At 66.9% G+C, this 57,230-nt stretch carries 49 protein-coding genes, 1 tRNA gene and 1 other RNA gene (1 of these 51 running past the window's edge); 34 read left to right on the plus strand and 17 right to left on the minus strand.

Annotated elements, in window-relative coordinates; translation table 11 throughout:
- Window positions 1–531 precede the first annotated feature (531 nt).
- Window positions 532–984, plus strand: coding sequence for a DUF3592 domain-containing protein (locus AAC050_RS12090; RefSeq protein WP_339915340.1), 453 nt, complete (start codon window positions 532–534; stop codon window positions 982–984).
- A gap of 21 nt (window positions 985–1,005) precedes the next feature.
- Here AAC050_RS12090 and AAC050_RS12095 read toward each other — a convergent pair whose 3' ends face one another.
- Window positions 1,006–2,301 (minus strand): SLC13 family permease, encoded by a 1,296-nt coding sequence (locus AAC050_RS12095; protein WP_339915341.1) that lies wholly within the window; start codon window positions 2,299–2,301, stop codon window positions 1,006–1,008.
- 88 nt (window positions 2,302–2,389) lie between these two features.
- On the opposite strand from AAC050_RS12095, the gene AAC050_RS12100 reads away from it, so the two are divergent.
- From AAC050_RS12100 to AAC050_RS12110, 3 genes are all read left to right on the plus strand, one after another.
- Window positions 2,390–3,250 (plus strand): hypothetical protein, encoded by an 861-nt coding sequence (locus AAC050_RS12100; protein WP_339915342.1) that lies wholly within the window; start codon window positions 2,390–2,392, stop codon window positions 3,248–3,250.
- A 136-nt stretch (window positions 3,251–3,386) separates the two neighbouring features.
- Window positions 3,387–6,077 (plus strand): pyruvate, phosphate dikinase, encoded by a 2,691-nt coding sequence (ppdK, locus tag AAC050_RS12105; protein WP_339915343.1) that lies wholly within the window; start codon window positions 3,387–3,389, stop codon window positions 6,075–6,077.
- Between the two features lie 245 nt (window positions 6,078–6,322).
- Window positions 6,323–6,850 carry a porin family protein gene (locus AAC050_RS12110; RefSeq protein WP_339915344.1) on the plus strand — a complete coding sequence of 176 codons (528 nt, stop codon included), beginning with the start codon at window positions 6,323–6,325 and terminating at the stop codon, window positions 6,848–6,850.
- A gap of 86 nt (window positions 6,851–6,936) precedes the next feature.
- Here AAC050_RS12110 and AAC050_RS12115 read toward each other — a convergent pair whose 3' ends face one another.
- The gene (locus AAC050_RS12115; RefSeq protein WP_339915345.1) at window positions 6,937–7,200 is read right to left on the minus strand and encodes a hypothetical protein; all 264 of its coding nucleotides are present in this window, start codon (window positions 7,198–7,200) and stop codon (window positions 6,937–6,939) included.
- A 180-nt stretch (window positions 7,201–7,380) separates the two neighbouring features.
- On the opposite strand from AAC050_RS12115, the gene AAC050_RS12120 reads away from it, so the two are divergent.
- Complete coding sequence (locus AAC050_RS12120) at window positions 7,381–8,619, plus strand: M48 family metallopeptidase (protein ID WP_339915346.1); 1,239 nt, start codon at window positions 7,381–7,383, stop codon at window positions 8,617–8,619.
- Here the strand turns inward: AAC050_RS12120 and AAC050_RS12125 are convergent.
- From AAC050_RS12125 to AAC050_RS12150, 6 genes are read right to left on the minus strand one after another with little or no spacing between them, the layout of a single operon-like run.
- Window positions 8,603–9,724 carry a beta-ketoacyl-ACP synthase III gene (locus AAC050_RS12125; RefSeq protein ID WP_339915347.1) on the minus strand — a complete coding sequence of 374 codons (1,122 nt, stop codon included), beginning with the start codon at window positions 9,722–9,724 and terminating at the stop codon, window positions 8,603–8,605. The two genes, AAC050_RS12120 and AAC050_RS12125, sit on opposite strands and share 17 nt — an antisense overlap.
- A gap of 29 nt (window positions 9,725–9,753) precedes the next feature.
- Window positions 9,754–11,796: a capsular polysaccharide biosynthesis protein gene (locus AAC050_RS12130; protein ID WP_339915348.1), complete on the minus strand. Its 2,043-nt coding sequence runs from the start codon at window positions 11,794–11,796 to the stop codon at window positions 9,754–9,756.
- Entirely contained in the window at window positions 11,796–12,647 is an 852-nt protein-coding gene (locus AAC050_RS12135) for a CoA ester lyase (protein WP_339915349.1), read from the minus strand. Before AAC050_RS12135 ends, AAC050_RS12130 begins: the two co-directional genes overlap by 1 nt.
- Entirely contained in the window at window positions 12,647–13,324 is a 678-nt protein-coding gene (locus AAC050_RS12140) for an SDR family NAD(P)-dependent oxidoreductase (protein WP_339915350.1), read from the minus strand. Before AAC050_RS12140 ends, AAC050_RS12135 begins: the two co-directional genes overlap by 1 nt.
- Window positions 13,325–13,366: 42 nt before the next feature.
- The gene (locus AAC050_RS12145; RefSeq protein ID WP_339915351.1) at window positions 13,367–14,263 is read right to left on the minus strand and encodes an ROK family protein; all 897 of its coding nucleotides are present in this window, start codon (window positions 14,261–14,263) and stop codon (window positions 13,367–13,369) included.
- A gap of 23 nt (window positions 14,264–14,286) precedes the next feature.
- Window positions 14,287–14,781 carry a GAF domain-containing protein gene (locus AAC050_RS12150; protein ID WP_339915352.1) on the minus strand — a complete coding sequence of 165 codons (495 nt, stop codon included), beginning with the start codon at window positions 14,779–14,781 and terminating at the stop codon, window positions 14,287–14,289.
- 369 nt (window positions 14,782–15,150) lie between these two features.
- On the opposite strand from AAC050_RS12150, the gene AAC050_RS12155 reads away from it, so the two are divergent.
- Window positions 15,151–16,518 (plus strand): tetratricopeptide repeat protein, encoded by a 1,368-nt coding sequence (locus tag AAC050_RS12155; RefSeq protein ID WP_339915388.1) that lies wholly within the window; start codon window positions 15,151–15,153, stop codon window positions 16,516–16,518.
- Window positions 16,519–16,532: 14 nt separating this feature from the next.
- The gene (locus tag AAC050_RS12160) at window positions 16,533–18,014 is read left to right on the plus strand and encodes a hypothetical protein (RefSeq protein WP_339915353.1); all 1,482 of its coding nucleotides are present in this window, start codon (window positions 16,533–16,535) and stop codon (window positions 18,012–18,014) included.
- Between the two features lie 24 nt (window positions 18,015–18,038).
- Here AAC050_RS12160 and AAC050_RS12165 read toward each other — a convergent pair whose 3' ends face one another.
- The gene (locus tag AAC050_RS12165; RefSeq protein ID WP_339915354.1) at window positions 18,039–18,305 is read right to left on the minus strand and encodes a hypothetical protein; all 267 of its coding nucleotides are present in this window, start codon (window positions 18,303–18,305) and stop codon (window positions 18,039–18,041) included.
- Window positions 18,306–18,410: 105 nt separating this feature from the next.
- A tRNA-Ile gene (locus AAC050_RS12170) sits at window positions 18,411–18,483 on the minus strand.
- 201 nt (window positions 18,484–18,684) lie between these two features.
- On the opposite strand from AAC050_RS12170, the gene AAC050_RS12175 reads away from it, so the two are divergent.
- From AAC050_RS12175 to AAC050_RS12260, 18 genes are all read left to right on the plus strand, one after another.
- On the plus strand, window positions 18,685–19,434 hold the full coding sequence (locus AAC050_RS12175; RefSeq protein ID WP_339915355.1) for an SIMPL domain-containing protein: 750 nt from the start codon (window positions 18,685–18,687) through the stop codon (window positions 19,432–19,434).
- A gap of 183 nt (window positions 19,435–19,617) precedes the next feature.
- Complete coding sequence (sppA, locus tag AAC050_RS12180) at window positions 19,618–21,399, plus strand: signal peptide peptidase SppA (RefSeq protein WP_339915356.1); 1,782 nt, start codon at window positions 19,618–19,620, stop codon at window positions 21,397–21,399.
- Window positions 21,400–21,547: 148 nt separating this feature from the next.
- Window positions 21,548–21,868, plus strand: coding sequence for a hypothetical protein (locus AAC050_RS12185; protein WP_339915357.1), 321 nt, complete (start codon window positions 21,548–21,550; stop codon window positions 21,866–21,868).
- Window positions 21,869–21,873: 5 nt separating this feature from the next.
- On the plus strand, window positions 21,874–22,635 hold the full coding sequence (locus tag AAC050_RS12190; RefSeq protein WP_339915358.1) for an N-acetylmuramoyl-L-alanine amidase: 762 nt from the start codon (window positions 21,874–21,876) through the stop codon (window positions 22,633–22,635).
- Window positions 22,636–22,641: 6 nt separating this feature from the next.
- The gene (locus tag AAC050_RS12195; RefSeq protein WP_339915359.1) at window positions 22,642–23,130 is read left to right on the plus strand and encodes a DUF6678 family protein; all 489 of its coding nucleotides are present in this window, start codon (window positions 22,642–22,644) and stop codon (window positions 23,128–23,130) included.
- A gap of 32 nt (window positions 23,131–23,162) precedes the next feature.
- Window positions 23,163–23,541: RNase P RNA component class A (gene rnpB / locus AAC050_RS12200), an RNA gene on the plus strand.
- Window positions 23,542–23,838: 297 nt separating this feature from the next.
- A complete protein-coding gene (locus AAC050_RS12205; protein ID WP_339915360.1) occupies window positions 23,839–24,309 on the plus strand; it encodes a division/cell wall cluster transcriptional repressor MraZ in 471 nt (156 codons plus the stop codon).
- Window positions 24,306–25,259: a 16S rRNA (cytosine(1402)-N(4))-methyltransferase RsmH gene (gene rsmH / locus AAC050_RS12210; protein ID WP_339915361.1), complete on the plus strand. Its 954-nt coding sequence runs from the start codon at window positions 24,306–24,308 to the stop codon at window positions 25,257–25,259. The genes AAC050_RS12205 and rsmH overlap by 4 nt, the downstream gene beginning before the upstream one ends.
- A gap of 2 nt (window positions 25,260–25,261) precedes the next feature.
- Window positions 25,262–25,699, plus strand: a complete 438-nt coding sequence (locus AAC050_RS12215) for a cell division protein (protein ID WP_339915389.1) — start codon at window positions 25,262–25,264, stop codon at window positions 25,697–25,699.
- Complete coding sequence (locus AAC050_RS12220; protein WP_339915362.1) at window positions 25,696–27,441, plus strand: penicillin-binding protein 2; 1,746 nt, start codon at window positions 25,696–25,698, stop codon at window positions 27,439–27,441. Before AAC050_RS12215 ends, AAC050_RS12220 begins: the two co-directional genes overlap by 4 nt.
- On the plus strand, window positions 27,438–28,892 hold the full coding sequence (locus AAC050_RS12225; RefSeq protein ID WP_339915363.1) for a UDP-N-acetylmuramoyl-L-alanyl-D-glutamate--2,6-diaminopimelate ligase: 1,455 nt from the start codon (window positions 27,438–27,440) through the stop codon (window positions 28,890–28,892). The genes AAC050_RS12220 and AAC050_RS12225 overlap by 4 nt, the downstream gene beginning before the upstream one ends.
- Complete coding sequence (gene murF, locus AAC050_RS12230) at window positions 28,885–30,321, plus strand: UDP-N-acetylmuramoyl-tripeptide--D-alanyl-D-alanine ligase (protein WP_339915364.1); 1,437 nt, start codon at window positions 28,885–28,887, stop codon at window positions 30,319–30,321. Before AAC050_RS12225 ends, murF begins: the two co-directional genes overlap by 8 nt.
- Entirely contained in the window at window positions 30,321–31,430 is a 1,110-nt protein-coding gene (mraY, locus tag AAC050_RS12235; RefSeq protein WP_339915365.1) for a phospho-N-acetylmuramoyl-pentapeptide-transferase, read from the plus strand. The genes murF and mraY overlap by 1 nt, the downstream gene beginning before the upstream one ends.
- A gap of 4 nt (window positions 31,431–31,434) precedes the next feature.
- Window positions 31,435–32,820 carry a UDP-N-acetylmuramoyl-L-alanine--D-glutamate ligase gene (gene murD / locus AAC050_RS12240; protein ID WP_339915366.1) on the plus strand — a complete coding sequence of 462 codons (1,386 nt, stop codon included), beginning with the start codon at window positions 31,435–31,437 and terminating at the stop codon, window positions 32,818–32,820.
- Entirely contained in the window at window positions 32,817–33,995 is a 1,179-nt protein-coding gene (ftsW, locus tag AAC050_RS12245) for a putative lipid II flippase FtsW (RefSeq protein ID WP_339915367.1), read from the plus strand. Before murD ends, ftsW begins: the two co-directional genes overlap by 4 nt.
- Before the next feature lie 67 nt (window positions 33,996–34,062).
- Entirely contained in the window at window positions 34,063–35,172 is a 1,110-nt protein-coding gene (gene murG, locus AAC050_RS12250) for an undecaprenyldiphospho-muramoylpentapeptide beta-N-acetylglucosaminyltransferase (RefSeq protein ID WP_339915368.1), read from the plus strand.
- A 130-nt stretch (window positions 35,173–35,302) separates the two neighbouring features.
- Window positions 35,303–36,097, plus strand: coding sequence for a WecB/TagA/CpsF family glycosyltransferase (locus tag AAC050_RS12255; RefSeq protein ID WP_339915369.1), 795 nt, complete (start codon window positions 35,303–35,305; stop codon window positions 36,095–36,097).
- Window positions 36,098–36,152: 55 nt separating this feature from the next.
- Entirely contained in the window at window positions 36,153–36,671 is a 519-nt protein-coding gene (locus AAC050_RS12260) for a hypothetical protein (RefSeq protein WP_339915370.1), read from the plus strand.
- A gap of 10 nt (window positions 36,672–36,681) precedes the next feature.
- Here AAC050_RS12260 and smc read toward each other — a convergent pair whose 3' ends face one another.
- The 4 genes from smc to AAC050_RS12280 all read right to left on the minus strand — a co-directional run bounded on the left by smc (window position 36,682) and on the right by AAC050_RS12280 (window position 42,075).
- Window positions 36,682–40,119, minus strand: coding sequence for a chromosome segregation protein SMC (gene smc / locus AAC050_RS12265; RefSeq protein ID WP_339915371.1), 3,438 nt, complete (start codon window positions 40,117–40,119; stop codon window positions 36,682–36,684).
- Window positions 40,120–40,141: 22 nt separating this feature from the next.
- Window positions 40,142–40,750, minus strand: a complete 609-nt coding sequence (locus AAC050_RS12270) for a DsbA family protein (protein WP_339915372.1) — start codon at window positions 40,748–40,750, stop codon at window positions 40,142–40,144.
- A gap of 5 nt (window positions 40,751–40,755) precedes the next feature.
- Complete coding sequence (locus tag AAC050_RS12275; RefSeq protein WP_339915373.1) at window positions 40,756–41,403, minus strand: DsbA family protein; 648 nt, start codon at window positions 41,401–41,403, stop codon at window positions 40,756–40,758.
- Window positions 41,404–41,505: 102 nt separating this feature from the next.
- The gene (locus tag AAC050_RS12280; protein WP_339915374.1) at window positions 41,506–42,075 is read right to left on the minus strand and encodes a DciA family protein; all 570 of its coding nucleotides are present in this window, start codon (window positions 42,073–42,075) and stop codon (window positions 41,506–41,508) included.
- Window positions 42,076–42,126: 51 nt separating this feature from the next.
- Here AAC050_RS12280 and mutY point away from each other — a divergent pair, with 51 nt between their 5' ends.
- Window positions 42,127–43,140 carry an A/G-specific adenine glycosylase gene (gene mutY, locus AAC050_RS12285; protein WP_339915375.1) on the plus strand — a complete coding sequence of 338 codons (1,014 nt, stop codon included), beginning with the start codon at window positions 42,127–42,129 and terminating at the stop codon, window positions 43,138–43,140.
- A gap of 174 nt (window positions 43,141–43,314) precedes the next feature.
- The gene (locus AAC050_RS12290) at window positions 43,315–44,322 is read left to right on the plus strand and encodes a dienelactone hydrolase family protein (protein WP_339915376.1); all 1,008 of its coding nucleotides are present in this window, start codon (window positions 43,315–43,317) and stop codon (window positions 44,320–44,322) included.
- On the opposite strand, the gene AAC050_RS12295 is transcribed toward AAC050_RS12290, so the two are convergent.
- The 3 genes from AAC050_RS12295 to AAC050_RS12305 form a co-directional block, all read right to left on the minus strand.
- Window positions 44,319–46,466, minus strand: a complete 2,148-nt coding sequence (locus AAC050_RS12295) for an amylo-alpha-1,6-glucosidase (RefSeq protein WP_339915377.1) — start codon at window positions 46,464–46,466, stop codon at window positions 44,319–44,321. The two genes, AAC050_RS12290 and AAC050_RS12295, sit on opposite strands and share 4 nt — an antisense overlap.
- A 90-nt stretch (window positions 46,467–46,556) precedes the next feature.
- Window positions 46,557–47,738 carry a glycosyltransferase family 4 protein gene (locus AAC050_RS12300; protein WP_339915378.1) on the minus strand — a complete coding sequence of 394 codons (1,182 nt, stop codon included), beginning with the start codon at window positions 47,736–47,738 and terminating at the stop codon, window positions 46,557–46,559.
- A 124-nt stretch (window positions 47,739–47,862) separates the two neighbouring features.
- Window positions 47,863–48,942 carry a site-specific DNA-methyltransferase gene (locus tag AAC050_RS12305; RefSeq protein ID WP_339915379.1) on the minus strand — a complete coding sequence of 360 codons (1,080 nt, stop codon included), beginning with the start codon at window positions 48,940–48,942 and terminating at the stop codon, window positions 47,863–47,865.
- A 159-nt stretch (window positions 48,943–49,101) separates the two neighbouring features.
- Here AAC050_RS12305 and murC point away from each other — a divergent pair, with 159 nt between their 5' ends.
- From murC to AAC050_RS12340, 7 genes are all read left to right on the plus strand, one after another.
- Window positions 49,102–50,532: a UDP-N-acetylmuramate--L-alanine ligase gene (gene murC / locus AAC050_RS12310; protein ID WP_339915380.1), complete on the plus strand. Its 1,431-nt coding sequence runs from the start codon at window positions 49,102–49,104 to the stop codon at window positions 50,530–50,532.
- Window positions 50,529–51,002, plus strand: coding sequence for a DUF4375 domain-containing protein (locus tag AAC050_RS12315; protein WP_339915381.1), 474 nt, complete (start codon window positions 50,529–50,531; stop codon window positions 51,000–51,002). Before murC ends, AAC050_RS12315 begins: the two co-directional genes overlap by 4 nt.
- Window positions 50,999–51,898, plus strand: coding sequence for a UDP-N-acetylmuramate dehydrogenase (murB, locus tag AAC050_RS12320; RefSeq protein ID WP_339915382.1), 900 nt, complete (start codon window positions 50,999–51,001; stop codon window positions 51,896–51,898). The genes AAC050_RS12315 and murB overlap by 4 nt, the downstream gene beginning before the upstream one ends.
- A 9-nt stretch (window positions 51,899–51,907) precedes the next feature.
- A complete protein-coding gene (locus tag AAC050_RS12325; protein ID WP_339915383.1) occupies window positions 51,908–52,846 on the plus strand; it encodes a D-alanine--D-alanine ligase in 939 nt (312 codons plus the stop codon).
- A gap of 116 nt (window positions 52,847–52,962) precedes the next feature.
- Entirely contained in the window at window positions 52,963–53,727 is a 765-nt protein-coding gene (locus AAC050_RS12330; protein ID WP_339915384.1) for a cell division protein FtsQ/DivIB, read from the plus strand.
- Between the two features lie 21 nt (window positions 53,728–53,748).
- Complete coding sequence (ftsA, locus tag AAC050_RS12335; protein WP_339915385.1) at window positions 53,749–55,074, plus strand: cell division protein FtsA; 1,326 nt, start codon at window positions 53,749–53,751, stop codon at window positions 55,072–55,074.
- A gap of 238 nt (window positions 55,075–55,312) precedes the next feature.
- A protein-coding gene (locus AAC050_RS12340) for a TonB-dependent receptor (RefSeq protein ID WP_339915386.1) crosses the window boundary here: on the plus strand, window positions 55,313–57,230 show its 5' portion. Its footprint extends 1,460 nt past the window's final position; 1,918 of the gene's 3,378 nt are visible here — the first part of the coding sequence; the start codon lies at window positions 55,313–55,315; its stop codon lies off the right edge, out of view.

A 57,230-nucleotide genomic window follows, 5' to 3' on the forward strand; every position in this document is an offset into this window, starting at 1 on the left:
CTGCGAGCCACCTTCTCCCACGAGGGGAGAAGGACGCGCACCATCCGAATTCCCGTCCCCAATCCCTTGCCCCGCACTACCTTGCCCGTTTCTCCAGCCCAATCTCCCGCCCCCCTTCCAGCCGCACCGATAATACCCCGGTCCCGTCGCAAGGAAGGGCCGCCTGGCCTGCGACCTGGTGTGTGGCGGGAGTGGGGGAGCGGGGTCAGGGTCGGGCGAGGATACCCCGGCCGCTCCGGGACCGGGTCACAGGCCCGGCCCCGCCCGCGGCGATCGGTGCGGCTAGGCGGTAAGACCGTTGCCGACCGCACGCTCGTCGAAAATCCTCACGCGGAGCGTCGGTCTTCGTCGAAACGGTAAACACAAAGCACACCGGGCGAAGGCCCGGCGCTCCGCCTGCCCTTCCATCACCGCCGCCTCGCGTGCGGTCGCGCCCGCACGGCCGTTGCATCCGGGGACTGGTCAAGCGCGGTTGCTGCGCCCAATCTCCTGGTCGGTACCGGTTCACGCAGGGGAAGATCGCCGATGGGCATGGGCATGATCGCGCTGGCACTGATCATCATCGCCGGGGCGTGGGTCTATTATCGCCTGGCGCTGGGCCGGTCCGAGACCGCCGCGCGGTGGCCGACCGTGGCCGGGACCATCACCGCCTCCCGCTATCAGGAAAGCCCGGCTGATTCGGCGGACGGGGACGGCCATGTCCATTATTTCGCCAATGTCGCCTATCGCTACGTCGTCGGCGGCAAGACCTTCAACTGCGAACGTATCGCCTTTCACGGCATCGATCCGCACACCCGGCTGCTCGAGGTCCAGACCATCGTCGACCGCTACCCGACCGGCGCGGTGGTGCGGGTCCGCTACAATCCGGACGATCCCGGTGAAGCGGTGCTGGAGGTGCGGCGACCGTCGCGGATGACGCCGCTGATCCTCACCGCGGCCGGGCTGGTCCTGCTGGTCGCGGGCGTGTGGATGACGATCCGCTGACGCCCTGCCGTGCGCCCGGAGTCAGAACGGGAAGAACAGCGGGATGGCCGCGACCCCGGCGACCCAGGTGACCAGGTTCAGCGGCACCCCGACCTTGACGAAATCCATGTATTTGTACTTGCCGACCTGGAAGACGAGCACATTGGTCTGATAGCCGAACGGCGTGGCGAAGGCGGCGCTGGCGGCCATCATCACCCCGATCAGGAACGGGCGGGGGTCGACGCCCAGGCTCTCGGCCAGGGCCACGGCCACGGGGGTGATCAGCACGGCCACGGCGGCGTTGGACAGCAGTTCGGTGGCGAACAGCGTCACCCCGTACAGGATGGCCAGCGCCGCCCACGGACCCAGCGGCCGGATGAAATCGATCAGCAATTCGGTGCCCGCCGCGGCCAGACCGGTGACCTCGATCGACAGGCCGACGACCACCATGCCGGCGATCAGCAGCAACACCTCGGGCCGCAGACCGGCATAGGCCTCCTCCGGGGTGATGATCCGCATCAGGATCAGGATCACGGCCCCGGCGAAGGCCGAGGCGGCGATCGGCGCAATGCCCAGGGCGGCGGCGGCGATCACGGCGACGAACACCCCCATCGCGATCATGGCCCGGCGCGGCTGGAACGGCCGGTCGACGGCGAACAGCTCCAGATCACCCAGCATGCCGTCACCGGTCTGCTCGTGGCGGCCGTGGCCCTCGCCGTCGTCGCTGCCGTTGGCCAGCAGCCGCTCGCCGAAGATGAACAGGTACAGACCGCCCACGGCGGCGATGATCAGGGCCACCGGGGTGATCTCGAACATGCCAAACACCGGCTGACCGGCGTTGCGGGCCATGTCGTTGACCAGCAGGTTGGTCGAGGTGCCGATCAGGGTACAGGCCCCGCCCATGATGGCGATGTAGCTGAGCGGAATCAGGAACCGCTTGGGCGACAGGTTCATCGAGGTGGCGACGTCGCGCACCACCGGCGCGGCCAGCACCACGATCGGGGTGTTGTTGAGAAAGGCCGAGGCCCCGCCGCACAGGATGATGACCAGCCACAGACCCAGCTTGCCCAGCCGCGCGCACAGCACCGTCGCCTGGCGGATCAGCAATCCCATCAGGCCGGTCAGCTCGATGGCGTAGGCCATGACGAACAGGCAGGCCAGGGCGATGACGGCCGGACTGGCGAAGGCCCCCTGCACCTCGACCGGGCGAATCACGCCCAGCAGCAACAGGGCGGCGGCGGCCGACAGGGCGGCCACATCGGAGCGGACCTTGCCGTGAATCAGCACGCCGACCACGGCCACCAGGACGACGAGCGCCGCGATCTGATCGAAACTCATATCCTGTGCAGACCCCCCCGGGCGGCTTCCGTCAACCTTTTCAGTCGATGTCGTCACCGCGATAGCGTTTTTGTGTTATGGCCGATCCATGCCTCGTCTGAATGTGTTTCCGCTTCATCGTCGCAAGCTCGGCGTCGTTGTCACCTCGATCGCCGTCGGTCTGCTGCTCGCCCAGTGCGGACCGAAGGAAAAGGCTCCGGAAGAGCCCGCGGTCGAGGTGCCCGAGACGCCGGTCGTCGTGACGCCGGTCCTGCCTGCTACGACGCCACCCCTGACCCGTGGCGATCTCGTCAGCGCCGCCGCCCGCGCGGCCTCGACCTATGTCTCCGGAGAGGTCCCGTCGGGGGGCGATCCCCTGGTGGGACGCCGGATCACCGTCCGCCTGCCCTTCGGTTGCGGCGGTCCGAAACCGGGTCCGTCCGGCCCGGATGTCGCCGACGGCGTGCCGCGCGCCACCTGGGGTCGGGATCGCAAATCCGTCCAGCTCAGCCTCACGCCCGGCGACTGGGTCAATTCGGCCCTGATCGCCGGTGCCGGTGCCGACTCGGTCTGGGAGACCGTCGAGGGCTTCTGGATCCCGCGCCCCTGGCTGGCCTCCGACGCCTGTCCCGGCGTCCTGCGCGATCCGCTGGTGGGGGGCGTGACCACGCCGTCTCCCAATACCGTCGGCCTGGCCGCCGTCTTCCCGACGGGCAGCTCGCGGGTCGGCCAGCGCAACGGCCGCGCCTACCGCTTTACCGTTCGCGCCGAGGGCGACCAGCCGCTGGTGCCGCCGGAAGGCGGTTATCGGCTCGTGCTGGAAGGCCGCGTTGTCGGTTTCCCCGGTGGTCGCGCCATCCGTTGCCGGACCTCGAGCCCCGAACAGCGCCCGGTCTGTATCGCCGCGATCCAGCTGGACCGGGTCGCGTTCGAAAGCGCCACCGGCGACACCCTGGGTCAGTGGCGCTAGGCCCGACGGAACGACACGTCCGCTCACGCTTTGTTGCAACCCCGGCCTCGCCTTCGCGGGCGCAGCACGCTAGTCAGGCCGGAACGGCCGGGACGTCCAGTCCTGCCGACGACGAACCACGGTTCAGGGGTTGAAGATGACGCAGTGGGTGTACGGCTTCGGTGGCGGTTCCGCCGACGGCGACGCATCGATGAAGGACCTGCTCGGCGGCAAGGGGGCCAACCTCGCCGAGATGTCGTCGCTGGGCCTGCCGGTGCCGCCCGGCTTCACCATCACCACCGGGGCCTGCGTCCACTATTTCGAAAATGGCCAGACCTATCCCGCCGCCCTCGCCGCCGAGGTCAAGGCCGGGCTGGACAAGGTCGAACAGATCACCGGCAAGACCTTTGGCGACGCGGCCAACCCCCTGCTGGTCAGCGTCCGCTCGGGGGCCCGTGCCTCCATGCCCGGCATGATGGACACGGTGCTGAACCTCGGCCTCAACGACGAGACGGTCGAGGGACTGGCCGCCCTGTCCGGCGACCGCCGCTTCGCCTTCGACAGCTATCGCCGCTTCATCACCATGTATTCGAACGTCGTCCTCGGCCTCAGCCACGACGATTTCGAAGAGGTGCTGGACACCCACAAGGACCGTCTCGGTATCACTGTCGACACCGATCTGGGGGCTGACGACTGGGAAAAGGTCGTCACTGAATACAAGGCCGTGGTCGAGGACCGTCTGGGCCAGCCCTTCCCGCAGGATCCGCAGGATCAGCTCTGGGGCGCGGTCTCGGCCGTGTTCGACAGCTGGATGAACGAGCGCGCCAAATTCTACCGCCGCATGCACGACATCCCCGAGAGCTGGGGCACGGCCGTCAACATCCAGTCGATGGTGTTCGGCAATATGGGCCAGACCTCGGCCACCGGCGTCGCCTTCACCCGCAACCCGTCGACCGGCGAAGCCAGGCTTTACGGCGAATTCCTGATCAATGCCCAGGGCGAGGACGTCGTCGCCGGCATCCGCACACCCCGGTCGCTGACCACGGCCGGGCGTGAGGAAATGGGCGAGACGGCCCTGTCGATGGAAGAGGCGATGCCGGCGGTGTTCGCCGAATTCGTCGCGGTGATCGCCCGGCTCGAGACCCACTATCGCGACATGCAGGACATCGAGTTCACGGTCGAGCAGGGCCGGCTCTGGATGTTGCAGACCCGCAACGGCAAGCGCACGGCCAAATCGGCCCTCAAGATCGCCGTCGACCTCGCCGCCGAAGGCGTCATCTCCGAGGATGAGGCGGTGTCGCGGGTCGAGCCGTCCGCCCTGGACCAGTTGCTGCATCCGACCCTGGACCCGCATGCTGAACGCCGGGTCGTGGCCTCCGGCCTGCCGGCCTCGCCCGGCGCGGCGACCGGCAAGATCGTGTTCGACGCCGACGAGGCCGAACGCATGTCCCAGCTGGGCGACGCCGTCATCCTCGTCCGCGAGGAGACCTCGCCCGAGGACATCCACGGCATGCATGCGGCGCGCGGCATCGTCACCGCCCGCGGTGGCATGACCAGTCACGCGGCGGTGGTTGCCCGCGGCATGGGCCGCCCCTGCGTCTCGGGTGCCGGTGAAATCCACATCGACGAAAAGGCCGGTACCTTTTCGGCCCGCGGTCGCACCTTCCGGGCAGGCGAGGTCGTCACCATCGACGGTTCGACCGGCGAGGTGATGGAAGGCGCGGTCGCCATGATCGAGCCGGAACTGACCGGTGACTTCCGCACCCTGATGGGCTGGGCCGACAGGATCCGTCGCCTGAAGGTCCGGGCCAATGCCGAAACCCCGCTGGACGCCCGCACCGCGCGCGGCTTCGGCGCCGAGGGCATCGGCCTGTGCCGTACCGAACACATGTTCTTCGATGACGCCCGCATCGCCGCCGTGCGCGAGATGATCCTGGCTGACGACGAGCAGGGCCGCCGTGCCGCCCTCGCCAAGATCGCCCCGTTCCAGAAGGCCGACTTCGTCCAGCTGTTCGAGATCATGGCTGGCCTGCCCGTGACCGTCCGGCTGCTGGATCCGCCCCTGCACGAATTCATTCCCCATACGGACGCCGAGATCGACGCCCTCGCCGTGACCCAGGGACTGGACGCCGCCAAGCTGAAGCGTCGGGCGAAGGACCTGCACGAGACCAACCCCATGCTGGGCCATCGTGGCTGTCGTCTCGGCGTGGCCTATCCCGAGATCTACGAAATGCAGGTGCGCGCCATTCTCGAGGCCGCCCTTGAGGTCAAGAAAACCGCCGACGAGGCCCCGATCCCCGAGATCATGCACCCGCTGGTCGCCATGGGTCTGGAGATGAAATACCTGCGCGAGCTGACCGACCGTACGGCCGAGGCCGTGTTCGTTGAGGCCGGCGACCGGGTCGAGTATCTGGTCGGCACCATGATCGAACTGCCCCGTGCCGCCCTGCGCGCCGCCGACCTGGCCGAACACGCCGAATTTTTCAGCTTCGGCACCAATGACCTGACCCAGACCACCTTCGGTATCAGCCGGGACGATTCCGGCCGCTTCCTGCAGGTCTATCTGGACAAGGGTATCTTCGAGGCCGACCCCTTCGTCCGCCTTGACCAGGACGGCGTCGGCGACCTGATCCGTATCGCCGCCGAACGCGGTCGCGCGGTCCGGTCCGACATCAAGATGGGCATCTGCGGCGAACACGGCGGCGATCCCGCTTCCATCGCCTTCTGCGAAACCGTGGGTCTGGATTACGTCAGCTGCTCACCGTACCGTGTGCCGATCGCCCGGCTGGCCGCGGCCCAGGCGGCGCTGATCGCCCGCGGCGAAGAGGCCCGCGAAAAGGACCGGTAGCGCCGCCTGCGTCGCTGTCGTCGCGGAACGCGGGTCTTCGTCTTCTTGTTAACCTGAGTGACGCCCAAGTAATCATCGGCCAAAATAAAGTCATTGTTGGCGTATCGCCGTCTGTGTCCTTTCGCCCACGGTTAAGCTTCTGTAATAAAACAGCCATGGAACTGCCGTGGATGCTACCCATTTGAGCTTTCGCTGGATGGGGCTGGTGGCCGATCAGGTCACCGCATCTAGGAAAGACAGAAACCATGCGTAACATTCTTCTCGCGTCCGCTGCCCTCGCCCTGCTGGCGGCTCCGGCCATGGCGCAGAGCGTTTCGTCGCCGAGCTACTACGGTACGCTGGGCTACAGCCAACTGGACGGCGATAGTGCCGATGTCGGTGCGGTCACCGGTCGCTTCGGCGCGAAGCTGACCCCCTACCTGGGTGCCGAGGCAGAAGCCTCGTTCGGCGTCGGCCATGACAACGTCTCCATCGGTGGCCTCGACGGCAAGGTCAAGGAAACCTATGACGTCGCCGCTTACGGCGTCGCCACCCTGCCGGTGAATCCGAATTTCGATCTGTTCGCCCGCGTCGGCTATGGCACGACCGAACTGAAGACCTCGGTCGCCGGCTCCAGCGTGACCGACAGCGCCGACAGCTGGAACTACGGCGTCGGTGCCAACTACTACCTGGACGGCCAGAACGGCGTTCGTGGTGACTGGACCCGTCGTGACTTCACCAACGGTGGCGGTGAAGCCGATGTCTATTCGCTGAGCTACGTGCGCCGCTTCTAGTCGCGGTTACCGGATATGGGAAAGGCGCGCTCCGGTCAGGGCGCGCCTTTTTCATGGGCGGGAGGGTTGGGGCCGGACGTCCGGGATCAGGCGACGCCGGGGGCCAGGGCCCAGCGCATCGAACCTTCGCCGAACGGTCTGATGAACAGGTCGCGGTAGCGTTCGAACACCTCGATGATCTTCGCCGCCAGGTCCTGATTGATGGCCTCGCCGCGCTGACGTTTCATTGCCGTGACGCAATCGACGACCACCTTCTGGTGAGCCGATCCGCCCATGCTCTTCAGCACGGTGGCCACATCATGGGCCAGTGGATCCAGCTTCGGTCCCCAAGGATTGGTCTTATGAGTCATTCGGGCCGTACTTCCTTTATCTTGACACGGTCTCGACACTGGCGAACGCGTCGCAAAGACTCGTGGAAAGTGCAAGCGTGAGCGCGAATTCGTGATCGCGGCGAGTAGGGGACATGACCACGAATTAAGCTGACAAACGGTTTCGACCGTCATCATCTGTCTGTAAATCGGGGGGAAACCATGACGACTTTTGATCCGGCCGCTGCGACGGCCCAATGGCTGGCGACCCTGTCGCCTGAGGAAACCGCCCGGGCGGTGGCCTATACGCACGGCGGCCACTGGCTGCTCCTGTGGAGTGCGCTTGTATCCATCTTGGTCGCCTGGCTCATCATTCGCTCTGGCTGGCTGTCCAACCTGCGTGACCGGCTCGAGGCCCGGAAACCACGTCCGAAGCTGGTCTCCCTGGTCGTCGGTGTCGTCTATCTGCTGATGGGTTTCGTTCTGACCCTGCCGTGGTCGATCTATGAAAGCTGGTGGCGCGAGAAGGCTTACGGCCTGACCGAACAGCCCCTGACGGGCTGGCTGACTGAGGCGCTTATGGGGGCGGGAATCGCGACAGTGTTCGGTGGCCTGCTGATCGTCGCCCTCTATTTCCTGATCCGTCGCACGGGTCGGACCTGGTGGATATGGGGGGGCGGCCTGGCCGGGGCCGCCGTCGTCTTCATGCTGCTGATCTCACCGATCCTGATCGAGCCGCTGTTCAATACCTATACACCGGCGCCGGACGGCGCGGTGCGCGATGCCGTGGTCGAGCTGGCCCACAAGACCGGCACGCCGGACGACAAGATCTACATCTACAACGGCTCGAAACAGTCGGATCGCTATACGGCCAATGTCTCCGGCCTGGCCGGTTCGGCGCGGGTGGCCATGAGCGATGTCATGTTCACCAAGGGGGCCGACTTGGCCGAGGTGCGTGGCGTCGTGGGCCACGAGATGGGCCACTATGTCCATATGCACTCGCTGTGGCTGACCGGTGCCATGATCATTCTGTCCGCGCTGAGCTTCTTCCTGATCGACCGGCTGTATCCGTTGGCGAAACATCTGCTCGGCGTAAGCCGGGTCGGGCCCATTTCCGATCCGGCGGGCCTGCCGGTTCTGGCCGCAATCGGTGCCGTACTCGGGCTGCTGGCCACGCCGGTTAGCAACACCCTGATCCGCTCAATCGAGGTCGACGCCGATCATTTCTCACTGGTGCATGCCAATGAACCGGATGGCCTGTCCAAGGCTCTGATCAAGACAGCGGAGTATCGTGCGCCGTCGCCGACAGCGATCGAGGAATTTGTCTTCTACGATCACCCCAGCGTCGAAAATCGTGTCCGCCGGGCCATGGAATGGAAGGCGACCCATCCGGTCGAGGCTCCGGCCCCGATGTCTGCGCCCGAGCCGGATGTGGAGCCGGTGGCTACGCCCGCTTCCTGACGAAGACGGTGCCGGCCGAATAGCCGGCACCGAAGCTGCAGATCAGGCCGATGTCGCCGGTGGCCATGTCCTGCTGACGCAGATGGAAGGCGATGATCGAGCCGGCCGAGGAGGTGTTGGCGTATTCGTCGAGGACGATGACGTTCTCCTCAGGCGTCGGTTCGCGGCCCAGCACCTTGCGGCCGATGAACTGGTTCATGTTGATGTTGGCCTGGTGCAGCCACATCCGCTTCAGCGCATGGGGATCAAGGCCGAGGTCGCCGGCGTGGTCGACAATCATCTCCGAGACCATAGGCACCACATCCTTGAACACCTTGCGGCCCTGCTGGATGAACAGCTTGTCGGGTGCGCCGATGCCCTCGGGCGCGGCATTGTTCAGGAAACCGAAATTGTTGCGGATGTTGTTGGAGAAGACCGTCTTCAGCCGCGTGCCCAGCACGTCCCAGCCACCGGGTCCCGCCCGCTCCGGGGATTCGACGATGACGGCAGTGGCGACGTCGCCGAAGATGAAATGGCTGTCGCGATCCTTGAAGTTGAGATGGGCCGAGCAGATCTCGGGGTTGATCATCAGCACCGCCCCGACCGAGCCGGAGGCGATGAAGTCCGCTGCTGTCTTGATGCCGAAGGTGGCCGAGGAACAGGCGACATTCATGTCGAAGGCAAAGCCGTCGATGCCCAGGGCCTGCTGCACCTCGACGGACAGGGCCGGATAGGGACGCGGCATGTTCGAGGCGGCACAGATCACCGCCCCGATCTCGCTGACCGGTTTGCCCCAGGCGGCAATCGCCTCACGCGCCGCGGCGACCGACATCTCGGCCATCAGCGACAGCTCGTCATTGGCCCGTTCGGGCAGGTTGGGGGCCATGCGGGCCGGGTCGATGATTCCGGCCTTGTCCATCACGAACCGGCTCTTGATGCCGGACGCCTTCTCGATGAACTCGACCGAGGACGGGGTCAGGGCCTCGACATCGCCTTCGGCGATCTGGGCCGCATGCTCGGCGTTCCAGCCTTCGGCCCAGGTGTTGTAGGCCGCGACAAGTTCGGCGTTCGAGATGGATTGTTCCGGCGTAAATAGACCGGTGGCGGCGATAACGGCGTGGGTCACTGGCGGGTCCGTTGCGTTGACGAACGCCCTCAATAGGCCGGTGGCGGCGCGCGGTCGAGGCTCGCCTTCAGTCCGGTGAGCCAGCGCCCGATACGGTCGGGGCGGAGGGAAGCTCCCCCGATCCGGGCGGCAATCAGCACTTCAATCAGATCTTCCGCCTCGCATGGCCATCCGTCGGGCGTGGCGTAGAGTGGATAGTCCAGCAGGGCCGCGACGATCAGGGCGTCCAGATCCGGGCGGGCCGTGCGGCGCGGCAGGGGCAGGCGGTCCTCGGTCAGACCCCAACCGGCGTAGAAAGGGCGGCCATGGGTAATCACCCGCCGTCCGCGCAACAGGGCCTCGAACCCGGTCAGGGACGTCAGGGTCACCACAGTGTCGCAGTTCGCCAGACAGTCGGCGATGTCGAGGCCGTCGGCCACGGCGTCGACGGCCGCCAGGGCGCTGGCCTCGACCGCACCCGGCCGGTTGCCGGCCAGCACGTCAGGATGGGCCTTCCAGATCAGGAAGGTATCGGGATGGTCGGCCCGGGCCGCGGCGATCAGCCCGGCATTGGTGCGCACCTCTTCGCAGCCCAGCAGGATCGAGCGGTCGTTCTCGACCTGGCCCACGACCAGCACCCGTTCCTGATCCGTCGGCCAGTCGGGCGGGGTCGCACCCGCCAGATTGTATTTCGACAGGCCGCTGGTGACGATCCGCCGACGCAGGGCTCCGGCGCGGGCGAGGGCCTCGCCCGACGGGCGGCCAGTCTGGATCTTCGTTTCCAGCCGCGAGGGGGTGGCGGGATCATAGTAGATGCCCTGGTCGTCCAGCACGGCCGACAGGGCCCCGACGAAATCGGACCCGAGCCCGTGCGAGCGGATGAAGCCGTCCTCCATCCGAACAGTTGGTCCGTCGAAACCGGCCGCCGCGGCCCGGATCGCCGGGGTTTCCTTGCCCGCCCACCACAGCAGTTGGCCACCGTGGGCTCGGGCTGCGGCGACGGCAGCGGCAGGGGTGTCGAAATAGTCGAGCCGGGCGGTCGGAGCATTCAGCAGTCGCCGCACCGTCGCCCGCTTGGCCGGAGCGAACCCGACTCCGGCCCAATAGCCCCGCAGTCGTTCGGCCCGGTCCCGCAGGGCCATCATCCGTGTCACCGCCTGTTCCGCCTCGCAACGACGGCCGGTGACAGGATCGACATAGCGGCTGCAGACGATCAGGGCCGCGGCTGCCACCGTCTCGATGTCGCGCGCCACGCTGCGACGACCGGTTGTCACTTGATCCGTCGTCAGACCCCAACCGGAATAGAAGGGGGCTCCGAAGCAGTTGACCGGCACACCCCGCAACAGGGCCTCGAACCCGAGACCACTGGTCACCGTATAGACGGTGTCGACCTCGGCCAGCAGGTCGGCGGGGCGCACATCGGTGTCGACCAGGGTGACGCCGGTCAGGTCCGCGTCCACGAGACAGCCGGCCTTGAGGCCCGCCGCGACGGCCGGGTGCCGTTTGACGATCAGCTGGGCACCCGGATGATCGGTCCGGGCCGCGGCCATCATGACGGAAAATGCATCCGGCGCGGCCATGCCGAAGCGGATCGAGGCGTCGCCCCGGGTCTGGTCGACGACCAGCACCCGGCGTCCGGGGCGAAGGATCGACCGGTCCAACGGTCCGCCCAGATTGGTCCGCGACAGGCCGGCGGCGACGATGCGGTCGATCAGGGTCCGGGCCCGGGTTCGCATCGCGTCGTCACACCAGTCAGGACCGGTTGCGATGGTCTGTTCCAGTCGCGAGGGGCGGGTGGAGTCATAATAGACGCCCAGATCATCGACGATCAGGCTCAGGCTAGCCGCTCCGGCCTCACCCAGGCCGACGGAGCGCAGGAAGCCGTCTTCCAGCGCGACATAGGGGAGGCCGGTGACCCGACTCCACAGTCGGCCTGCCCGGGTCGTCGGGCGTCGACCCCAGCCCAGCGCGGCGCGCACATCCGGTCCGGGCAACAGCCGCGGTGCATACTCCGGCAGGAAGGCGTTCAGATGCGGGATCGCCAGCAGGCCCGGCGCGCAGGCCCAGGCCGCAACCGGCGGGGCCCGGTCCATCAGTCGGGCGAGCGCGAACAGGCGTCGTGCCGACGCAGCAGGGCTTCGGCGGCGGTCAGGTGCAGCCGCTCGACCATACTGCCCTCGACCTGGATCGCGCCGCGCCCGGCAGCGGCCGGATCGGCGAAGGCGGCGACCAAGGCCATGGCATGGGCGACCTCGTCATCGGTCGGGGAAAAGGTCGCATTGGCGGTGGCGATCTGGCCGGGATGGATCAGGCTCTTGCCGTCGAAACCGTACAGCCGCCCCTGGTTGCATTCACTGGCGAAGCCGTCAGCGTCGTCCAGTCGGTTGAACACACCGTCGATCACGCCCAGCCCATGTGCCCGTGCGGCGGCGACCGTCGCCGCCAGCCAGGGCTTCAACGGTTCACGATCGGCCACCAGACCGCAGCCGAGGGCGGCGGACAGGTCGTTGGTACCGAACATCAGGGCTGCGAGTGCCCCGTCGACCCGGCAAAGCGCATCCAGGTTGAACAGGGCGAGGGGAGTCTCGATCATGGCCCAAAGGGCGGCCCCGGCCGGCAGGCGATCCCCCAGCTCGGCAACGTCGCGGGCATCCTCAACCTTGGGTGCCACGATGATTTCGACCGGCGTTCCGGCCAAGGCGTCGAGGTCGTCGCTGCCCCAGGGGGTGTCCAGCCCATTGACCCGCACAGCCAGTCGCGGGCCGAATCCGCCGGACCGGGCGGCCTCAACCGCAGCGGCCCGGGCCGCGGTCTTCATCTCCGGCGCGACGGCATCCTCGAGATCGAGGACCGCGACATCGCAGGGCAGGGTGCGGGCCTTGTCGATCGCGCGCGGGTTCGAGGCCGGCATGAACAGAACGCTGCGGACCAGCTCGTCCGCCATCAGACGCGTCCGGTGACGGGGATCAGGGCCCCGGTGATCGCCCGGGACTCCGGTGAGGCCAGAAACAGCATCACAGCCGCAAGGTCGGCCGGGGCGACCCACTGGGCGGGATCGGCGTCGGGCATGTCCTTGCGGTTCTGGGGGGTATCCAGGATCGACGGCAGCACGGCATTGACCGTGACCGAAGTCGCCTTCAGCTCTTCAGCCAGAGACTCGGTCAGGCGATGCACGGCTGATTTGGACGCGGCATAGGCTCCCATGCCCGCCGCCGACTTCAGGGCCCCGTTGGCCCCGACATTGACGATCCGGCCTTCGGTTGACTGCTTCAGATGGGGCAGGGCGGCGCGGCAGCTGTTCAGGGCAGTGGTCAGGTTCAGGGCGAACATCCGGTCCCAGGCAGGCCGGTCATCGTCAACGGTCTGCCAGACGAAGCCGCCCGCGATGTTCAGCACCGCGTCCAGACGCCCGAAGCGTTCGACCACCGCACTGATGGCCGTTTCGGCCGCCGCCGGATCGGTCAGGTCGACCCCGCCCAGACTCAAGGTTCCCTCCGGACCCGGCGATCCCTCGGCGAAGTCGATCACGGCGACCTTCAGACCCTGGGCCTGGGCTGCGGTCACGACCGCCCGCCCCAGTTCGCCCTGTCCGCCTGTGATTGCGACTACCCGTTCATTCATGACTGTCTCCTATGGGATGATCCCTCGCGCGGGCGGGGCGGGTCAGTCAACCGGCCAGAGCCGGGCCGCGCCACGCACGCCTGAGGAGTCGCCCCATCTCGCCGGGACGATACGGGTGTCCGAGGTATCGGCGAAAACGTGACGGCCAACCCGTTCGTTCAGCATCGGATAAAGTTCGCGGACATTGGACATGCCGCCGCCCATCACCACCACGTCCGGGTCAATCAGATTGACCACCATGGCCAGCCCCCGGGCCAGCCGGTCACCATAGCGCTCCAGCGACGCGGCTGCGATCGGGTCGCCGGCCCGGGCGGCGACGACGATGGTCTCGGCACTCAGGGAGCGGTCACCCGGACCGGTATGGTCGCGCTGAAATCCGGTTCCCGAGATCCAGGTCTCGAGACAGCCGTGCTGGCCGCACCAGCAGGCCGGGCCGGGTGTCTCGTCGGCGGTCGGCCACGGCAGGGAAATATGACCCCATTCGCCGGCGACGCCGTTCGCCCCGCCGATCAGTCGTCCGTCGACGACCAGTCCGCCTCCGCACCCGGTGCCGACAATGACGCCGAAGACGACCCGGGCTCCGGCGGCTGCCCCGTCGACCGCTTCGGACAGGGCCAGGCAGTTGGCGTCATTGGCCAGGCGCACCGGCCGGGCCAGGGCGGCTTCCACATCTTCGCGGAAAGGCCGACCGTTCAGCCAGGTCGAGTTGGCGTTGCGCATCCGTCCGCTGGTCGGTGACACCGAGCCGGGTACGGCCAGTCCGACGGTTCCGGTTGTTCCGGTCTCGCGCTCGATGGCCTGAACCAGACCAGCGACAGCGGCCAGAGCTGCCTCATAGGTGCCGGGGTTGGGCGCGCGAATTCGTCCAATGAAGCCGCCGTCCGCATCCAGGGCGGCCGCCTCGATCTTGGTCCCGCCGAAGTCCACGCCGATCTGCATGGCCAAGGCTTAGCAGACCGTCGTCAGCCGGCGAACACCCGTGTCATCAGCCGTTCCAGGGCCTCGGCGTCGACCGTGTCGAAGGCGGCGATCTCGGTCGCGTCGACGTCGAACACTGCGATCAATGCGCCCGAAGCGTCGGACACCGGAACCACCACCTCGCTCCGCGAGCGGGAGTCACAGCCGATGTGACCGGGAAAGGCTTCGACGTCCTCGACGATCTGGGTCGTGCGGGAAGCGGCGGCGGCACCGCAGACGCCACGACCGAAGGGGATGCGCAGGCATCCCAGCGTGCCCTGGTAGGGGCCGACCACCAGTTCCTGCGGGCGCTCGGGGTCGACGACATAGAAGCCGGTCCAGAAAAACTGCGGGAAGGCGTCGGCCAGCATGGAAGCGACTGTGGCCATCCGGGCGGTGCGGTTGGGCTCGCCGTCCAGCACGGCGAGGATTTCGTCCTCGACCTCTGCATAGCGGGCGACCTTGTCCGCAGGACGGTCCGATCGGGCGACATAGGACATGAGGAGACTCCGGCTGGCAGCGACATATAGGTGGGGTGTCCAGCCTTGGCGACCTCAACAATTCCCCCGTGAGGGGAATCTTTAAATGCCTGATTCGTAGGGATTACCGTTCGACGAACAAAATTTCTCCAGACCGACGCAACGCACTGGCTGCTGTTAACGTTAACCTTGACAGTCGAGCAGCTGGACCCAACCATCGTTCGACGAAATGGTTAACGGGCGGTCGGGAAGTCGTCCGTTGGCAATTTATGAGGGGGGCGTATGCGCGAGCGCGACGGTATCGACGACGATCGCCCCACCTTCCGGCACCGCCGTGGCCCTTTTGCCGTCGCCGCCGTCATCGGTGTGCTGGCTGTCACCGCTCTGGCCATGGGCAGCTGTGGCGACCGTGGTCTCCAGTTCTGGCGTCGCGACGCGGCAGTCGGCGGTGCCAATGCCTGCCCGCGTCCGGCCTCCATCACCGGTGCAGAGTTCAATGCCCAGGAAACCAGTCTGCGCGCGCTGCGCCGGGCCGCCTTCCGGGGAGACTTCTTCGCCCAACTTGAACTGGGCTCCCGCTATTCGGCGGTGAAGGCGACCGACAAGAATATCGAGGACCCGATCGAGAGTTCGGTCTGGCTGGCCATGGCCCTGGCCAATGACGAGGGCTATGCCCCGATCAACCGGGTCGATCGCGGTGGACTGGGCGGCTGGCGGCCGCTGTCCCGCTATGATGATTGTCGGGCCTGGGAACGCCACAACATCTATCAGCGGCTGGATCGCCAGCTGGCGCAGATGACGCGCGAGGAACAGGAATCGGTCCGTGACCGGGTCATCTATGTTCTGTCGACCCAGGACGCGAAGGGGTTCCGCACCCTCGCTCGCCTGCATGACTCCCTCTACGGCCCCTTCGGCGAGCCCGAGGATAACCGCGAAGCCCGCGAGGCCCTTGGCGACAATCGGGATCATGTTCGTCCGGACAGCCGTGGGCGGGGTCGGCAGACGGCCGTCAACCTGTTCCAGCGCAATGACGTCGACGCCTATCTGTACAATTATCTCGCGGTGCAGACCGGTGACATCGGGGCCTATGTCCTGCTCAAGGATTTCGAGCGTTCGTCGCCGAGCCGGGGGCGATATGGGGCCTTCGTTGAGGCCAAGGCCCGTCAGTGGGTGCCGCCTTTCGAATTCTATCCGAACACGGCTCCGGCCTCGGGTGTGCCTTTCTCGGACGAGAGTCGACCTCGGGGCGATGCTTATGAATATGCCCTGTCGCGGGTCACCGAACTGCCGTTCGTCCATGTTGGACGGGCGCTGCGCTATCTCGGCGTAACCGATACTGTGGCCGGTCGGCCCGAACAGCTGTCCAAGCGCCAGATCGAGACGCTGGAGGCCATGCTCGGCCATCCGATGGACGGGCGATTGTCCTATCTGGAGCGGGTCCGCGCGGTGCAGTTGGCGGCGGTCAACGGCTCGTCCGAGGCCCAGCTGGTGCTGGCGGTTATGCATGCCGAAGGCATCGGGGTTCCGCCCGACTACGCCCGGGCCTTCCACTGGTTCGAGGAGGCCGCGAAACAGGGCAGCCCCGAGGCCAAATTCGCCATGTCGACCTATTTCGCCCTGGGGGTTTCCGGGGTCGCCGATCAGGACAAGGCTAACGCCGTGGCCTTGAGAATCGACTCCGCCCTGGCCGGCTTCGGACCGTCCGCTTCCCGCCTGCAAGCCGTCCTGGCCCAGGTGTCCCGCTCGCAGCGCCGCTAGGAGGGCGTGGAATCATGACCAACCGTCCAGTTCGTGGCCTGATCAGCGGCGTTGCTTTCGGCCTCGCCGTCGCCCTGTCCGGTGCGATCGCCGGTCAGCCGTCGGACGCCAGTGCTCAGGTCGCGGCCAGGGTCGAAAGCCAGACCCGGCCCAATTTCGGCATATTGCTGGACCCGCCGACCCATGCGACCCGCCGGCGCACGACGCACCATCGCCGCTATGATTACCGCCGCGACCACCGGCCGGACTGGCGGCCTGAGCCGTATCGTCATGGTGGCGAGGAGATCGTCCTGGTCGACTGCGGCGGCAATCCCGGCAGCGGGGCCGTCGAGGATGCGGTGCGCCGCGTGCGCCCGGGCGGGACCTTGGTCATCCGGGCCCGGGCCGGGGCCTGCGTCGGCTGGCTCGATATCGACAAGCCGATGACCGTGATCGGTGAGGGCGGCTTCGATCCGCGGGACTGGGGTCGCGGCACCACGCCGACGCTTCAGGCTCCGGACGGACTGCCGTGCATCACCGTGGCCCGCGGCGTGCGGGTCGAGATTCGTGACGTCGTCTTCGCCTCGCCCAACGGCGGTGACGCCGCCTGTATCGTCGGTTACGGAGCCGAAATCGTCCTGAATCGGGTCGGCTTCCGGCACGTGGGTGACGAGGCCGCGATCTATGCCGACGGCGGCCTGATCGACATCCGTAACGCGATGATCGACGCCCAGACGATTGCGCCGGCGATCATCGCCGACGGAGCCGCGCTTACGGCCTATGAGCTGGTCGTCACCGGGGCCCAGACGGGCATCGAGCTGATCCCCGGGGCCGGTCAGACCTCACGCATCTCCACCTCGACCTTCAAGGGCACCGGGGCCCCCAACAGTTTCGGGCCGCGCTCGATCGGCATGATCATTCGTTCGGGCCGGGCCTATGGCCGGGTCGAGATCGAGAACACGGCCATCCTCGGCTATGTCGAGGGCGTCGCCATCGAGGGCGCGTCGGTCAGCATCCACGGCAGCCGGGTCGGTCGTTCGGACAAGGGCGTGGTGCTCTACAATGGCGAACTGACCCTGGCCGACAGCCGGATCCGGGCCTCGACGGTCGGGGTGGCCGCGGCTTCGGGCCGGGCTGTGGTCACGAACAACGTCTTCGCCGGGGTGCGCCAGGTCTTCTTCACCGAGAGAAGCGCCACGCTTGAGGCCAGCGGCAACCGGGTCTGGTCGCAACATGTCTGTCGTCCGACGTTCCGGGATCGTTATCGCGGTCGCTATGAGCCGCAATGGAACGGGGGGGATGGCTGGACCTGCGTCAACGCGCCCTATCCGCGCGACTGGTGGGACGACGAGGACGGCATGCTGGGTCTGCCCTATCAGGACGACAGCTATCATCTGGACGGCTACGACGCCTATCAGAACGGTTCGGGCTGGTACGACCGTGATGGCCGCTACGTCGAGGATGACCGCTATACCGGTGACGATCGCTGGAGCCGGGGCGGGGGTTGGCGGCGCTGATACGGCCTGCCACAGGGCGGGTGCTCAGCCGACTGGAACTGAAGGGTCCGTGGCTGTCTGCTGCCAGAACGCGAAACCGGCGAGGCAGGCGGCGACGGCGGCCAGACCTGCCAGCGGTGCAACCGCGCACCAGACACAGTGCGCCGAGAGATCGCCGCAGATCGCGCCGAGGCCAACCATATGGATCAGGGCCAGCCGGGCGGCGAGCGCGGCGGTCAGTCCCAGCGATAGCCCCAGTATGACCAAGGCCGCCCCCAGCAGGCGATATTCACTGATGGCGTTCAGATTCATGACCGATCCTCCGCGGCCCGTTTAGGCGCAAAATCCGATTGGCGACTTGCGCCAGATCAATCCGGCCCGGCCGGGTCGATACAGATAGAGAAAAAGTCGCCACGGTAGGCCCGGAGGGACTCGAACCCCCAACCAGACCGTTATGAGCGGTCGGCTCTAACCATTGAGCTACGGGCCCGCCGAGGGCGGTGTCTTCGCCTAGCAGCCAGTCGCGCGCCTTGCCAAGCGTCATGGTGGGTCGACTGCCTTCGGGTATTTCCGGCAATGAACGGAACCTGCCCCCGGGTCCGGGGCGTTGTTTAGGTGCAAATGGCCAAGGTTCGGCCGCGACCCGGCGATATCGTCGGGGTCGATGATGCATCTCCGGAGAATGACTGACATGACCCGACGTTTTCGTGCCCTCTCGCTGGGGGCGGCGCTGATGACCGCCACCGCCCTGTCCGCGCCCGCCGCCCTGGCCCAGACGGCCCCGATGGCCGGCATGCATATGATGCAGGCCCCGCCGTCGCTGAACCTGTCCGCCCATGGCGAGGTACGCATGGCCCCGGATATGGCCACCATCAGCTTCGGCGTCCTGACCGAGGCCCCGACCGCCGCCGCGGCCATGCGCCAGAACGCGGCGCGCATGACCGAGGTCATGGCCGCCTTGCGTCGGGCCGGTATCGCCGAGCGTGACGTCCAGACCTCGGGCCTGAACCTGTCCGCCCAGTATGACTACGTCCAGAACCAGCCGCCGAAACTGCGCGGCTATCAGGCCAACAACCGGGTCACGGTGACCATCAACGACATGAATCGGGTCGGTACGACCGCTGACGCCGTGGTCGCCGCCGGGGTCAATCAGATCGACGGCATCAGCTTCGGCCTGAAGGACTCCGCCGCCGCCGAGGACCAGGCGCGCCGGCTGGCCGTGCGGGACCTGCAGGCCAAGGCCGCACTGTATGCCCAGGCGCTCGGCGTGCCGCTGGTCGGGATCCGTTCGCTCAGCGAGTCCGGCGGTTACAATCCGCGCCCCCCGCAGCCCATGTATGCCCGGGCGGAAATGAGTATGGCCGACAGTTCGACCCCGGTCGCCGCCGGTGAGCTGACGGTGCGCATCGATATTACCGGCGTTTACGATCTGGGACGCTAGGGTCACGACGCTATCCGGGAAGGGCCCGTCGGCGACGGCGGGCCCTTTTCCACTAGATCTCTGCGGGGTGGTTCGCTGCACGATTCCCTCTCTACGAGACGTTCATTTGACGCTGACGGTTCGCCCTCTATGGTCCGGACCGGGCCGCTTCCTGCCTGTTCCCGACCGGATTAGTCGCTTTTCATGAAACAGTTTTTCCTGACGGTGCTGGGTGTTTTTCTCGGCCTCATCCTGTTTGTCGTGATCGTGCCCTTCGTGCTGATCACCGCGGCCGTGTCCTCGGCCTCGGCCCCGCCGGTCACCGCCGCCAATACGGTGCTGGAACTGGACCTGCGCGAGGGGCTGACGGACCAGGATCCGACCAATCCCTTCGCCGCCTTCGGCGGATCGAGCCTGTCGGTCATGCAGGTGGTCGACACCCTGGCCCAGGCCGAGGACGACCGCCATGTGAAGGCCCTGCTGATCCGCCTGCCGGAAGCCGGGATCACACCGGCTGCCGCCGACGAGGTTCGTCAGGCCGTGCGGCGCTTCCGGGCCTCGGGCAAGGTCGTCATCGCCCACAGTCAGGGCTTCCAGCCGGTCGGCACCACCATTTCCAGCTATATGGTCGGGGCCTCGGCCTCTGAACTGTGGATGCAGAACACGGCCAGTTTCCAGCTGACGGGTTTTTCCGCCGACCAGGTCTTCCTCGGCCGGGCCTTCGACAAATACGGCGTCAACGCCCAGTTTGAACAGCGCTACGAGTACAAAAACGCTGTCAACGAATACACCCAGAGCGACTTCACCCCGGCCCATCGCGAGGCGATGACGGCGTGGATGACCTCCATCTACACCAGTGCCATTGCCAATGCCGCCAGTGACCGCAAGACCACTCAGGTCGCCCTGCGTACCGCGATCGAGGGCGGGCCCTGGTCATCGGCTGAAGCCCTGCAGCACAAGCTGATCGACAAGATCGGACAGGTCGAGGAGGCCGAGGCCGAAATCAAGCGGCGCGCCGGACGAAACGCGGTGATGGTTGAATTCGGCGACTACGCTTCGGCCAAGGGAGAGCGCAGCGGCTCGGGTCGGAACGCCATCGCCATCGTTGGCGGCGAAGGCGCGATCCTGACCGGTACCGGGGGGAGCGGCGGCTTCAGCAGCGGATCATCGATCCGCTCGGATGATCTGGCTGAGGCCCTCTATGACGCCATTGAGGACAAGGACGTGAAGGCTATCGTCTTCCGCGTCTCTTCGCCGGGCGGTTCGCCCGAGGCCTCGGAACAGATCCTCGCCGCCGTTCGCGCGGCCAGGGCGGCGGGCAAGCCGGTGGTGGTGTCGATGGGAGCCTACGCGGCCTCGGGCGGTTACTGGATCAGTTCGGAAGCTGACTACATTGTGGCCCAGCCTTCGACCCTGACCGGATCGATCGGGGTATACGGTGGCAAATTCGTGCTTGCCAACGCCCTGGGCCGTTTCGGCGTCGACATGCGCGGCCTGTCGGTCGGCGGTCAGTATGCGGATGCCTTTTCGCCGTCCGAGCCCTTCACGGTGGCCCAGCGCGCGGCGTTTTCTGCCTCGATGGATCGTACCTATGAGGAGTTCATTACCCGCGTCGCCACGGGACGGCACCTGACGCCCGCCCGGGTTCGGGAAATCGCCCGGGGCCGGGTCTGGACCGGGGCCCAGGCCAAGGCGCTCGGGCTGGTCGATGAACTCGGCGGTCTGCATGAGGCGATCAACCGGGCGCGCATTCTGGCGGAAATCCCTGAGGATGAGTCGGTCCGGTTCAAGCGCTATCCGGCCCCGAAATCGCCGTGGGAGGCCCTGTCGGACGCTTTTGGTGTTTCCAGCGAGGCGGCCCGGGTTCTGGTCGGGATCGGCGGAATCATGGCCGATCCGCAGGCGCAGGCCGTTATCCACCGAATCGAGGCGGATCGTATGCGCGGAACCGGTGCGTCGGTTCTCGCCGAACAACCGCTTGATTGATAGCGAGTTTATTCTCTGCGCCGCCTTTGGCTCATCCGCATGTTCAGGATTCACACTCGCCTGTGAAGGTCTGTTCCATTGACCGCAGGTCTGGATAGACCGACATTGTCGTCTGGACGTTCTCTGGAACGTTGCAACAGGTAGCTCGATGATCCCGACCAACGGTTTCAATCCGCAGGGGGCCAGCGCCCGTCGTCCGGTACCGGTGCTTCTGGCACCGGTGGTGTGGCTGTGCGGCCTGATCGCCACCCTGGCGGCCATGACCATTGGTGCCGTTCTGGCCGTCTTCACGGCCGTCGCCGTCACGGTTATTGCAGTGTTCGGCGCGGTGCTGATCTTTCTCGCCGGCCTGGCCATTCGTGCGCGTCGTCGTTTTTCCCGTCGTGACCGGCGGGGCGAGGATGTGATCGAGGCGCACAAGGTCGATGGGGAATGGGTCGCCTACGGCTGGGAACGTCAGGGGCGGTAAGCCCCATGCTCGACATCACTGACGCCCCGTCGCCGAGCTTTGATGCCCGGCGCGCACTGCCTGACATGCTGGTGCTCCACTATACCGGCATGCAAACCGCCGAGGCTGCCGTGGCCCGGCTGCGTGATCCTTCCGCCGAGGTTTCAGCCCATTATGTCGTGGACGAGGACGGTCGCATCCTGCGGCTGGTACCCGAGGAACGCCGCGCCTGGCATGCCGGCAAGGGCGCGTGGCAGGGCGAGACCGACTGCAATGCCGCCTCGATCGGTATCGAGATTGTCAATCCAGGCCATGAGTTCGGCTATCGCGCCTTTCCCGACGTCCAGATCGAGGCTGTGATCGCCCTGGTCGCCGACGTCCGCTCGCGCTGGACCATCCCCGACGCCCGGATCATCGCCCATTCCGACCTGGCCCCCGGCCGCAAGCAGGATCCCGGCGAGTTGTTTCCGTGGAAGACCCTGGCCGCCGCCGGCCACGGCCTGTGGTTCGAGCCCGCGCCTGAACGGATCGCTGCTCTCGGCCCGGCCCTGACCATCGGCGACGAGGGACTGGGCGTGATCGTGCTGCGCGCCGGTCTGCATCGCCTCGGCTATGGCCTGCCGCCCGGCGGCAACTATGACGACGACACCCGGCTGGCGGTCGAGGCCTTCCAGCGCCACTGGCGTCAGGATCGCGTCGACGGCATTGCCGACGGTGAAACCCGCGCCACCCTGATGGGGGTGTTGCAGCTGGCGGCGACGGAAAGCCCAACCGGCGTGCTGTCCTAGAGTACCATGGCGAACGGCCCCGATATCGACGCGCTCCGGCAGCAGGATCAGGCTTTCCGGGCGAAACAACGGACCCGGGTCAGGGCCGAGGTCGAGCGTCGGGGGCTGGCCTCCTTCATGAACCAGACACGCTGGATGGAGCTGAAAGCGGCTATCCAGCGCCTGACCTTTGCGCCGCCCTACCAGCGGCAGGACGTACTCGATTCCCCTGAACCCCTCTGGGAGAGCGACCGCATCCCGTCGCAGGGGTGCTGGTGTCACGAATGTCTGGAGCCGTTTCATTCGATCGAGTGGCTGCGGATCATTCCGCAGTACTGGCGCGAGACGGGGGCCCTGCTGCCGTTGACTCTGGCGGGTGACTGTTCGGAAGCGCTCCGGGACGAGTTGAAGGGACTGAACATTCCCTTCCGCGAAGATAGACGCGGGTTCTGGGTTTACGGTTATGCCGCAAGCGACCCGACCCTGGATCCGGATCCCGGTCCGACGGCGGATTGACGCGCGGGCCCGGAACGCCCATCTCTCGCGCACCAGACGGCCGGGCGGTCGCGGCGGGCGCTTGCGCCTGTCGAGGAAAGTCCGGGCTCCACGGTGAAAAGGCGGCGGGTAACGCCCGCCCGGGGTGACCCGAGGGATAGCGCCACAGAAAGCAAACCTCCGGACCTGCGGGACCGGTAAGGGTGAAAGGGTGGGGTAAGAGCCCACCGCGTCTCTGGTAACAGCGACGGCATGGCAAGCCCCGCCTGGAGCAAGACCGAATAGGGATGTCGCGCGGTTTCGGCCGCAGGGTTCACCGCCCGAGGCGTCCGGGTAGGTCGCGAGAACCGTCCGGCAACGGGCGGTCCAGAGGAATGATCGTCACCCGTCCCCGGACGGGGACAGAACCCGGCTTACAGGCCGTCTGGTATTTTTTTCGGTGAAACCACTGCCCGCACGTCCCGGGGGCTCGTTAGCCTCCGGGGGCCAGGGAGGGGTCCGCAAGTGGTCATCGGCCTCCCTATACTTGTGATGTTCTGTTTGTGTTCTGTCCCTGAACAGGTGTGCTGTGGCCGGGTCAGGTCGAACTTGGTTAAAAAGTGTCAACTATTCCCATTGAGACCCATTCGATCCCATGTTATCCCATTCGAATGAATTGGGGTTGAGCGGCGTCGCATAGGGCACGTCACGGATTTCAGGGGCGAGCTTACGGGCTCGATAGGGCAGAGCGTGTTTCTCTCGACCTACGAGAAGCAGCTGGACGGCAAGCGCCGTCTCTTGATCCCCCAGGAATTCCGCACGGCCGAAAACGGCGCAGAGCACGGCGTCTTCTGTTTTCCCTCTATTGAAGCGGACTGTCTCGAAGCCGGCGGTGACAAGCTGTTCGCCGAGTACCGGGATGTGATTGAGAGTCTACCCTTCGGTGACCCGTACCGGTCTGCGCTGGAGGCATCAATCTTCGGCGAGCAGAAGCCCCTGGCCTACGATTCCGGTGGCCGCATCACCCTGCCCGAATCCCTTTGTGCCGAGGTCGAACTGACCGAGGCGGTGGTCATCTACGGCGTCGGTGAACGGTTCCAGATCTGGAACCGCGAGAAGTGGGCCCTGCATCGCGCCGAGCAGCGTCGCATGGCCCGTGACGGCCTGGCCCAGTTCGGCGAGATGCGCCGTCAGATGCTCAAGCCCGGCGGTATCGGATGAGCGCACCTCACGCTCCCGTTCTGATCGACCAGGTGACCGCCGCCCTGACTCCCGGATCCGGTGATGTGATCATTGATGCCACCTTCGGGGCCGGCGGCTATACCCGGGCCATTCTGGCGACCGGGGCCGAGGTCATCGCCCTCGATCGCGACCCGACCGTCCAGCCCTATGCCGAGGCGGTCGCCAACGATTATCCCGGCAAATTCATCCTGGTGCGGACCCCGTTTTCGGGCCTGGCCGAGGCCTTCGCCGACAGCGGGCGTGAGCGGCTGGACGGCGTGGTTTTCGATATCGGTGTTTCCTCGATGCAGCTGGACCAGGCCGAGCGCGGCTTCTCCTTTATGCGCGACGGTCCGCTGGACATGCGGATGGGCGACGAGGGCGACACCGCCGCCGACATCGTCAACACCTGGGACCACGGGCCGATGGCCCACATCTTCAAACTGTACGGCGACGAGCGTCAGTCGGGCCGGGTGGCCACCGCCATCCTGCGGCGGCGGGTCGAAAAGCCGTTCGAGCGGACCCTCGATCTCGCGGCGGTGGTCGAGAAGGCGCTCGGCGGGCGACGCGGGGCGGCGATTCACCCGGCGACCCGGGTGTTCCAGGCCTTGCGTATCGCCGTCAATGACGAGCTGGGCGAGCTGCGTGCGGGGCTCGAGGCGGCCGAGGCCTGTCTGTCGCCCGGCGGGCGGCTGGCGGTGGTCACCTTCCATTCGCTGGAGGATCGGATCGTCAAGGCCTTCCTGACCGAGCGCAGCGGCAATGCGCCGGGCGGTTCACGTCATGCGCCAGCCTTGGTCGAGACCCGCAAGCCCAGTTTTACCCTGCAGTTCAAGGGGGCGCATGAGGCGAGCCCGGTCGAGCTGGACGCCAATCCCCGGGCCCGGTCGGCCCGGCTGCGCGCCGCTGTCCGCACTGCGGCCCCAGCGTGGGGAGGGCTGGCCGCGTGACGATGCAATTGGCTCCCCGAAATGCATTTCAGCGCCTGTTTGACTGGAAGGTTCGCGGCATCCGCTGGATCGAAATCATCGGTCTGATGCTGGTCGCGGCCATGATCTTCTCGGTCTATGTGGCCAAGGCCGGTGCGGCCCGCGAGGGCGCGCGCATCAGCGACCTTGAGCGCCAGATCGATCGCAACGGCCAGCGGGTACGCCTGCTTCGGGCCGAGGTGGCGCGGCTGGAGCAGCCTGCGCGTCTGGAGGCTCTGTCGCGTGACGCCGGCCTCGGTCCGGTCGACGTACATCGCCGGGCGACCGAGGCTGCCCTTTCGGTCCTTGCGCCGATACCTGATCCGCGTCCGGTGATCGTTGCCCCGACGACGGCAGCTGCAGCGGCCGAGACCGCAGCCGTGGGTGCCGAAGCCCCGATGACTCCGGAGGACGGTCGATGAGCGTCCATGATCATCTGCCGGTTTATGATCGTCCGGCACCGGGTTCGCGTCAGACCCGTCGGGTGTCGCCGTCGTGGCGCTGGCTGGCCGAGGGCATCTGGTGGATCGAGCACGCCTTCGGACGAGCACGTGCCGACGCGCGGCCTGAGGAAGATACTCGCGTCCGCATTTTTCTGATTCTGGCGGTCTTTGCCGTTGCCTTTGCCGGTCTGGCCGTGGGGGCGACCCACGCCGCCCTGATGGTTCCCCGTGGCGGCAGTGGGTCCCTCGGCAACCCGGGAGCTCTGGTCCGGGGCGATCTGGTGGACCGCAACGGGGCGTTGCTGGCGACCAACATCGTCCATTACGCCTTCTATATCGACCCGACCGAAGTCTGGGACCGGGAGGCTGCGGCGCGTCAGATCAAACGGGTTCTGCCGGGCGTTTCGTCGGCGCGCCTGCGTCGGGTTCTTGACGGCGATCGCCGTCTGATTGTTAGGCAGGGCCTGACACCGGCCGAGCGTGGTGCCCTGCATGGACTGGCGCTCGGCGGTCTGTCGTTCGAGCCCGAGGACCGGCGGGTCTATCCGCTGGGGACATCAGCCCGTCATCTTATCGGCGACGCTGATACCGGAGGCGTGGGAATTTCCGGGGCCGAGCTGGCCTTTAATGACGAAATCCGTGCCGCCGGAGCGAAGGGGGTCCCGTTCCAGCTGTCGATCGACCTCCGCGTTCAGGGTGTGCTGGAGAACGAGCTTGCCGTCGCCGCCGTGGAGAATGGAGCCAAGGGGGCTGTGGGCATCATTACCGATGTGCAGACCGGCGAGGTCCTGGGCATGGCCAGCTGGCCCACCAGCGACCGTCTCAACCGGGTGACTTCGGCCCACTATGAGATGGGGTCGGTGTTCAAGACCTTCACTGTGGCTGCGGGTCTCGACACGGGTCGGGCTGACATGAACACCCTGTTTGATGCGTCTGAAGCCTATATGATCGGCAACCGTCGCATCACCGATTTCCATGCCCAGAATCGGATTATGACTCTCGAGGAAGTTTACCTTCACTCCTCGAACATCGGTACGTCGCGGCTGGCGGTCGAGATGGGCGGCAACGTCATGCGCGATTATTTCACCCGCCTGGGTCTGATGGATGCGGCACCGATCGAGCTGAAGGAGTCGGCCCGTCCGCGCCGTCCGCGTCGCTGGGACGATTCGACCCTGGCCTCCCTGTCGTTTGGCTACGGCATCATGATCACCCCGGCCCAGATGGCGGTCGCCATGGGCGCGCTGACCAACGGCGGCCGGTTCATTCCCCTGACCCTGCGCAAGACCAGTGGCGCGCCGCCGCGCGGGCGGCAGGTTGTTTCGCCCGGGACGTCCCAGACCCTGCTCGACCTGTTGCGGCTGAATGTGGTGCGCGGCTCGGGCGGTTTCGCCGAGGCCGCAGGTCTGCGTGTCGGCGGCAAGACCGGCTCGGCCAACAAGCTGGTCGGAGGTCACTATGATCCGACTCATGCGGTCGGCACCTTCACGGCGGTCTTCCCCGCCGACGGTCCCCTTGATGCGCGGCGCTATTCGATCCTGATCCTGATCGACGAGCCCTCGGCCTATCCGCGCACCGGCGGCTATGTCGCCGCTCCGGCGGTGGGCCGGATCGCCGACCGCATCGCCCCCTTCCTCGGAGTCGAGCGCCGCGCCGACGCCTGGCGCACGGCCCAGGGCGAGCGGGTTCCGACTCTTGAGGGCGTGGAAGGGGACGGCAGATGAGCGCTCGCCGCCTGTCCGACCTGCTGTGCCGTGATGTGGCCGCTGATCCGGTCATCACCGGGGTGACCGCCGACAGCCGTCAGGTCGGGCCCGGGTCCCTGTTCGTCGCCATGCCGGGCAGTGTCGTCGATGGCCGTGCCTTCATCCCCCAGGCTCTGGCCCAGGGCGCTGCTGCGGTGCTGGCCCCGCCGGATACGCCGGACGGCTCGGCTCCGGTCCTGGTCACCTCGGCGGATGTGCGTCGCGCCTATGCCCTGGCCGCGCGCAGTTTCTATGGCACCCAGCCGACCGTGTGCGTGGCCGTTACCGGCACCAACGGCAAGACCTCGGTCGCCACCTTCTGTCGTCAGATCTGGGCCTCGCTCGGTCTCAAGGCCGCCAGCATGGGTACCCTCGGGGTCGTCGCCCAGGCCGGCAATGCTCACCGGGTCCTGACCCCGCCGGGTCTGACCAGCCCGGACGCTGCAGATGCCGCCCGAACCCTGGCCCAGCTGGCGCGGGAAAAGGTCACCCATCTGGCACTTGAGGCCTCGTCCCATGGTGTCGACCAGCGTCGGCTGGACGGAGTCACGTTCAGGGCGGCGGCCTTTACCAACCTATCCCAGGATCATCTCGACTATCACGGCACGATGGAGGACTACCGCGCCGCCAAGCTGCGGCTGTTCGAAACCCTGCTGCCGCGCGGCCGCACGGCTGTTCTGAACGCCGATTCCGGGGCCTACTCCAGCTTCGCCTCGGCCAGTATCATGTCGGGTCTCGGGGTGATGGGGGTAGGCGAACGGGGGCGTGACCTGACCCTGATCGAACGCCGCCCGACGCTCGAGGGACAGCGACTGATCATCGACGTCCGGGGCACGTTGCATGACATTCTGCTGCCGCTGGCCGGAGCCTTTCAGGCCTCGAACGCACTGGTCGCGGCCGGGCTCTGTATCGCTGCGGGAGAATCCCCCGACCGTGTTCTGGCCGCCCTGTGCAATCTGACCGGGGCCCAGGGACGTCTGCAGCGTATTCCCGGTTCGACCCGCGGCGAAGTCTATGTCGACTACGCCCATACGCCCGACGGGCTGGAGACGGTGCTGGCGGCCCTGCGTCCCCATGCGATCGGTCGATTGATCGTGGTCTTCGGTGCCGGCGGCGATCGTGACCGGGCCAAGCGTCCGTTGATGGGAGAGGTCGCCGGCCGTCTGGCCGATGTCGCCATCATCACGGATGACAATCCCCGCTCGGAAGATCCCGCCGCGATCCGCAAGGCGGTGCGTGAGGGCTGCCCCGACGGGCTGGAGATCGGTGACCGTCGTGAGGCCATTCGTCAGGCAATCGCCATCATGGGCCCCGGAGATGTGGTGGTGATCGCCGGAAAAGGGCATGAACAGGGTCAGATCGTCGGTCCGCTGACCTTGCCGTTCGACGATGCCGCTGAAGCGACCGAGGCCCTGCGCGTCCATGCCTGATCTGACTGTTCCCCTCTGGACGGCCCCCGATATTGCTCTGGCCACCGGAGGCCGGATCGAAGGCGGGGCCTTTTCGGTTCGAGGCATCACCTACAACAGTCGCGAGATTGTCCCGGGTGACCTGTTTATCGCCCTGAAGGGCGAACGCGACGGGCACGATTTCGTCGCCTCTGCCTTCGCCGCCGGAGCCTCGGGTGCCCTTGTCGAACGTCCGGTCGACGGCGGCCCCTGTATCGTCGTGCCAGACACCCTTCATGCGCTCGAGGCCATGGGGGCGGCGGCGCGGGACCGGGCTCCACACGTGCGTCGCGGGGCCGTCACCGGCTCGGTCGGCAAGACCAGCGTGACCCAGGCGATCAAAGCCGGGCTCGATCTGGCCGGTCCGGCCCATGCCTCGATCAAGAGCTACAACAACCATATCGGCGTGCCCCTGACCCTGGCCCGGATGCCGGCCTCGGTCGAGCGCGCGGTGTTCGAGATCGGCATGAACGCGCCCGGCGAGATCGGACCGTTGAGCCGGATGGTCCAGCCGCATGCTGTCTGCGTGACCACGGTCGGCCCTGTCCATATCGAGGGCTTCAGCGACGGCGAGACCGGCGTGGCGCGCGAGAAGGCCGCCATCTTCGAGGGGCTCGGCCCGGGCGGGATGGCGGTGATCAACGGCGACAATCCCTGGCAGCAGGTGCTGCACCAGGCCGCCCTGCACGCCGGAGCCCGCATCGCTACCTTCGGTTCGGAACCGGGCCATGACGCCCGTCTGATCGACTTCCAGCCGGGGCCCGAGGGCGCGCGCGTTTCGGCCGAAATCCGGGGTCGTACCCATCATTTCAATCTCAGCCAGTCGGGCTTCCACTGGGGACTGAACAGTCTGGCCGTGATCCTGATGCTGGAAGCCCTGGACGTTCCGGTCGAGACGGCGCTGACGGCCCTGTCAGACTTCCAGCCGCTGGCGGGCCGCGGGCAGGTTCGCACGGTCAATATTCCGGGCGGCGCTTTCACCCTGATCGACGAGAGCTACAACGCCAATCCCCTGTCGATGAAGGCCGGAATTCTCAGTCTCGGTGCGCGGACGGTTGCGACCGGCGGGCGACGGGTGCTGATCCTGTCGGACATGCTGGAGCTGGGCGATCAGTCGCGACCCCTACATGAGGGCCTGGCCGAAATCATCGAGGCCAGCGCCATCGATGTGGTGCACATGGCGGGCACCCAGATGCGGTTTCTCCATGACGCCATGACGCTTGAGCGGCGCGGCCTGTGGCACCCGACCGCCGCGGCGCTGGCCGAACATGCCGATGATCTCGCCGGGCCGCGCGATGTGGTGATGGTCAAGGGGTCGAACGGTTCGAAGGCGTCGCTCGTGGCCGCCGCCCTCGCCGATCTCGAACGCCGCCACGACGCCCGGTTCAACGACGCAACAGGGAGCGTCTGATGTTCTATCTGCTCTACCTCTACTACGCCGATATCGCGAAGGATTATCCGCTGCTGAATCTGGTCCAGTACCAGACGGTGCGGGTCGCCCTGGCCATGGCGACCGCCATGATCGTCGCGGTGGCCATGGGCAGTCGCTTCATCGCCTGGATGCGGGCCAAACAGGGCAAGGGTCAGCCGATCCGCTCTGACGGTCCCGTCAGCCACCTGTCCAAGGTGGGCACCCCGACCATGGGCGGATTGATGATCCTGGCCGGGATCGCGGTGGCCGTCTTCCTGTGGGGAGACTTGACCAATCCCTACATCTGGATCGTCTCCGGGGTGACGGCGGCCTTCGGGGTGCTGGGCTTCATCGACGACTACGCCAAGGTCACCAAACAGAGCTCGGCCGGTCTGTCCTCGAAACAGAAGCTGCTGGCCCAGACCGTGATCGCCGTGGTGGCCGGGACTCTGACCGTGCTGTGGATGACGGCCTCGCCGACTACGCCGGGTCTGGAGACCTCGATCGCCTTCCCCTTCTTCAAGGCGGTGCTGCTGAACATCGGCTGGTTCTATGTGGTGTTCGCCGCCTTCACGATCATCGGCTTTTCCAATGCCGTGAACCTGACCGACGGCCTTGATGGCCTGGCCATCGTGCCGGTGATGATGGCCGCGGCGGCCTTCGGCATGATCACCTATCTGGTCGGCAATTTCATCTTTTCGGAATATCTGCAGATCCACCACGTGCCCGGCGCGGGCGAGCTGGCGGTGTTCTGCGCAGCCATCATCGGCGGGGGCACCGGCTTCCTCTGGTACAATGCCCCGCCGGCCAAGATCTTCATGGGCGACACCGGTTCCCTGGCCCTGGGCGGGGCGCTCGGGGCCATCGCCGTGGCGACCAAGCACGAGCTGGTGCTGGGTATCGTCGGTGGTCTGTTCGTGATCGAGGCGGCTTCGGTCATGATCCAGGTCGCCTATTTCAAGGCCACGAAGAAACGCATCTTCCTGATGGCCCCGATCCACCACCATTTCGAAAAGCTGGGCTGGCCGGAATCGACCGTGGTGATCCGCTTCTGGATCGTCTCGGCCATGCTGGCCCTGGCCGGTCTGGCCACGCTGAAGCTCAGGTAGCCCCATGATCCCCGTCCCCGGTTTCGAAGGGCGGCGCATCGCGGTCTTCGGCCTGGGACGGTCGGGGATCACCGCCGCACGCGCCCTGAAGGCCGGCGGGGCCTTACCTGTGCTGTGGGACGACAGCGTCTCCAGCCGCATGCAGGCCCAGGCCGAGGGTTTCGATGTCGAGGACCTGACCGTGGCCGACTGGTCGGGCTTCGCCGCCCTGGTCCTGTCGCCGGGCGCGCCCCTGACCCATCCCGAGCCGCACTGGACCGTCGGCAAGGCGCAGGCCGCCGGCGTCGAGATCATCGGCGACATCGAGCTGTTCGCCCGGGCCATCGCCGCCCTGCCGGAAGGCCAGCGCCCGAAGGTCGTGGCCATCACCGGCACCAACGGCAAGTCGACAACGACGGCCCTGATTGGCTGGGTGCTGGAACAAGCCGGTCTGACCGTCCATGTCGGCGGCAATATCGGCATCGGGGTGCTGGCCCTGCCGGCCCCTACACCGGACGCGGTCTATGTGATCGAGGTGTCGAGCTACCAGCTGGACCTGACCACGACCTTCGCGCCGGACGTGGCCATCCTGACCAACATCAGCCCCGACCATCTGGACCGGCATGGCGGGATGGAGGGCTATGTCGCGGCCAAGACCCGGATATTTCAGGCTCAGGGACCGGACGCTGTGGCTCTGGTCAGTCTCGACGACGACCGGAGCCACCGGATCGCGCGTGACCTCTCGGCCCCGGGGCGACATGTCCGCACCGTGTCGACCGCGGTCGCCGCCGAAATTCGCGTCGACGACGGCGTGTTGAGCATTGCGGGCGAACCCGTCGCCAGTTTGAACACCGCCCGTTCGCTTCCCGGCCGCCACAACGCCCAGAACGCCGCCTTCGCCTGGGGCGCAGCCCGGGCCCTGGGGGTGCCACGCGAGGTAGCCGCCGGCGGTTTGATGACCTTTCCCGGTCTCGCCCACCGGATGGAACATGTCGGCACGCTTGGAACCGTGCGCTTCATCAACGACTCCAAGGCCACCAATGCCGATGCCGCGCGGCAGGCGCTGACCTCCTACGAACGCAGCTTCTGGATCGCCGGGGGGCGGGCCAAGGGCGGCGGCATCGACGACCTCGAGGATCTGTTCCCGCGCGTGGTCGAGGCCTTCCTGATCGGCGAGGCGGCCGGTCCGTTCGCGGCCCGTCTCGGCGACACGCCCCACCGCATCAGCGGCGACATGGCCAGCGCCGTGCAGGCCGCCGCCGCCGCCGCCATGGTCACCGGCCGCGACGAGGTCGTCCTGCTGTCACCCGCCGCCGCCAGCTTCGATCAGTATCCCGACTTCGAGGCCCGGGGCGAGGCGTTCCGCGCCGCCGTCCTGGCCCTCGGCGCGACCCCGGCGGCGAGCGCATGACCCACGGCTACACCCCCGCCTTCTCCCGCAACGACCAGGGCCCGATTGCCAAATGGTTCTGGACCGTCGACCGCGGCCTGCTGGGCGCGGCCCTGGGGCTGATGGGCATAGGCGTGGCGCTCAGCTTCGCCTCCAGCCCGGCGGCCATTCTTGCCGATGAGTCGATTACCGACCCGTTCCACTATTCATGGCGCATGATTGTCTTCGCCACGATGGGCCTGGGTGTGATGTTGACGAGTTCATTGCTGTCACCCCGCGGTGTGCGCCGGATCGCAGTGCTGGCGTTGTGCGGAGCCCTGCTGATCATGGCCATGCTGCCGTTCATCGGTGACACGGTGAAGGGGGCCGCGCGCTGGATCAATCTGGGTCCGTTCAGCCTGCAACCGTCCGAATTCGCCAAGCCCGCCCTGATCGTTGTCGCCGCCTGGATGTTCGCCGAAACCCAGAAGGGCCAGGGGGTGCCCGGTGTCTCCATCGCCTTCGGCTTCTATGCCGCGACCGTATTCCTGCTGCTGATCCAGCCCGACATCGGCCAGACCCTGCTGATCACCACCACCTTTATGGCGGTGTTCTTTATGGCCGGGGTGCCGCTGAAATGGATGGCGGTGCTGGGCGGGCTGGTGCTGTCGGGCATGTTCTCGATCTATTTCCTGTTCGACCATGTGCGGGTGCGGCTGGCCAAATTCATCTCGCCCGGAGCTGAGGACACCCATCAGGTCGACCGCGCGTCCGAAGCCATTCGGGCCGGCGGTCTGGTCGGCCGCGGGGTCGGTGAGGGGGTAATGAAACGTCACGTCCCCGACCTGCATACCGATTTCATCTATTCCGTCGGGGCCGAGGAGTTCGGTCTGGTCCTGTCCCTGACCATGATCGCCCTTTACGCCTTCATCGTCATTCGCGGCATGAGGCGGGCGATGAAGCTCAATGACCCGTTCGAGCAGACGGCCGCGGCCGGTCTGTTCATCCTGATCGGGCTGCAGGCCTGCATCAATGTCGCGGTGAACCTGAACCTGATCCCGACCAAGGGCATGACCCTGCCCTTCATCAGCTATGGGGGATCGTCGATGCTGGCCATGGGCCTGACCATGGGCTTCGCCCTGGCCCTGACCCGTCGCCGCCCCGGGGCCTATGAGCCGGGGGCCAGCCTGCCCCAGCGTCGTCGCCTGCTGCCCTGATTTCGCGGCCCGCTCTCGGCACGGAGGCGGGGGTGACGTAAGGAGGCGGGGCAAACCCGGAGAGTCCATGTCGTCCCGAGTCCCGTCGTCCAGAGTCTGTGTCGTCGCCGCCGGGGGTACCGGGGGCCATATGTTTCCGGCGGAGGCCCTCGCCCGCGAGCTGGCCGGGCGCGGCTGGCGCATCGTTCTGGCCACCGACCGGCGCGGCGAACAGTACGCTACGGCCTTTCCGGCCGAGGAACGCCTGGCGCTGGACGCCGCCACCGGCTCCGGTCCGCTGGGTCTGGCCAGGGCCGGTCTGGCTATCGGTCGCGGCGTAGTCCAGGCTCGTTCGGCCTTCCGGCGGCTGGATGTGGCCGTGGCCGTGGGCTTCGGCGGCTATCCGTCGGCCCCGGCCCTGCTGGCGGCGATCAGTCAGGGACGACCCGCCCTGCTGCACGAACAGAATGCGGTTCTTGGTCGTACCAACCGGCTACTGGCCCCCTGGGTGAAGGCCCTGGCCTCATCCTTCCCCGCACTCGAACGGGTACCCGCGGGCGTGACCGGCAAGGTGCGTCTGGTGGGCAATCCGGTACGCCCGGACATTCGCGTCCTGTACGACCGTCCTTATGTCGCGCCTGTTGACGGCGGTCCGATCCGACTCGTCGTCACCGGCGGCAGTCAGGGCGCGCGGATCCTGTCGGAGATCGTCCCCCGGGCCCTGGCGGCCCTGCCGGACCCGGTCCGGACCCGCCTGCGGGTGCAGCAACAATCCCGTCCCGAGATGCTTGAGGCGGCGCAGGACGTCTATCGGTCAGCCGGAATCGAGGCCGAGGTAGCTCCCTTCTTCGGCGACATGGCCGCGCGGCTTTCGGCCGCCCATCTGGTCGTCGGCCGCGCCGGGGCTTCGACCTGTTCGGAACTGGCCGTTTCGGCCCTGCCGTCGGTGCTGATCCCGCTGAAGATCGCCATGGATGACCACCAGCGCTTCAATGCCCGCGGACTGGTCGATGCCGGGGCGGCTGAAATGGTGCTCGAGGACGACGTCTCGATCGCGACGATGACCGCGATTCTCGGAGGGGTTCTGGCGGATCCGGCGCGTCTTTCGGCCATGTCCGCCGGGGCCCGGTCCGTGGCCTTGCCCGATGCGAGCGCGCGCCTCGCCGACCTGGTCGAGGCGACGGCAGGGGTGCGGTGAACACCCTCTGTTAACCGCCTTCGAAAACCTCGCTTACAGACCTGCGCTGTATCTGTGAGGCATGTATTGCGAACAAGCCGGATTTGACCTCGCTTCGGCCATGCCTGACCGGCGCCGATTCGCGCGCCAGATGTTCCGTACCCAGCGACGCCCCGAAGAGCGTGTCACCATGCTGGGCGAGGTGATCGATCTGGTTCGTCCGGAAGAGGTCCTGCACCATGTCGCCGGATGGGTGCGCGACAGCCGCAAGGCCCTGGTCGCCAACCACAATCTGCACAGCCTCTATCTGGTCCGCGGCAATGCCACGATGCGGCGCTTCTACCAGCTCGCCGATCTGGTCCAGCTGGATTCGACGCCACTGGTCTGGTTCGGCCGCATGATGGGCCTGTCCAGCCGCCCCTTCCATCGCTGTACCTATCTGGACTGGCGCCATCATTTCTGGAGTCTGGCCAATCGCAACGGCTGGCGTGTGATGTATGTCGGCGGTGCCCCCGGCGTGGCCGAGCGTGCGGCGGGTCGCCTGTCGCAGGGCTCACCCGGTGCCACGATCGCTGTGCTGGACGGCTATTTCGACGCCTCCACCGGCTCGAGCGACAATGCCGAGGTGCTGGCCGCTGTGGCTGATTTTCAGCCCAATATCCTGTTCGTCGGCATGGGGATGCCGCGTCAGGAAGCCTGGATCGCCGACAATATCGACGCCTTGCCCGACGCCGTCATCCTGTCGGTCGGGGCCGCCTTCGACTATGAGGCCGGCGAACAGAAGGCCGCGCCGCGCTGGATGGGCCGCCTGGGTGTGGAATGGCTGTATCGTCTGGTCGTCGATCCGAAGCGCCTGTTCACCCGCTACTGCGTCGAGCCGTGGAGTCTGATGGGTCCGGCTATCCGCGACCTGTCGCGCGCCCGTTCACGAAACGCCGCTCTCTAGACAACAGCGCGTCTCACCCCCAGGTTAGGCAGGTTGGTGCCTTGGGGAGAAGGTCATGAAATTCACCAGACTGTCGGCTTCGGCCATCGCGTTCGTGTGGCTGGCGGCCGGCGCCGCGAACGCCCAGACCATTGACTGGCGCAGTGATACCAACCGGACATTCTGGAACGGCATCACGATGGGGGAATTGCGCGAACTGGCCGGCGAAGCCGGGGCCCAATTCATCGACCTGCCGGACAGCGGCAGGGAACTTAAGGCCCAACTCGTCTGGCCGGATCTCAAACCGGTGATCGTTACGCTTGCAGACTGTAACGGGGTCGCGGGGGCCAGTCCGAACTGCGGTGAATTGAGGCTTCACATTTCCGATCTGAAGGCCCCGACGGACTATGAAGCCTATAATCTGGTCAGCAGCTCCTGGACGAGTACGGCTATTTCGTCCGGTAAAGCCGCGATTTATCGCAGTGAAATCCTGACCTACGGCACCACACGGGGGCATGTGCTGGGGTCGCTGATGCTGTTCAGGCGCGAGGCGATTGCGGAACTGGTCCTGCTGGACCAATTCACCGACGACTGACGGCCGGGCGTCAGGCCACCAGCTTTTCGGCCTGGTGCAGGTCGACACTGACCAGCTGGCTCACCCCGCGCTCGGGCATGGTCACGCCGTACAGCCGGTCCATCCGGCTCATCGTCACCGGATTGTGGGTGATGACGATGAAGCGGGTGTCGGTGCGTTTGCGCATCTCGTCCAGCATCCGGCAGAAGCGATCGACATTGGCGTCGTCCAGCGGCGCGTCGACCTCGTCGAGCACGCAGACCGGGGCCGGATTGGCCAGGAAGACGGCGAAGATCAGCGCCGCCGCCGTCAGCGCCTGTTCGCCGCCCGACATCAGGCTCATCACCGACAGCCGCTTGCCCGGCGGACAGGCAAAGATCTCCAGCCCCGCCTCCAGCGGATCATCGCTCTCGACCAGTTTCAGCTCGGCCTGACCGCCGTCGAACAGGGTCTCGAACAGAGCCTTGAAATTGTCGTTGATGATGTCGAATGCCGCCACCAGCCGCTCGCGGCCCTCGGCGTTCAGCTCGTCGATACCGTCGCGCAATTTGGCGATGGCTCCGGTCAGGTCGGACCGCTCCATCCGCATGCTGTTCAGCCGGCCGCCGTATTCCTCGGCCTCGTCCTCGGCCAGCAGATTGACCGCGCCCAGGGCTTCGCGTTCGCGCTCCAGTCCGAACAGCAGGCTCTCGGCCCCGGCGGCGTCGGGTGGACGGGCGATGGCGTCGTCGGTCAATTTGCGACCCAGCTCCTCGGGCGACATCTGGGCTGTTTCCCGCACATTGGCCTCGGCCTCGTTCAGTCGTTCGGCCGCCGCTTCCGAACGGGCGGCCAGTCCGGCCCGGGCCTCGCGCGCGGCCGAGGCCGCTGCTTCGGTCGCCCGGGCGGCGCGATCCGCATCCGCGGCCCCGGTCTCGGCTGTGGCCAGGGTGTCGCCGGCCGCCTTGCGTCGCGTCTCCGCCGTGGTCAGGGCGTCCAGCAGGCTCGACCGCTTCGCCGCCAGGGCTTCGGGGGCGCTTTCAGCCTGTTTCAGCAGGGCCGTGGTCCGTTCAGCGTCCTTGATCAGTGCGGCGGTGCGGGCGGCACTGTCGCGCGCGCGGCCGGACCAGCCGTCGCGTTCGCGCCCCAGGGCGGTCAGCCGGGCTTCGCGACCGGTTCGTTCCCGGACTTCGGCATCCCGGTCGGCCCGGGCCTGGGCCGCCGCGGAACGGGCGCTGTCAGCCGCCGCGCGTGCGCTCGCCAGTTCGGCCCGCAGGGCGTCCAGGGTCTCTGACGGAGCCTCGACCGACAGGGCCTCGTCCAGTGCGGCCTGGGCCTCTGTGGTCTCGCTCTCCAGCCGCACCAGGGTTTCATCGAGGGTCTGGGCGCGGGCCTCGCGCCGGGCCTGTTCCTGTCCCAGGGTCTCGACCCGGTCGCGGGCCAGGGTCAGGGCCTTGTCGGCGGCGAACGGGGCCAGTCGCGCCGTCTTTACCGCCTCTTCGGCCGCGCGGAAGGCATCGCCGGCAACCTGCAGGGCGGACTGGGCGGTGGTCACGGCGGGCTTGCCCTCGTCGATTCCGGCTTCCAGCTCGGCCAGACGGGTCCGTTGTTCCAGCCGGATCGCCGCCGGCCGGGGCGCTTCGGCCCGGGCCACGAAACCGTCCCAGCGGTACAGGTCGCCCTCGACCGTCACCAGTCGTGCTCCGGTCGGCAGATTTTTGGCGAGGGCCTCGGCCGCATCCCGGTCCGCCACACCGCACAGGGCCAGACGCGCCGCCAGCTGGTCGGGGCCCCGGACATGATCGGCCAGCGGCCGCACGCCTTTGGGCCAGCGCGGCGTCGGGATGTCGGCTCCGGCCCAGTAGGCCGCCGCCGCCGGGTCCAGTGCCGCGTCCAGATCATCACCCAGGGCTGCGGCCAGTGCCGCCTCATAGCCCTTGTCGGCACTGACCCGGTCCAGCGCCGGCGGATGGTCACGGCGACCGGTGGTCAGTAGCTGGGCCAGGCCCCGGGCCTCGGCCTGCAGTCGTCCCAACCGGTCTTCGGCCGTGCGCGCCGTCTCACGCGCGGCCTGTTCCTCACGGGCCTTTTCGCCACGTTCCGCTTCGGCCGCCTCAACCGCCGTCCGCGCCGCAGTCAGTTCCGCCTGCGCCTCGTCCAGTGCCTCACGCGCCGCGGCCAGTTCCGGTGTTTCCAGCGGCCCCAGCGCCTCGCGTTCGCGTCGGGCATTGTCCAGCGCGGTTGCCGCCCGCGTCACCCGTTCTGCAGCGTCGCGCTTGCGGGCGGTCTCGGCGTGGGCCCGGGCCTCGACCGAGGCGACCATGCCCGCCACCCGCTCGACCTCGGCGTCAGCCTCGGCCCGCCCGGCCTCGGCCGTGGCCAGCGCCTGTTCCAGTTCCGGCGTTCGTGCCGGGGCGGCGGCGACCTCGGCCTCCAGCCGGTCGATCTCTGTGGTCAGCCGCTCCAGCTCGTCGCGGGCGTCCCCGGCCATGTCGGTTTCCCGGGCGCTGTCGGCGGCGACCCGCGCCAGCGCCGCCGTCAGCCGCTCGACCTCGGCCCGGGCCGCCTGTTCGGCCAGATCCAGCCGGTCGCGTTCCAGCGAGGCGCGGTGCAGCAAGGCACCGGCCACGGCATCCTCCTCGCGCGCCGGCTTCAGGGCTTCCTGTGCTGCCAGCGCTGCGGTCTGTGCCCGGGCCGAGGTCCCGGTGGTTTCGGCCACCTCCCGGTCGGCTTCGGCCAGCTCGGCCGCTGCCGCTTCGGCCGCCAGCCGCGCGTCGTTCCAGCGCACGAACAGCAGCGCCGCTTGCAGGGTCCGGATTTCGGTCGAGATTTTCTTGTATTTCTCGGCCTGACGGGCCTCGCGCTTCAGTCGCGTGAGCGTCGTCTCCAGCTCGCGGCCGATATCGTCCAGCCGGTCGAGATTGGTTTCGGCCGCCTTCAGCCGCAGCTCGGCCTCATGGCGACGGGTATGCAGGCCGGCGACCCCGCCGGCCTCCTCGAGGATGCGGCGGCGGTTCTGCGGCTTGGCGGCGATCAGTTCGCTGATCTGGCCCTGACGCACCAGGGCCGGGCTGTTGGCACCGGTCGAGGCGTCGGCGAACAGCAGCTGGACGTCACGGGCCCGGACCTCCTTGCCGTTGATGCGATAGGTCGAGCCCTGACCCCGGTCGATGCGACGTGACACTTCCAGCATAGGACTGTCGGTGAAAGGCTGGGGTGCCTTGCGCTGGGCATTGTCGATGGTCAGCTGGACCTCGGCATGGCTGCGCGGCGGGCGGTTGGCGGCGCCGGCGAAGATGACGTCGTCCATGCCCTGGCCGCGCATGGCCTTGGCCGAGTTGGCTCCCATGACCCAGCGCAGGCCTTCCAGCACATTGGACTTGCCGCAGCCGTTGGGGCCGACCACGCCGGTCAGGCCCGGTTCGATATGCACCTCGGCGGGATCGACGAACGACTTGAAACCGACGAGCCGGAGACGCTGGAACTGCATTGCGGTCCCTGACTCCCTTCGTTCAGTGTGCAGCGACGAGCGGGGAGATGGCATTGGCCAGTCCCCCCAGTGAACGATCGGTCACCAGTCGGCCGTTGACGAAGAACGTCGGCGTGCCGGTCACGCCGGCGGCAATGGCACCCTCGATGTCCGACTGGATCGCCGCGCGGGTTTCGGGGTGGGCCAGACAGGCGTCGATCTGGGCCTGGGTGCGGCCGCTGGCGGCGATGGCCGGGTTGTACCAGTCGCGCACATCACCACCGTACAGAACCTTGCTCTGGCCCTGCATCAGGATGCTGGCCACCTCGAAAAAACGCTCGGGGACGGCGCAGCGGGCCAGTCCGGCGGCAGGCATCGACATTTCGGCCGGATCGGTCGGCAGATTGCGGAAGACGAAACGGACCTGGCCGGTATCGATGAAGCGACGCTTGAACTCGGGATAGACCAGCTGATGCCAGTCCGCGCAGTGAGGACAGGAGAAGGACGCATATTCCACCACCGTCACCGGCGCGTCGGCCTGCCCGATCGAACGGTCCGCCGCAGTGACGGCCGGCGGCGATCCGGCCAGCGCTGACACCGGCGCGAACGCCAGTATCAGCATCGACAGGAACAGCCGCCGGATCAGGGTCATCGTGATCAGCCCTTGGCCAGTTCGGCGTCGATGGCCGCCGACAGGCTTTCCAGCGAACTGTCGACCACCCGGGTACCGTTGACCAGGAAGGTCGGGGTGCTGTTGACGCCGGCGTCAACGCCGGCCTTGACGCGGGCGTCCAGGGCCTTGATGGCCGCTTCGTCACTGACGCAGGCCTGGAACTGTTGCTCGCTCAGTCCGGCACCCGTGGCGACCCGCACCAGGGTGGCGCGCGGCGGCACGCCCGCTCGCCATTCGCGCTGGCTGGCCATAATCTCGTGGATCACGTCGAAATATTTGTCGTCACCGGCGCAGCGGGCGATCAGGAACCCGGCGGCGGCGATGTCGGCCGGCGGGGTCGGGAACTCGCGGAACACATAACGGATCTTGTCAGTATCGACGTAGCGGGTCTTGAATTCGGGCCAGACCTGCTCTTGCCAGGCGGCGCAGTGGCTGCAGGTGACGGACGCGTATTCGACCACGGTGACCTTGGCTCCCTCGGGAGCGCCCAGGGCCATGTCGCCTTCGGCCGCGCCGCCGGAGCTGCCGCTGCAACCGGCCAGGGTGGCCATGGCCGTGAGGGCGGCAGCCGTCATGGCCGCGCGGCGGCTCATCGTGCCGTAGCGGAACTTGCCGGTGATCTTGTCGCGCATGGATGACTTCCTTGAGCGGGGGACGGATTTCAGGACGATCGCGCGATTCCCCCGGAAACGCGCGCGCCGATCAGTTTCGAGAACAGGTGCGGCGAAGGTTTGTCAACGCCGACGATTGCTGCTCCCGGATGTATCCTTGGCCAGAACCGCGCGTCCCAGTCGCTGCAGAGCCGCCTTCAGCCCGTCCGGGGCCGGGGCGAGCGAGGCATCCAGCGCGGCTTCCTGTTCGGCCGGCAGGGGCGTGGCCGATGGCCGGATGCGGTTGGCAGGGCGGGTGGAGTCCGACATCGGCTTGACCGGGCCCTGGGCGATGCGCAGCCGGTCGACACTGCCGGGGCCGAGGAACAGATTGACCCGGGCCAGGATGTCTTCGGACTGATGCTGCACCAGCAGGGCGGCAGGGCCCGCCACGCGCAGTTCCAGCGTGCCGCCGGTCCCGCCCTTGCCGCAGGTCAATTTCTGCGGCCGCGTGACCCGGGCCAGCCGGTCGCCGACGATCTCACGCCAGCGCGGTTCCAGCGTTCCGGCGCTGCGGCCGAATTTCTCGTCCAGTTGCTTGATCAGCGGGGCCAGCGCCCGCCCGGCCGGCGGGGCCGGACGCGGCAGGGGCCGGGTCCGTCGGCGCGAGAGGATCTCGCGCACCTCGCTGTCAGTGGGCAGATCGCGGCGCATTTCCCCTGTATAGCGCGGGTGATGGTTGCCGTCCCCTCTGACATCACCGCTATGCGCACCGCTCTGCTGGACTGGTACGACGCCCATGCCCGGACCCTGCCGTGGCGGGCAGCCCCCGGCGACGCCCGCGCTGATCCCTATCGGGTCTGGCTGTCCGAGGTGATGCTGCAGCAGACCACCGTGCCTCATGCCGTCCCCTATTTCCTGACCTTCCTGCAGCGCTGGCCGACGGTTGGGGCCCTGGCCGCCGCGCCGGATGCCGAGGTCATGGCCGCCTGGGCCGGGCTGGGCTACTACGCCCGCGCCCGCAACCTGCTGGCCTGTGCCCGGGCCGTGACGGGGGATCACGGCGGCGTCTTTCCCGACACCGAGACGGGGCTGCTGGCCCTGCCGGGGGTGGGGCCGTATACGGCCGCGGCCGTAGCGGCCATCGCCTTCGACCGCCCGGCCAATGTCGTCGACGGCAATGTCGAACGGGTCATGGCCCGGCTGTTCGCGGTCGACACGCCGCTGCCCGCAGCCAAGCCCGAGCTGAAGCGGTTGGCGGCGGGTCTGGTCACCGATCATCGCCCCGGCGACTGGGCCCAGGCCCTGATGGATCTCGGGGCCACGGTGTGCCGGCCCCGGACCCCGCTCTGCGACCAGTGTCCGCTGACTCCGCACTGTGCCGGCTTCGCGAGCGGCATTCCCGAACGCTATCCATTGAAGACCGCAAAGGCCAACCGCCCCCGCCGCTTCGGCACCGCCTTCGTCCAGTTCGACGATCAGGGACGGGTCGGTCTGGTCCGCCGTCCGGACACGGGGCTGCTGGGCGGTATGCTGGGCCTCCCGACCACCGGCTGGGACTCGACCGCGCCCCGGGAGGAACTACCGGGTGTGGGGGATTGGTGTTCGGTCGGCGCAGTCGACCACATCTTCACCCATTTTGCCCTGACGCTTGAGGTCAGTATGGCCACCGGAGACGGGAACCTGCTGTGGACGCCGGTTGAGCAGGCGCGGGCCGGTCTGCCGACCGTCTTTCGCAAGGCGCTGGACAGGGCGATCGCCGCCTCTCGCGAAACCTGAGAGCCCCCACCCCGGACACGGGTTGCTGTCAGGGCGCAGTATCATAGCGCGCTGCCTCTCAGTCCATGCTATTGTCGGGCGGTGGTCAGGCTCGGGAGCCCGGTTCCCTTGAAACTAGCTTTGAAGATTCTCGCGGGGACCGCAGCCGTCGCTGTGGCTCTGGTCGCAGCTCTGGTGATCTACACCTTCGTGACGGCGCTTCGGCCGACCAGCCCGGTCGGCGTTCAGCAGGCTATGGTCGCCGATACCGGCCACAATCCCATTGCTGTAGACATCTGGTATCCGACCGACAGCAAACCGGGCTTTGTCCTCCTGCCGTCGGGGGCACAGTGGGTCGCCGCCAAGGGGCGGGTAGAGGGGGCAGAACTGCCTCTGGTCATCATCTCCCACGGCACGGGCGGGGGCCCCATGAGCCATGTCGATACGGCCATAGCCCTGGCGGAGGCCGGTTTCGTGGTGGTCGCGCCGACACACACCGGCGACAATTTCCAGGATGACAGCGCGGTCGGCACGTCGCGCTGGCTGGTCGACCGGTCACGCCACATCAGCCGTGTCGCCGACTTCATGCTCAACACCTGGAAAGACCGGACTCACCTGGACGGCAAGCGTGTCGGCCTGTTCGGCTTTTCGGCCGGGGCGACAACGGCCCTGATTTCGATCGGCGGCGTACCCGACCTCGCCCGCGTCGAGACCCAGTGTGCCAGCCATCCCGAGTTCGTCTGCCAGCTTCGGCGGGCCGGTGCGCCCATCGTTGACCCGGGTCCCGCCAGCTGGACGCACGACGCACGGGTCTCGGCGGCGGTGATTGCGGCACCGGGACTGGGCTTCACGTTCGAACCAGCGGGCCTCGCAAGCGTCCGGGTACCAGTCCAACTCTGGACCGGTGCTGACGATCAGACCGTACCCTATGCGACGAACGTCGGGATCGTCAGGCGGCTGCTTCCGGTCCCACCTGAGTTCCACAGTGTGCCGGGTGCCGGCCATACGGCGTTTCTCCGGCCATGCCGGTTAGGCCCGCCAATGCTTTGCAAGGATGGGCCTGGATTCGACCGGGTCGCTTTCCACAAAACCTTCAACCGCTCGGTTGTGGCGTTTTTTAAAGCGCATCTCGTCGTGCCGTCAGAGCCGGCGTCGGCCAGCGCCAGCGCCAGCGCCGGCACCGGGCTCGATACAACCCCCTAGCGCAGGGTCACGATCTTCAGCGTGCCGGTCTTGTTTCGCGGTGTCACCGCGACCTGATCTCCCAGCCGGCGGAACAGCAGATCGGTCTGTGCTGCCCCGACCTGGAGCCCGGTTACCGTCAGACGCTCGACCCCGGCGGGCAGGGTCGGGTTGGTCACCGTCACGGTCTGGTCGAAGGCGTCGATGCGAATTCCCAGCACGGCCTGCATCAGCAGGAACACCGACCCCGCCGCCCAGGCCTGGGGCAGGCAGGCGACCGGATAGGCGATCGGTGCCTCGCCCGGCTCACGTTCGAAGCCGCAGAACAGTTCGGGCAGGCGCATGTTGAAATGGCTGGCGGCGGAATAGATTTCACCCAGCAACAGGGCCACCGCGTCGCGCTCGCCGTATTGGGCCATGCCGGCGGCCCCGATCGCCGTGTCGTGCGGCCAGACCGAGCCGTTGTGATAGCTCATCGGATTGAACCGGGCCTGTCCGCGCGCCAGGGTTCTCAGGCCCCAACCGGTGCGGAACTCGCCGGACAGCAACCGCTGGCTGACCCGCGCGGCCCGCTCCGGACTGGGCAGGCCGGTGAACAGCAAATGGCCGGCGTTGGAGGCTATGGCCTCGCAGGGGGCTCCGTTGCCGTCCAGGGCAATGGCGTAAAAGCCCTCGTCCTCGATCCAGAACCGCTCCTCGACCTGGGCCCTCAGGAGTTCGGCCCGTTCCAGCCACCCGCGGGCGCGGTGATCGCCCAGTCGTCGACCCAGGTCGGCCATGGCCCGCCAGGCGGCGTAGGCATAGCCCTGGACCTCCAGCAGGGCGATCGGGCCCTCGGGAAAACGTCCGTCCTTGTGGAAGATCGAGTCCTCGGAATCCTTCCAGCCCTGGTTGGACAGGCCGGTCTCCGACGCCCGGGCATAGTCGATCAGGCCGTCGCCGTTGGAATCCCCGTGGTTTTGCATCCAGTCGGCGGCGGCGATCAGATTCGGCCATAGTTTGCGGATCAGCTCCAGGTCGCCGCTGCGCCGGGCGTAGGCCCCGGCCAGGGCCACGAACAAACAGGTGGTGTCGACTCCGCCGTAATAGAGACCGAACGGCACCTCTCCCAGGGCGGACATCTCGCCACCGCGGGTCTCATGCATGATCTTGCCGGGCGTGGCGTCCTGGAAGGCCGAGGTTTCGGTCGCCTGTCGCCCGGCCAGATAGGTCAGCACCCCCTTGGCCAGGGCCGGGTCGAGCCACAGCATCTGCCAGGCGGTGATGATGCCGTCGCGTCCGAACGGGGTCGAGAACCAGGGCACACCGGCATAAGGGTAGGGGCCGGTCGGCAGGTCGGTGGTCAGCAAGGCCACGTCGGCGCGCGACTGGTCCAGCCACTGGTTGAACAGGGGGCTGCGCGGACCTCGCAGCGAGGCTCCGCTGCGCCGTCGTGCCCGCATTGCCAACTGGGCCAGCACGCCATTGAGCCGCCAGCGCTGTAGGTCCGGCGGCGCGTCGACCGTCTCGCCGACCTCGATATACAGATCGATCTGCCGGCCCTTCGGCAGGCTGAACATGAATTCGGCCCGGTGCGCGGTCAGTCGTGCCGGGGGTTCGGAGAAGGCGATGCAGCAGTTCCGCTCGACGGCATCCAGGCCCAGGTAGCGAAAGCTCACACAGCGGCCGTCGAGGACCGGCGCGGCCAGCTCGCCGCGTGCCTGCCGTCTGGTGCCGCGGACTTCGAAGATATCGGCGAAATCCGCGGCAAAATCGAACGCCAGCGGTAGCAGCACGTCATTCATGCCGTGATTGACGATCCGCACCCGCTCGAACATCCGTCGGGTCCCGAGAAACCGCCGGCGCTCGATGTGCAGCACCCCGGCCGGCGCGCCCTTGCCCCCCATCGGCGGCAGTGGCCGGTTGGTTGAGTGGCAGGAGAAGTAGACATTGTCCCGGGACACGCCCGAACTCAGCCGTGACGGCCGGACCCCGCCTGCGGTCATCACGAAGCAGGACAGCAGACGGGTGTCATTCTCGAACAGACCTTCGGCACCGGCCCGGAGGTCGCCCCAGCTGTCGGCCACCAGAAAGGTGTCGGCATTCTTTAGCGCCAGCAGCTGCTCCAGCCCGGACGCTTCCGTTGTTTCTGCCGTCGTAACCGCTTCGCTGTCAGCTTCGTGCAAGGCGTAGTCCCCATCGGGAAGATCGAGGCTCAGGCTCGGCCCGCCGCCCCGACCGGGGTGAAAACCGGCGTCTGGACGGTGGGACGGGTTTCACTCTACCCCGATCCGGGGTTCCGGGGGAGGGCTCGTCGGCCCTGCGAGAGGGCGGACGGCAAGGTTTCCCTGTGCCGTCGGACCGACCAGTCGACTGCGAAGTCTCGGCGCGCGCGAGGGGGGCTCGGTCGGGGCCGCCGCAAAGGGGCGTCGCGCCAGCAGATCGGCATAGACACCGAGGTAGCGCCGGGCCATCGCCGTGGCCGAATAGCGCAGGTCGAACCGCGCCCGGATCGCCTCCCGGTCCAGCAGATGGGCCCTGCCAGCGGCGGCCACGGCCTGCTCCAGCGTATCCACCAGGAAGCCGGTGGCCCCGTCCTCGATGATCTCGGGCGTGGAGCCGCAGCGGAAGGCCACGACCGGGGTGCCGCAGGCCATGGCCTCGATCATCACCAGACCGAAGGGTTCGGGCCAGTCGATCGGGAACAGCAGGGCCTCGGCTCCGCCGAGAAAGGCCGACTTCTGCCGGTCGCTGATCTCGCCGACGAATTCCACCAGGGGCTGGGCCGCGATCATCGGTTGGATCACCGTCTCCCAATAGGTGGTGTCGGCGGCGTCGATCTTGGCCGCGATCTTCAGTGGCTTGCCCAATTTGGTGGCGATCTCGATAGCGCGGTCGGGTCGTTTTTCCGGCGATATTCGCCCGAGGAAGGCGAGATAGCCCTCGGACCGGGGCGAGAAGCGGTACAGCTCGCCGGGCATGCCGTGATGGACGGTGGCCTGCCAGTTGGCGTGGGGCAGGGGTCGCCGCTGGGCGTTGGAGATCGACACCAGGCCGAACTGGTCCCAGCGGTCATAGACTTCGGTCAGGTCCTCGAGGTCGAGGCGACCGTGCAGGGTGGTGACGGTCTTGTCGGCCATCCCGGCGAAGAAGGGGAAATGGATCATGTCGGTGTGGAAATGGATCATGTCGAAATCGTCGGCGTGATCCAGCACCGTCGCCAGCAGGGTCATATGGGCGGCGAGATCGGACTTCAGTGGCCGCGGGTCCAGCCGGATCGCCTGGTCGCGCACCGGGATCAGCCGCGCGCGCGTTTCCGCATCGGCGCTGGCGAACAGGGTGACCTCATGGCCGAGCTCGACGAGGGCGTCGGTCAGATGGGCGACGACGCGCTCGGTTCCACCATACAGTCTGGGCGGAACCGCCTCGTACAGGGGGGTGACCTGGGCGATTTTCATGACCGTGACTCCGGCGTCCACGACCACGTGGGCGCTGTAAGTCAAACCGGTCGGGGCGCGAACCGTTCCCCGAAAAATCCGGGTCTGCGACAGGATGTCCCGACGCTTGTCCGGGACGTCGGAGTCACTGCATGCCGGCGCGGACCTCGGCCCTGAGGGTGTCAATCGAGCGCAGACCCTGATCGGTCTTGAAGCGCCAGTAGGTCCAGCCGTTGCAGGCCGGGGCATTCTCGAACAGGGCCCCCAATTTGTGGATCGAGCCGCTCATGTCCCCCGACACCAGAGAGCCGTCGGCCCGCACGCGCGCCTCGCGGTCGCCTTTGGGGCAGTAAAGCCGGTCGCCCGGAAGCAGCAGGCCGGCCTCGACCAGAGCTCCGAACGGCACCTTGGGCTCCTGCCGCTTGGACCCTGTCACGACCAGATCCTCGGGACGGGCAGGCACCACGGCGGCGATGCGCTTTTCGGCCACATCGGCATAGGTGTCGTCGCGCTCGATGCCGATGTAGTGGCGGCCCAGGCGTTTGGCGGCCGCCCCGGTGGTGCCGGAGCCGAAGAACGGGTCCAGCACGATGTCGCCCGGCTTGGTCGCGGCCATCAGCACCCGGTGCAGCAGGGCCTCGGGCTTCTGGGTCGGATGGGCCTTCTTGCCGTCGGCGTCCTTGATCCGCTCCTCGCCGGTGCACAGGGCAAAGGTCCAGTCCGAGCGCATCTGGGTGTCTTCGTTGAAGGCCTTCAGCGCATCGTAGTTGAAGGTATAGCGCTTCTGCTCGCGGCTGCGGGCGGCCCAGATCAGGGTCTCATGGGCATTGGTGAAACGGGTGCCCTTGAAATTCGGCATCGGGTTGGACTTGCGCCAGATGATGTCGTTCAGCACCCAGAAGCCCAGGTCCTGGATCGCCGTGCCCAGGCGGAAGACGTTGTGATAGCTGCCGATCACCCAGATCGACCCGTCCGGCTTCAGCACCCGGCGGCATTCCTTCAGCCAGGCCCGGGTGAAGGCGTCATAGGTGGCGAAGCTGTCGAACTTGTCCCAGTCGTCGTCGACCGCATCGACCAGGCTGTTGTCCGGCCGCAGCAGATCACCGCCCAGCTGCAGATTATAGGGCGGGTCGGCGAAGACCATGTCGACGCAGGCGTCCGGCAGACTCTTCAGCCTCTCGATACAGTCGCCGCGCAGCACGACGTCGGTCTTCAGATCGGTCACGGAATTGGGCCCCACTCGCAAACAACAGAAGCGAGTGGTGAATCATCACGGTTAAGGGCGGGTAACCGAGACCAATTATCTCGTCCGCCATGACGAAACAGCAGGCCGTCCGGACAGCGCCTCTGGGCAAACCCTCGTCTGTTTGGCTATGACGATGGGATGAACGCACGCCTTCGCCCCGTCCCCTTCGACCTTGGTCCGGTCCATTTTGTCGGTATCGGCGGCATCGGCATGAGCGGCATCGCAGAGATCATGCTCAAGATCGGCTATTCGGTGCAGGGCTCGGACGCCAAATCCAGTGCCAATACCGAACGGCTGGAAAAGCTGGGCGCGCGCATCTTCATCGGCCACGATGCCGCCCACGTCAGTGAGGGCGTGTCGGCCGTGGTCTTTTCCACTGCGGTCAAGGGCACAAATCCCGAGATGATGGCGGCCCGCGAGCGTCGTATCCCGCTGGTGCGCCGGGCCGAGATGCTGGCCGAGCTGATGCGGCTGCAGTTCTCGATCGCGGTCGGGGGCACCCACGGCAAGACCACCACCACCTCGATGGTCGCCTGCCTGCTGGACGCCGGACACCTGGACCCGACTGTGGTCAACGGCGGCATCATCAATGCCTATGGCACCAACGCCAAGGTCGGCGATGGCGACTGGATCGTGGTCGAGGCCGATGAGTCCGACGGCAGCTTCCTGCGCCTGAAGTCGACGGTGGCGATCGTGACCAACATCGATCCCGAGCATCTCGACCACTACGGCGACTTTGACGCCGTGCGGAAGGCGTTCGTGGACTTCGTCGAGAACATCCCCTTCTACGGCTTCGCCGCCGTCTGCCTCGACCATCCCGAGGTTCAGCGGCTGGTGGCCCTGATCGATAATCGCCGCCTGCTCACCTACGGCCTCAACCCCCAGGCCATGGTCCGGGCCGAGAATTGCGACATGGCCGCCGACGGCTGCCGTTTCGACGTGGTGATCCAGCGGCAGGGCTTGGCCGCGCTGGAGGAGCCGCTCCGTATCGACGGCCTGCACCTGCCTATGGCCGGCTGGCACAATGTCTCCAATGCCCTGGCCGCCATCGCTGTGGCCCGCGAGCTGGGCGTCTCCGACGAGGATATCCGCAGCGGCCTGGCCGGGTTCGGCGGGGTCAAGCGCCGCTTCACTACGACCGGTGTCGTCAACGGCGTGCGTATCGTCGACGACTACGGCCACCACCCGGTCGAGATCACCGCCGTGCTGAAGGCCGCGCGTCAGGTCACCGAGGGCCGGGTCATCGCCGTGATGCAGCCGCACCGCTTCACCCGGCTGCGCGACCTGATGGAAGAATTCTCGACCAGCTTCTCCGACGCCGACGTGGTCATCGTCGCCGATGTCTATCCGGCCGGCGAACAGCCGATCGAAGGCATCGACAAGGACGCCCTGGTCGACGGCGTACGCCGCTACGGCCACCGCCACGTCTCGGCGCTGCAGACCCTGGCCGACCTGCCGGGCGTCGTCGCCGCCGAGGCCAAACCCGGCGACGTCGTCGTCCTGCTGGGTGCCGGCGACATCACCAGCTGGGCCTATGCCCTGCCGGCGCAGCTGGAGGCGCTGGGGTGAGCGAGGCCGGCACCACACCTGTCTATTGGCAGTTGATCGAGCCCTATTGGGACAAGATCAGCATCTACGATGGCCCAACCCGGTTCCTGCGAGAGTTTGGACGTGCGCCACAGGCGGTTCAGTCCTTGTTTGCCGCTCATTGGCTCCAGAGTGAGGTGTGCAATGGTGGGTTCGGCCAATTTTTCGATAATTCAACCGGCGTTCTGGCACCGGAGGCTGCTGCTGGTTTCCTCACTATTGGAATGCCCAAGGTCTCGGCGTTTGTTAGCGATCTGATAGGTGGTTTCGGGGCTGATTACCCTCGGGATGAGGACCAACGCGGGGCTGCGCTTGCGGAGATCGATGAGGCGATGTCGGCTGCCAATCCCCTGAACATTTACGTCGACCAGGATTTTTTCGACCTTCTCGCTTCAGAAAATGGCGGGTTTCTGGTGTCCGCCAATCAGTATGCGGAACGCTTCCTTCAATGACCTGGACTGACTCTCTTCCCTCCGCCCGCGGCAAGCTGCTGCGCGATGAGCCGCTGGGTCCCTTCACCTGGTTCCGGGTCGGCGGGGCCGCCGATGTGCTGTTCATTCCGGCCGATTCCGACGACCTCGCCGACTTCCTGAAGGCGCTCGACCCGGCCGTGCCGGTGACGGTGCTGGGCGTCGGCTCCAATGTCATCGTCCGCGACGGCGGGGTCGAGGGCGTGGTCATCCGGCTGGCAGGTCGACCGTTCGCGGGCATCACCACCGAGGGTGACGCCATCACGGCGGGCGCAGGGGCGCTGGACGCCATGGTGGCCAAGGCTTCAGCGAAGGCCGGGCTGGCCGGGCTGGAATTCTATGCCGGTATCCCGGGCACCATCGGCGGGGCCCTGACCATGAACGCCGGCTGCTATGGCGCTGAGACCAAGGACATTCTCGTGTCCGCCCGGGGCCTGACGCGGGCAGGGGCGTGGGTCGACTACGCCCTGGCTGATTTCGGCTACACCTATCGCCACTCCGAGGCTCCGGTCGACATCATCTGGATCGAGGCTGTCTATCGCGGCACGCCCGACGTGCCCGAGGCCGTCGCCGCCCGTATCGCCGAGATCACTGCCCGCCGCGAACAAACCCAGCCGATCCGCGAGAAAACCGGCGGCTCGACCTTCAAGAACCCGCCGGGCCATTCGTCTTGGAAGCTGGTCGAGGCGGCGGGCTGGCGCGGCAAACCTTTCGGTGGCGCGAAATTCAGCGAGCTGCATTCCAACTTCATGATCAATTTCAACGACGCGACCGCCGCCGACATTGAGGATCTGGGAAATACCGTGCGCGAGGACGTTCAAAGTAAACTGAACGTAAACCTCGAATGGGAGATCAAGAGGATCGGCCGCCCCGTTTGAGTTGATCCCATGACCCGCCCGCTTGCAGATCTGCACGTCGCCGTCCTGATGGGCGGACTGTCGTCCGAGCGCGAGGTCTCGCTGTCGTCCGGCCGGATGTGTGCCGACGCGCTGGAAGGGCAGGTGGCCCGGGTCAGCCGTGTCGACGCCGGGCGCGACCTGGCCCAGGTCCTGACCGAACTGAAACCCGATGTCGTCTTCAACGCCCTGCACGGGGAATGGGGCGAGGACGGCTGCGTCCAGGGCGTGCTTGAAACCCTGGGTATTCCCTACACCCACTCCGGCGTGCTGGCCTCGGCCCTGGCCATGGACAAGGACAAGTCCAAGGCGGTGCTGAAGGCGGCCGGGGTTATCGTGCCCGGTGGTGGCCTGTTCGACCGTTTCGAGGTCGCCCGGCGGCATGTGATCCCGCCGCCCTATGTCATCAAGCCCAACGCCGAGGGCTCCTCGGTCGGAGTCTATGTCGTCATGGAAGGTGCGAACCGACCCGTCGCCGAGCTGGCTGAAGACAGCTGGACCTATGGCGAACAGGTGATGGTCGAGCCCTTCATCGCCGGCAAGGAACTGGCCGTGACGGTTCTTGGGGAGAAGTCCGGCCCCCGCGCCCTGACCATTACCGACATCACCCCGACCAGGGGCTTCTACGACTATGAGGCCAAATATGCCGTCGGCGGCTCAAGCCACGTGCTTCCGGCCGAGTTGCCGCCCCACGTCTTCGAGAAAGCTTTGCGCGAATCCGAGCGCGCCCACGCCGCCATGGGTTGTCGCGGAGTCACACGATCGGACTTTCGTTATGACGATATTAAGGACGATCTCGTTCTTCTGGAGGTCAATACCCAACCCGGCATGACCCCGACCTCGCTCGTTCCCGAACAGGCCGCCCATACCGGGATGGATTACAAAACTCTGGTTCGGTGGATGGTGGAGGACGCCTCATGCCCGCGGTAGTTCGCGGCGGTCGGCGACAAGGTTCTGGTCAGGCTCCCAGGCGTGGCGGCCCCTCGAAGCGGGGGGCTGCGTCGTCGCGGGGCGGTGCCCGCAACGCGTCGGCCGTTCCCGGCAAGATGGCGGCCATCGGCCGTCTCGATCTGTCTCCCCGCGCCGTGGTCATCAGCATCGCCGCGGGTGCCCTGCTGCTGGCCGGGTTGCTGGCGACAGGTGCGCGCGCCGAGCGGATCGGTGCGTCGATTTCCAGCGGTATGAATAATGTGACGACCGGCATGGGGCTCAGCCTGCGCCGGGTTCACATCACCGGGGCCTCGGCCGAGGCCATGCCCGCCATCCAGAAGGCCCTGGCCGTCGAGGCCGGCCAGCCGATCACCGGTCTTGATCTCGACGCCCTGCGCCTGCGCGTCGAGGCGGTCGGCTGGGTCCGGGAGGCCCGCGTGGTTCGCCTGTTGCCCGACACCTTGATTGTCGAGGTGGTCGAGCACGACCGTCTGGCCGTTTGGCAGTCCGCCGGCATGGTCCGGGTCATCGACGGTTTGGGTCGGGTCATTCCGGGGGCCGACGCCGGCCGCTATCCTGACCTGCCGCTGGTCGTCGGCAAGGGGGCCGATCTGGCCGCTGCCGAAGTCCTGCCGCTGCTGGCCCAGCGCCCGCGACTGATGAGCCGGATCGAGGCCCTCGTCCGTGTCGACGAACGTCGCTGGGACCTGCGGCTCAAGGACGGCAGTCTGATCCAGCTCCCCGCCACCGCCCAGGATGCGGCCCTGATCCAGCTCGACGCCCTCGACCAGCGCGAGCGCCTGCTCGACCTCGGCTTCGCCCGGGTCGATCTGAGAACCCCCGAAGAGGTCGCCGTCCGGCCTTCGGCGGGAGATGTGTAAGCGTATGAGAGAGCAGGACTGATGGTCGGGCGTGTGGACAAGTCTGTGGACAATGCCAAGGGTGCGGCCGGCCGGGCACCGGTCGTGGCCGCGCTCGATCTGGGTCAGTCCAAGGTCGCCTGCTTCATCATGAAGCCCGAGGGCGTGCGGCATGCCGACCGCACCATTCGCGTCGCCGGGGCCAGCCACGTCCAGTCGCGGGGCATCAAGGGCGGGGCCATCATCAGCATGGACGACGCGGCCCAGGCCATCGGTCATGCCGTAGAGCGGGCCGAGCGCGCGGCCGGGTCACCGGTCTCGGGCGTGGTCGTCACCACCGCTATTGGCCAGATGGCCAGCCATCGGGTCCAGGCCCGGGTCTCGCTGGGGGCCTCTCCGGTCGGTGACGCCGATCTGGCCCGCGCCATCGGCATGGCCCTGGCCCAGGTGCGCCTGCCCAATCGCCGCCCGATCCATGTCCTGCCGATCGCCTGGTCGGTCGACGGAGCCCGGGGCGTGCACGATCCGCGCTCGATGCACGGTGGCTCGCTGGGGCTGGACCTGCTGGTCGTCTCCATGGCCGAAAGCGCCTTTGCCTCGCTCAGTCATTGTCTCGAGCTGGCCCACCTCGACCTTCAGGGCGTGGTCGCCGCGCCGATGGTCTCGTCGCTGGCCGCGCTGGAGGACGACGAGATGGATCTCGGCTGCGTCTGTATCGACATGGGCGGTGGCTCAACCAGCGCCGCTGTCTGGGGTGGCCGGTCGCTGCTGCATATAGAAAGCCTCAATGTCGGCGGCGATCATGTCACGGCCGACATCGCCCGCGGCCTGTCGACGTCGCGCGCCGGGGCCGAACGACTCAAGACCCTGCACGGCTCGGCCATGGCCTCGGCCAATGAGGATCGCGAGATGCTGGAGGCCCCGCCGCGCGGTGAGGACCCGTCCGCCGGACCCGTCGTCGTGCCCCGGGCCATGCTCAAGACCGTGATCGCGCCCCGCGTCGAGGAGACGCTGGAACTGCTGCGTGACCGTCTACACCGGGCCGGCGTCGGGCTTGAACCCGGTGCGGGTCTGGTCCTGACCGGTGGAGCCAGCCAGCTGAACGGGGTTCGCGAACTGGCGGTGCGGGTGTTCGATCGCCCGGTCCGACTCGGCAAACCCCAGCGTGCACCCCACCTCGCCGATGCGGCGTCCGGCCCGGCCTTTTGCTCCGCCGCCGGCCTGCTGCTGCGGGCCGCCTACGGCCCGCGCGAAGCCGTTTCGGCACGCAAGCTTATGTCCCGCCAGATCACGGCTGCGGACGCGCCAAGGGTGCATCAGGGAAACCTGGTTGCGCGCGCGGCCGGCTGGTTGCGCGAAAACCTCTGATATTTCAGAAGCCGAACGCCTCCCCACACAACTATTGCGGTAGTTCTTGCTTGCGGCATGAAAAGTGACAGCCCGTGTCCGGGCTGTGTCCGGATTGTGACGGTTCGGGTATCAGTTATGGCAAATCAAATATAAATTCTTGCCGCACAGCGTTTTGCAGCTAGGGGTGCGATTAACGTGAAGTCTACCGAAGGTGGGTTTCGCAACTGCACTCACCAGTTAGGTAGGAACGCTACAAATGCTTACACGCCGCAAGTATCCGGTCGCAAAATCGCTTTCAAAGCGCAAGTATCTCTTCGGTACGACGATCCTGGCTGGCGTCATCGCCGCCACGACCCCGGCGCTGGCCCAGAGCCCGGCCCCGCAGTCCGACCCGGATGCAACCCAGATCGACGAGGTCGTCGTGACCGGTTCGCGTATCCGTCGTGACCCGACCAATGCGCCAACCCCGCTGATCCAGGTGGGCCGCGAAGAGCTGCTGAGCACCGGCCTGTCGACGGTGATCGACTATCTGGCCACCATTCCCGCCCTGTCGAACTCGGTGGTTCCGTCGGACACGACCGGATCGCTGAACGCCACGGGCCTGTCGCTGCCGAACCTGCGCTCGCTGGGTTCCGGCCGGACCCTGACCCTGGTCGACGGTCGTCGCCACGTCGGTTCGCAAGCCGGCACCCTGTCGGTGGACATTGATACGATCCCGCGTCTGCTGATCGAGAACATCGAAATCATCACCGGCGGTGCGTCGTCGGTCTATGGTGCCGACGCTGTCTCCGGCGTGCTGAACTTCATCCTGCGCAAGGATTTCGATGGTCTGGAGATCGACGGCAACTACGGCCAGATCAACCAGGACGGCCAGGCTTCGGTCCGTATTTCGGCCCTGGGCGGTGTCAATCTGCTCGACGACCGCCTGAACCTCTATCTCTTCGGCGAATATGAAGACCTGGACGAAATCATCGGTGAGAACATCGACTGGCTGGCCGACGGCCACCAGATCGTCGGTGAGGATGCCGACCCGACCTCGCCCGCGATCGGCCCGCGTTCCGACGGTGTCTTCGATAACCGCCTGTATTATGGTGTGCGCTCGGTCAACCGCCCGGTTTGGGGTGTGACCACGATCGCCAATGCCCAGCAGCCCAGCCGTCTGGACGATCCGGATGTGCCGGTCGGCAACTGTACGTCCTACCTTTCGGCCAACTGCTATTCGATCGATCCGGCCAAGACCTACTGGTATGACAACGGTGTCGCCCGTCTGGTCAATCTGGGCACCCGCATCGGCAACACCGGTCTCAACCGCCCGTTCAACATCGGTGGCGACGGCTACAACAACACCTCGTTCAGCGGCTTCAGCCGGACCCCGGAATCGATTTCGTCGCGCTTCCAGACCGGTGCCAGCTTCCGGGTGACCCCGGACATCCGGGCCTTCGCCGAAATCAAATACATCAACGAACAGTCGCATATCCGGACCCAGCCGACCTTCTTCGACGTCTTCATCAATGACAACCTCGCGGCCGGCACCTTCCCCTCGCAGGGGGTCTCGGCCAACGTGGTGCAGGGCGTCAGCGGCAACAACTATTTCACCCGCACTGACAACGCCTACCTGCCGGCCATGATCCGCACGGCAATGCTGACCAATACGGTTCCGACCTACGGCACGCCGACGAACACGACGCCGGGTGCGGTTACGGCCACCACCGTGCGTAACTGGGCCCGCCATTCGGCCTTTGGTCCGGATCGCACCCAGGACAATACCCGTGAGGTCATGCGTTATGTCCTCGGCCTTGAGGGAGCCTATGACAACGTCGGCTTCATCAAGAATTTCAACTGGGACCTGTCCTACACCTACGGTGAGCTCCAGAACGAGAACATCGAATACGGCATGGACAAGCTGAATCTGTCCCATGCGCTGGACTCGGTCGTCGACACCGCCGGCCGCGTCAATGGTCGCCCGGGCGAGATCGTCTGCCGCGTCAAGCTACTGGCGGCCCAGGGTCTGCCGATCCGCAACTACAACCCGCTCAACCCGGCCACCAATCTGTCACCCACCGATCCGTCGGTCGCCGGCTGCGTGCCGCTGAACGTCTTCGGTGCCGGCAACCAGAGCCAGGCCGGCCTGGACTTCGTTTCGGCCAACATCACGGTGACGGAATTGAACGAGC

Origin of the sequence: uncultured Brevundimonas sp. (genome assembly GCF_963974615.1) — a bacterium.
Taxonomy (GTDB): domain Bacteria; phylum Pseudomonadota; class Alphaproteobacteria; order Caulobacterales; family Caulobacteraceae; genus Brevundimonas.

What these genes read in the sequence shown, in the direction of transcription:
- sppA (WP_339915356.1), top strand. Translation starts at nt 19,618, where the DNA reads ATGAAACAGTTTTTCCTGACGGTGCTGGGTGTTTTTCTCGGCCTCATC.
- mraY (WP_339915365.1), top strand. Translation starts at nt 30,321, where the DNA reads ATGTTCTATCTGCTCTACCTCTACTACGCCGATATCGCGAAGGATTAT.
- ppdK (WP_339915343.1), top strand. Translation starts at nt 3,387, where the DNA reads ATGACGCAGTGGGTGTACGGCTTCGGTGGCGGTTCCGCCGACGGCGAC.
- AAC050_RS12140 (WP_339915350.1), bottom strand. Translation starts at nt 13,324, where the DNA reads ATGAATGAACGGGTAGTCGCAATCACAGGCGGACAGGGCGAACTGGGG.
- AAC050_RS12185 (WP_339915357.1), top strand. Translation starts at nt 21,548, where the DNA reads ATGATCCCGACCAACGGTTTCAATCCGCAGGGGGCCAGCGCCCGTCGT.
- AAC050_RS12135 (WP_339915349.1), bottom strand. Translation starts at nt 12,647, where the DNA reads ATGGCGGACGAGCTGGTCCGCAGCGTTCTGTTCATGCCGGCCTCGAAC.
- AAC050_RS12160 (WP_339915353.1), top strand. Translation starts at nt 16,533, where the DNA reads ATGACCAACCGTCCAGTTCGTGGCCTGATCAGCGGCGTTGCTTTCGGC.
- AAC050_RS12225 (WP_339915363.1), top strand. Translation starts at nt 27,438, where the DNA reads ATGAGCGCTCGCCGCCTGTCCGACCTGCTGTGCCGTGATGTGGCCGCT.
- AAC050_RS12325 (WP_339915383.1), top strand. Translation starts at nt 51,908, where the DNA reads ATGACCCGCCCGCTTGCAGATCTGCACGTCGCCGTCCTGATGGGCGGA.
- AAC050_RS12215 (WP_339915389.1), top strand. Translation starts at nt 25,262, where the DNA reads ATGCAATTGGCTCCCCGAAATGCATTTCAGCGCCTGTTTGACTGGAAG.
- AAC050_RS12175 (WP_339915355.1), top strand. Translation starts at nt 18,685, where the DNA reads ATGACCCGACGTTTTCGTGCCCTCTCGCTGGGGGCGGCGCTGATGACC.
- AAC050_RS12145 (WP_339915351.1), bottom strand. Translation starts at nt 14,263, where the DNA reads ATGCAGATCGGCGTGGACTTCGGCGGGACCAAGATCGAGGCGGCCGCC.
- AAC050_RS12300 (WP_339915378.1), bottom strand. Translation starts at nt 47,738, where the DNA reads ATGAAAATCGCCCAGGTCACCCCCCTGTACGAGGCGGTTCCGCCCAGA.
- AAC050_RS12100 (WP_339915342.1), top strand. Translation starts at nt 2,390, where the DNA reads ATGCCTCGTCTGAATGTGTTTCCGCTTCATCGTCGCAAGCTCGGCGTC.
- AAC050_RS12220 (WP_339915362.1), top strand. Translation starts at nt 25,696, where the DNA reads ATGAGCGTCCATGATCATCTGCCGGTTTATGATCGTCCGGCACCGGGT.
- murD (WP_339915366.1), top strand. Translation starts at nt 31,435, where the DNA reads ATGATCCCCGTCCCCGGTTTCGAAGGGCGGCGCATCGCGGTCTTCGGC.
- ftsA (WP_339915385.1), top strand. Translation starts at nt 53,749, where the DNA reads ATGGTCGGGCGTGTGGACAAGTCTGTGGACAATGCCAAGGGTGCGGCC.
- AAC050_RS12275 (WP_339915373.1), bottom strand. Translation starts at nt 41,403, where the DNA reads ATGCGCGACAAGATCACCGGCAAGTTCCGCTACGGCACGATGAGCCGC.
- AAC050_RS12255 (WP_339915369.1), top strand. Translation starts at nt 35,303, where the DNA reads ATGTTCCGTACCCAGCGACGCCCCGAAGAGCGTGTCACCATGCTGGGC.
- AAC050_RS12330 (WP_339915384.1), top strand. Translation starts at nt 52,963, where the DNA reads ATGGCGGCCATCGGCCGTCTCGATCTGTCTCCCCGCGCCGTGGTCATC.
- mutY (WP_339915375.1), top strand. Translation starts at nt 42,127, where the DNA reads ATGCGCACCGCTCTGCTGGACTGGTACGACGCCCATGCCCGGACCCTG.
- AAC050_RS12260 (WP_339915370.1), top strand. Translation starts at nt 36,153, where the DNA reads ATGAAATTCACCAGACTGTCGGCTTCGGCCATCGCGTTCGTGTGGCTG.
- AAC050_RS12190 (WP_339915358.1), top strand. Translation starts at nt 21,874, where the DNA reads ATGCTCGACATCACTGACGCCCCGTCGCCGAGCTTTGATGCCCGGCGC.
- AAC050_RS12195 (WP_339915359.1), top strand. Translation starts at nt 22,642, where the DNA reads ATGGCGAACGGCCCCGATATCGACGCGCTCCGGCAGCAGGATCAGGCT.
- murC (WP_339915380.1), top strand. Translation starts at nt 49,102, where the DNA reads ATGAACGCACGCCTTCGCCCCGTCCCCTTCGACCTTGGTCCGGTCCAT.
- murF (WP_339915364.1), top strand. Translation starts at nt 28,885, where the DNA reads ATGCCTGATCTGACTGTTCCCCTCTGGACGGCCCCCGATATTGCTCTG.
- AAC050_RS12270 (WP_339915372.1), bottom strand. Translation starts at nt 40,750, where the DNA reads ATGACCCTGATCCGGCGGCTGTTCCTGTCGATGCTGATACTGGCGTTC.
- AAC050_RS12110 (WP_339915344.1), top strand. Translation starts at nt 6,323, where the DNA reads ATGCGTAACATTCTTCTCGCGTCCGCTGCCCTCGCCCTGCTGGCGGCT.
- murB (WP_339915382.1), top strand. Translation starts at nt 50,999, where the DNA reads ATGACCTGGACTGACTCTCTTCCCTCCGCCCGCGGCAAGCTGCTGCGC.
- AAC050_RS12165 (WP_339915354.1), bottom strand. Translation starts at nt 18,305, where the DNA reads ATGAATCTGAACGCCATCAGTGAATATCGCCTGCTGGGGGCGGCCTTG.
- AAC050_RS12095 (WP_339915341.1), bottom strand. Translation starts at nt 2,301, where the DNA reads ATGAGTTTCGATCAGATCGCGGCGCTCGTCGTCCTGGTGGCCGTGGTC.
- AAC050_RS12280 (WP_339915374.1), bottom strand. Translation starts at nt 42,075, where the DNA reads ATGCGCCGCGATCTGCCCACTGACAGCGAGGTGCGCGAGATCCTCTCG.
- AAC050_RS12155 (WP_339915388.1), top strand. Translation starts at nt 15,151, where the DNA reads ATGGGCAGCTGTGGCGACCGTGGTCTCCAGTTCTGGCGTCGCGACGCG.
- AAC050_RS12090 (WP_339915340.1), top strand. Translation starts at nt 532, where the DNA reads ATGGGCATGATCGCGCTGGCACTGATCATCATCGCCGGGGCGTGGGTC.
- ftsW (WP_339915367.1), top strand. Translation starts at nt 32,817, where the DNA reads ATGACCCACGGCTACACCCCCGCCTTCTCCCGCAACGACCAGGGCCCG.
- rsmH (WP_339915361.1), top strand. Translation starts at nt 24,306, where the DNA reads ATGAGCGCACCTCACGCTCCCGTTCTGATCGACCAGGTGACCGCCGCC.
- AAC050_RS12130 (WP_339915348.1), bottom strand. Translation starts at nt 11,796, where the DNA reads ATGGACCGGGCCCCGCCGGTTGCGGCCTGGGCCTGCGCGCCGGGCCTG.
- AAC050_RS12150 (WP_339915352.1), bottom strand. Translation starts at nt 14,781, where the DNA reads ATGTCCTATGTCGCCCGATCGGACCGTCCTGCGGACAAGGTCGCCCGC.
- murG (WP_339915368.1), top strand. Translation starts at nt 34,063, where the DNA reads ATGTCGTCCCGAGTCCCGTCGTCCAGAGTCTGTGTCGTCGCCGCCGGG.
- smc (WP_339915371.1), bottom strand. Translation starts at nt 40,119, where the DNA reads ATGCAGTTCCAGCGTCTCCGGCTCGTCGGTTTCAAGTCGTTCGTCGAT.
- AAC050_RS12120 (WP_339915346.1), top strand. Translation starts at nt 7,381, where the DNA reads ATGACGACTTTTGATCCGGCCGCTGCGACGGCCCAATGGCTGGCGACC.
- AAC050_RS12115 (WP_339915345.1), bottom strand. Translation starts at nt 7,200, where the DNA reads ATGACTCATAAGACCAATCCTTGGGGACCGAAGCTGGATCCACTGGCC.